41 protein-coding genes are annotated in these 43,165 nt (G+C 73.8%); 13 read left to right on the top strand and 28 right to left on the bottom strand.

What is annotated here, in order from left to right; translation table 11 throughout:
* On the bottom strand, nt 1–803 hold an 803-nt coding region (locus C5507_RS19295), incomplete at its 3' end, for an SAF domain-containing protein (protein WP_104530121.1).
* A 202-nt stretch (nt 804–1,005) separates the two neighbouring features.
* Between C5507_RS19295 and C5507_RS19290 the strand changes: the two genes are divergently transcribed.
* On the top strand, nt 1,006–1,263 hold the full coding sequence (locus C5507_RS19290) for a helix-turn-helix domain-containing protein (protein WP_104530120.1): 258 nt from the start codon (nt 1,006–1,008) through the stop codon (nt 1,261–1,263).
* A 22-nt stretch (nt 1,264–1,285) separates the two neighbouring features.
* On the opposite strand, the gene C5507_RS19285 is transcribed toward C5507_RS19290, so the two are convergent.
* Nucleotides 1,286–1,855, bottom strand: coding sequence for a hypothetical protein (locus C5507_RS19285; RefSeq protein WP_104530128.1), 570 nt, complete (start codon nt 1,853–1,855; stop codon nt 1,286–1,288).
* A gap of 85 nt (nt 1,856–1,940) precedes the next feature.
* Here C5507_RS19285 and C5507_RS19280 point away from each other — a divergent pair, with 85 nt between their 5' ends.
* On the top strand, nt 1,941–2,672 hold the full coding sequence (locus C5507_RS19280) for a LysM peptidoglycan-binding domain-containing protein (protein ID WP_104530119.1): 732 nt from the start codon (nt 1,941–1,943) through the stop codon (nt 2,670–2,672).
* Between the two features lie 34 nt (nt 2,673–2,706).
* A complete protein-coding gene (locus tag C5507_RS19275; protein WP_104530118.1) occupies nt 2,707–3,249 on the top strand; it encodes an Rv3235 family protein in 543 nt (180 codons plus the stop codon).
* 109 nt (nt 3,250–3,358) lie between these two features.
* Here C5507_RS19275 and secA read toward each other — a convergent pair whose 3' ends face one another.
* A complete protein-coding gene (secA, locus tag C5507_RS19270; protein ID WP_104530117.1) occupies nt 3,359–6,307 on the bottom strand; it encodes a preprotein translocase subunit SecA in 2,949 nt (982 codons plus the stop codon).
* Between the two features lie 94 nt (nt 6,308–6,401).
* Here secA and C5507_RS19265 point away from each other — a divergent pair, with 94 nt between their 5' ends.
* On the top strand, nt 6,402–6,794 hold the full coding sequence (locus tag C5507_RS19265) for a pyridoxamine 5'-phosphate oxidase family protein (protein ID WP_104530116.1): 393 nt from the start codon (nt 6,402–6,404) through the stop codon (nt 6,792–6,794).
* A 10-nt stretch (nt 6,795–6,804) separates the two neighbouring features.
* Complete coding sequence (locus C5507_RS19260) at nt 6,805–7,356, top strand: GNAT family N-acetyltransferase (RefSeq protein ID WP_158657650.1); 552 nt, start codon at nt 6,805–6,807, stop codon at nt 7,354–7,356.
* Nucleotides 7,357–7,389: 33 nt separating this feature from the next.
* On the opposite strand, the gene hpf is transcribed toward C5507_RS19260, so the two are convergent.
* From hpf to C5507_RS19185, 15 genes are all read right to left on the bottom strand, one after another.
* Entirely contained in the window at nt 7,390–8,076 is a 687-nt protein-coding gene (gene hpf / locus C5507_RS19255; protein WP_104530114.1) for a ribosome hibernation-promoting factor, HPF/YfiA family, read from the bottom strand.
* A 40-nt stretch (nt 8,077–8,116) separates the two neighbouring features.
* Nucleotides 8,117–8,926, bottom strand: coding sequence for a ComF family protein (locus C5507_RS19250; protein WP_242611147.1), 810 nt, complete (start codon nt 8,924–8,926; stop codon nt 8,117–8,119).
* A gap of 95 nt (nt 8,927–9,021) precedes the next feature.
* Complete coding sequence (locus tag C5507_RS19245; protein ID WP_104530113.1) at nt 9,022–10,749, bottom strand: LpqB family beta-propeller domain-containing protein; 1,728 nt, start codon at nt 10,747–10,749, stop codon at nt 9,022–9,024.
* On the bottom strand, nt 10,746–12,329 hold the full coding sequence (gene mtrB / locus C5507_RS19240) for an MtrAB system histidine kinase MtrB (protein ID WP_242611148.1): 1,584 nt from the start codon (nt 12,327–12,329) through the stop codon (nt 10,746–10,748). The genes C5507_RS19245 and mtrB overlap by 4 nt, the downstream gene beginning before the upstream one ends.
* A gap of 190 nt (nt 12,330–12,519) precedes the next feature.
* Entirely contained in the window at nt 12,520–13,236 is a 717-nt protein-coding gene (gene mtrA / locus C5507_RS19235; RefSeq protein ID WP_104530111.1) for an MtrAB system response regulator MtrA, read from the bottom strand.
* 152 nt (nt 13,237–13,388) lie between these two features.
* Nucleotides 13,389–14,885, bottom strand: coding sequence for an adenosylhomocysteinase (gene ahcY, locus C5507_RS19230; protein ID WP_104530110.1), 1,497 nt, complete (start codon nt 14,883–14,885; stop codon nt 13,389–13,391).
* Nucleotides 14,886–15,094: 209 nt separating this feature from the next.
* A complete protein-coding gene (locus C5507_RS19225) occupies nt 15,095–16,444 on the bottom strand; it encodes a GmrSD restriction endonuclease domain-containing protein (RefSeq protein WP_242611149.1) in 1,350 nt (449 codons plus the stop codon).
* Nucleotides 16,445–16,571: 127 nt separating this feature from the next.
* The gene (locus C5507_RS19220; protein ID WP_242611150.1) at nt 16,572–17,462 is read right to left on the bottom strand and encodes an HNH endonuclease family protein; all 891 of its coding nucleotides are present in this window, start codon (nt 17,460–17,462) and stop codon (nt 16,572–16,574) included.
* A 125-nt stretch (nt 17,463–17,587) separates the two neighbouring features.
* Nucleotides 17,588–18,763, bottom strand: coding sequence for a mannose-6-phosphate isomerase, class I (gene manA, locus C5507_RS19215; RefSeq protein WP_104530109.1), 1,176 nt, complete (start codon nt 18,761–18,763; stop codon nt 17,588–17,590).
* A gap of 86 nt (nt 18,764–18,849) precedes the next feature.
* Complete coding sequence (locus C5507_RS19210; RefSeq protein ID WP_104530108.1) at nt 18,850–20,598, bottom strand: glycerol-3-phosphate dehydrogenase/oxidase; 1,749 nt, start codon at nt 20,596–20,598, stop codon at nt 18,850–18,852.
* Nucleotides 20,599–20,714: 116 nt separating this feature from the next.
* The gene (locus C5507_RS19205; RefSeq protein WP_104530107.1) at nt 20,715–21,641 is read right to left on the bottom strand and encodes a DUF808 domain-containing protein; all 927 of its coding nucleotides are present in this window, start codon (nt 21,639–21,641) and stop codon (nt 20,715–20,717) included.
* 125 nt (nt 21,642–21,766) lie between these two features.
* Nucleotides 21,767–22,909, bottom strand: coding sequence for an SIS domain-containing protein (locus tag C5507_RS19200; protein ID WP_104530106.1), 1,143 nt, complete (start codon nt 22,907–22,909; stop codon nt 21,767–21,769).
* Complete coding sequence (locus C5507_RS19195) at nt 22,906–23,118, bottom strand: Trm112 family protein (RefSeq protein ID WP_242611151.1); 213 nt, start codon at nt 23,116–23,118, stop codon at nt 22,906–22,908. The genes C5507_RS19200 and C5507_RS19195 overlap by 4 nt, the downstream gene beginning before the upstream one ends.
* Nucleotides 23,115–24,491: a phosphomannomutase/phosphoglucomutase gene (locus tag C5507_RS19190; protein ID WP_104530105.1), complete on the bottom strand. Its 1,377-nt coding sequence runs from the start codon at nt 24,489–24,491 to the stop codon at nt 23,115–23,117. Before C5507_RS19190 ends, C5507_RS19195 begins: the two co-directional genes overlap by 4 nt.
* Nucleotides 24,492–24,551: 60 nt before the next feature.
* Nucleotides 24,552–24,902, bottom strand: a complete 351-nt coding sequence (locus C5507_RS19185; RefSeq protein WP_104530104.1) for a DUF3499 domain-containing protein — start codon at nt 24,900–24,902, stop codon at nt 24,552–24,554.
* 220 nt (nt 24,903–25,122) lie between these two features.
* Between C5507_RS19185 and C5507_RS19180 the strand changes: the two genes are divergently transcribed.
* Both C5507_RS19180 and C5507_RS19175 read left to right on the top strand, forming a co-directional pair.
* A complete protein-coding gene (locus tag C5507_RS19180; protein WP_104530103.1) occupies nt 25,123–25,590 on the top strand; it encodes a metallopeptidase family protein in 468 nt (155 codons plus the stop codon).
* Entirely contained in the window at nt 25,587–26,483 is an 897-nt protein-coding gene (locus C5507_RS19175; RefSeq protein WP_104530102.1) for a hypothetical protein, read from the top strand. Before C5507_RS19180 ends, C5507_RS19175 begins: the two co-directional genes overlap by 4 nt.
* Here the strand turns inward: C5507_RS19175 and C5507_RS19170 are convergent.
* On the bottom strand, nt 26,461–27,306 hold the full coding sequence (locus C5507_RS19170; protein WP_104530101.1) for a GNAT family N-acetyltransferase: 846 nt from the start codon (nt 27,304–27,306) through the stop codon (nt 26,461–26,463). The two genes, C5507_RS19175 and C5507_RS19170, sit on opposite strands and share 23 nt — an antisense overlap.
* Before the next feature lie 83 nt (nt 27,307–27,389).
* A complete protein-coding gene (locus C5507_RS22740) occupies nt 27,390–27,764 on the bottom strand; it encodes a WhiB family transcriptional regulator (RefSeq protein ID WP_104530100.1) in 375 nt (124 codons plus the stop codon).
* A gap of 241 nt (nt 27,765–28,005) precedes the next feature.
* Between C5507_RS22740 and cofD the strand changes: the two genes are divergently transcribed.
* The 4 genes from cofD to C5507_RS19145 all read left to right on the top strand — a co-directional run bounded on the left by cofD (nt 28,006) and on the right by C5507_RS19145 (nt 32,724).
* On the top strand, nt 28,006–28,956 hold the full coding sequence (cofD, locus tag C5507_RS19160) for a 2-phospho-L-lactate transferase (RefSeq protein ID WP_104530124.1): 951 nt from the start codon (nt 28,006–28,008) through the stop codon (nt 28,954–28,956).
* A gap of 74 nt (nt 28,957–29,030) precedes the next feature.
* Nucleotides 29,031–30,074 carry a coenzyme F420-0:L-glutamate ligase gene (locus C5507_RS19155; protein ID WP_242611152.1) on the top strand — a complete coding sequence of 348 codons (1,044 nt, stop codon included), beginning with the start codon at nt 29,031–29,033 and terminating at the stop codon, nt 30,072–30,074.
* Between the two features lie 28 nt (nt 30,075–30,102).
* Complete coding sequence (gene rfbA / locus C5507_RS19150; RefSeq protein ID WP_104530099.1) at nt 30,103–30,969, top strand: glucose-1-phosphate thymidylyltransferase RfbA; 867 nt, start codon at nt 30,103–30,105, stop codon at nt 30,967–30,969.
* A 12-nt stretch (nt 30,970–30,981) separates the two neighbouring features.
* Nucleotides 30,982–32,724, top strand: coding sequence for an arabinofuranosyltransferase AftB family protein (locus tag C5507_RS19145; RefSeq protein ID WP_104530098.1), 1,743 nt, complete (start codon nt 30,982–30,984; stop codon nt 32,722–32,724).
* A 49-nt stretch (nt 32,725–32,773) separates the two neighbouring features.
* Here the strand turns inward: C5507_RS19145 and C5507_RS19140 are convergent, their stop codons facing one another.
* The 4 genes from C5507_RS19140 to C5507_RS19125 form a co-directional block, all read right to left on the bottom strand.
* Complete coding sequence (locus C5507_RS19140) at nt 32,774–33,667, bottom strand: DNA-3-methyladenine glycosylase family protein (protein ID WP_104530097.1); 894 nt, start codon at nt 33,665–33,667, stop codon at nt 32,774–32,776.
* A gap of 91 nt (nt 33,668–33,758) precedes the next feature.
* Complete coding sequence (locus tag C5507_RS19135; RefSeq protein ID WP_104530096.1) at nt 33,759–34,529, bottom strand: SDR family NAD(P)-dependent oxidoreductase; 771 nt, start codon at nt 34,527–34,529, stop codon at nt 33,759–33,761.
* Nucleotides 34,530–34,550: 21 nt separating this feature from the next.
* On the bottom strand, nt 34,551–35,651 hold the full coding sequence (locus C5507_RS19130; RefSeq protein WP_104530095.1) for a mannose-1-phosphate guanylyltransferase: 1,101 nt from the start codon (nt 35,649–35,651) through the stop codon (nt 34,551–34,553).
* 1 nt (nt 35,652) lies between these two features.
* On the bottom strand, nt 35,653–36,597 hold the full coding sequence (locus C5507_RS19125) for a glycosyltransferase family 2 protein (RefSeq protein WP_104530094.1): 945 nt from the start codon (nt 36,595–36,597) through the stop codon (nt 35,653–35,655).
* A gap of 161 nt (nt 36,598–36,758) precedes the next feature.
* Between C5507_RS19125 and glf the strand changes: the two genes are divergently transcribed.
* Both glf and C5507_RS19115 read left to right on the top strand, forming a co-directional pair.
* A complete protein-coding gene (gene glf / locus C5507_RS19120) occupies nt 36,759–37,946 on the top strand; it encodes a UDP-galactopyranose mutase (protein ID WP_104530093.1) in 1,188 nt (395 codons plus the stop codon).
* Nucleotides 37,947–37,953: 7 nt separating this feature from the next.
* Nucleotides 37,954–39,918 carry a glycosyltransferase gene (locus tag C5507_RS19115; RefSeq protein WP_104530092.1) on the top strand — a complete coding sequence of 655 codons (1,965 nt, stop codon included), beginning with the start codon at nt 37,954–37,956 and terminating at the stop codon, nt 39,916–39,918.
* Nucleotides 39,919–40,001: 83 nt separating this feature from the next.
* Here the strand turns inward: C5507_RS19115 and glfT1 are convergent, their stop codons facing one another.
* The 4 genes from glfT1 to C5507_RS19095 all read right to left on the bottom strand — a co-directional run.
* A complete protein-coding gene (gene glfT1 / locus C5507_RS19110) occupies nt 40,002–40,910 on the bottom strand; it encodes a galactofuranosyltransferase GlfT1 (RefSeq protein ID WP_104530091.1) in 909 nt (302 codons plus the stop codon).
* On the bottom strand, nt 40,907–41,683 hold the full coding sequence (gene wzt, locus C5507_RS19105) for a galactan export ABC transporter ATP-binding subunit Wzt/RfbE (RefSeq protein WP_242611153.1): 777 nt from the start codon (nt 41,681–41,683) through the stop codon (nt 40,907–40,909). Before wzt ends, glfT1 begins: the two co-directional genes overlap by 4 nt.
* 2 nt (nt 41,684–41,685) lie before the next feature.
* A complete protein-coding gene (wzm, locus tag C5507_RS19100; RefSeq protein WP_104530090.1) occupies nt 41,686–42,522 on the bottom strand; it encodes a galactan export ABC transporter permease subunit Wzm/RfbD in 837 nt (278 codons plus the stop codon).
* Between the two features lie 67 nt (nt 42,523–42,589).
* The coding region (locus C5507_RS19095; protein ID WP_428839422.1) for an LGFP repeat-containing protein at nt 42,590–43,165 on the bottom strand (576 nt) is incomplete at its 5' end.

Here is a 43,165-nt window from a genome sequence, read left to right as displayed (position 1 = left end):
TCTGGAGCCGGGGCCGGGGCGGAGGTCTCCGCCGGGGGCGCGCTCGGCGCGGTGGCCGGGGGTGCGGTGCCGGCGGCGGCCGGGCGGTCCGCCGCGGCCGACGTCGGGCGGTCGGCCGGGTCGACGACGGACTCGTGGACGACCACCACCAGGGGCCGGCCGGCGATGGCGGCGAGCACGTCGGCGGCCTCGTCCGCGGGGACGCTGACCACGACCTGGACCGTGGTGGTCGGCGTCGACAGGACCCCCTCGCTGCTGCCGGACACCGCCTGCACGGGCACGCCGCCGACGACGAGCGTGACGCTGCCGATCGCGGGGCCCGTGGCCCCGGCGGCGGGGTCGGCGACCGCGTACACGTCGATCACCCGACCGCGCTGCACCCCCGGCGGCAGGTATCCGGCCTGCACGGGCAGGGCGACCTGCACCAGGTCCGCGGGCTCCTCCAGCGCCGCGAACGGCAGCAGTTCGCCGGCTCGCACCCCGCGGGAGAGGACGCTGCCCTCCGGCCGGGTGTTCCCCGACAGGTACAGCGACGCGGCCTCGTCCAGCCGCACGTCGACGACGACGAGGTCGTCGGCGGTCAGCTCGGTGCCGGCGGCGAGATCGGAGGCCGCGCTCCACACCGGCACGGTGGCGTCCGCGGCGCTGACGACACGGGCGCCCAGCAGGACCGAGCCCAGCACCAGCAGGACGCCGAGCACCAGCCGCAGGTCCAGCCAGCCGGGGGCGCGGACGCGGCGGGGCGCCGGACCGGACGGGAGCTCCCCGGCGTCGACGTCGACCGGATTCCGGACGGCGGTCACGGCGCCTCACCTCTTCCAGCACGTCGGACGCCCCGAGGGGCGCATTGAGCCGCCGTTGCCGAGTGCGGACGACGTTCGAACGCAGATGATGCGACACGATCGCGTTTCCGTGCATCCGTCATCCACACGAACGTGTGTGGACAACGATCACGTTCCACCGGTGCGGCTGACAGACTGGGCGGCGACCGGATGGAGATCGCAGATGCCCACGCCCCGTTTCCTGACCCTCGACGACGTCGCCGAGATCCTCAACGTCTCGTGGTCGCAGGCCTACGCGCTGGTCCGCCGCAAGGAGCTGCTCGCGATCCAGATCGGTGGCCGCGGCCAGTGGCGGGTCGAGGTGGACGAGCTGGAGCGCTTCATCCAGCAGAAGTACGCCGAGGCGCGCGCCGGCACCGTGCCGGAGGAGCCCGCCACCCCGGAGAGCACCGCGGCGGCGGGAGCCGAGCAGCGCGCCTGAGCGCTAGCCCCCTGCCCGCGGGTCAGTCCCAGCCGGGCAGGAGCGTCCGCACCACGGCCACCGCGTCGATGACGACGGCGTGCACCTGGCGCACCGCGCCGGCCCGCCGCGGCTCGTCGGCCGCGTGCTCGGCCAGATCCACGTAGTCGGCGCCCACCCGGTCGATCGTCCCGGTGAGCACCGTCCCCTCGTCCAGCACGACCTGGACGGCGCTCCGGTCGCGCGCCAGCCCGCGTAGCGCCCGCCGCAGATCCAGCCGGACCCGGACCGGGGCGTCGTCCTCGGCGGGTGCGGCCCAGCGACCCAGTCCGGACACCGCGCGCACCGCGCCGGTCGACACCAGCTGGTCCCGGCCGCGCCCGTCGTCGACCAGCAGCCAGTCCACCCCGACGTCGGCGAGCACGCCCGTCACCCGCCCCGCCCCCCGGCAGGTCAGGACGACCTCGCTCCCGACCGAGCCCGCGAGCCGGTCGGCGAGCCGGACCGCCCCCATCTCCGCCCTCGCCCGCGATGCCCACTCCGCGCGCGCCTCGGCGTCCTCGGCCGTCTCGAACTGGGCCTGGAGGTCCGCGAAGAGCTGCTGCCACCGCATGCGCACAGCCTAGATCGTGCTGATACTTGCATTTGCCTGCATTTGCTTGCTTTAGTGTGGCCCGGTCAACGCGAGAGGAGAGGCCATGTCGGCACGGCGACTGCTCGGGACGGCGCTCGGCATGGCCGTGATCGCCGGCGGCCTGACCGTCCTCGCGCCCTCGATCGGCGACACCTGGGGCGCGCTGGCCGCTCCGCAGGTCACCGTCGACTCCGCCGGCGCAGACGTCCTCGTGCTGCACCTCGCGGGCCTCCTCGCCCGGCTGGCCTGGGCCTGGGGCGCGCTCGGGCTCGCCCTCACCGCCGCCTCCGCCCTGCCCGGCCTGGCCGGTGACCTCGCCTCCGGCACCCTGCGCCGCGTGCTCCCCGCGGGCGCGCGCCGTGCCGCCGCGATCGCGCTGGGCATCGGCCTCGGCATCGCCCCGCCGTCGCTCGGTGTCGCGGCAGGCGCGGTCGACGGCGCGACCACCGCACAGGAGCTGCCGGTCGCTCCGCGGTCCGCCGTCCCCGACTGGGCGGCGTCCACCGTGCTCGACCGGCAGCCGACCGACGTCCCCGACTGGCCGGTCCCCGCCTCCCCTGCAGCGGTCCCGGACTGGCCGCCGGCCGCGCAAGCCGGTGAGCACGTCGTCGTCCGGGGCGACTGCCTGTGGTCGATCGCCGAGCGCCGGCTGGCCGCCGGCACCGGTCAGGAGCCCACGTCCGCGGAGGTGGCGGACGCCGTCCAGGCGTGGTGGCAGGCCAACGCCGACGTCATCGGGCCCGACCCCGACCTCCTCCTGCCCGGCCAGATCCTGCGCCCGCCCGTCCTGCCCTGACCCGCACCTCGACCAACGTCCACCGGGAGCTCCGATGTCCGCGCTGTCCCCCACCGCCCCGTCCGCCGTCCAGCCGACCCTCCGGCTGGCCGTCGTCCCCACGCCGCAGCCCCCGCTCGAGGAACGGGCGGCGCTGCGGCTGGTGCACCCCGACCGCGCGGTCCCCCGCCCGGCGCACCGGCCCGGTCCGCGGCCGCGGAAGCTCCAGGCCCCGGTGCCCGACGGCGACTTCGGGCCGGTGTGGTCCGCCCGGTCCGACCTGCCGACCGCTGCGGCGACCGGGCGCGCGCTGCTCACCACGACGCTCGAGGCGCTCACCGGCCGCCGCCCGCTCACCCAGCTCCGCCCGTTCACCACGGTCGGCGTCTACGCCGCGCTCACCAGCGGCCGGCGCCCCGGCTGGTGCACCGAGGGGAAAGGCCCGGTGGTCCTGGGCCGGGTCCAGGTCTGCGAGCCGGTGGACGGGGTGGCCGAGGTCAGCGCCGTCGCCCACCGCGCCGGCCGGGCGCACGCGGTCGCCGCCCGCCTGGAGGGCATCGACGGCCGCTGGCGGTGCACCGCCCTGCAGATCGGCTAGTGGCCCCGTCCGGAGGCTCGCCCCGAGCGTGCGAGGGGTGAGAGGGACGGGGTCCTTCTGGACGCCCCGCCGACCATCGCGGTCGGCGGGGCGTCGTCGGGTCAGCGGATCAGTTCGCTCCGGCTCCCCCGTGGCACTGCTTGTACTTCTTGCCCGAGCCGCAGGGGCAGGGCGCGTTGCGCGGGGTCTCCTTGGTGCCGGAGACCGTCGCCGTCTTGGCGGCCTTCGCCCGGCCGCCGTCGGCCGCCGACGCGTCCAGGCTCGGCGCGGAGTAGGTCAGGTTCTCCGCACGCCGCGGCTGCTCGAGCCCCTTGACCGCCAGCTCCGGCCCCGTGCCCGAGGGCACCGGCGCCTCGGCGGCAGGAGCCGCCGCGGCCGCGGCCGCTGCCGGCGCAGCCGCGGCCGTCGACCGGCGGGCGGTCGCAGGAGCGGCCGCGCCACCCGCGGCCTTGTTGGCGGCGGCCTGGCGGGCCAGCACCTTGGCCGTCCCCTCCTGGGCCGCGGCGAGCGCCTTGGCCTCGGCCTCGGCCTGCTTGGCCTTCGCCTCGGCCTCCTGCTCGTCCTTGGTCTTCACCTCGAGGTTGAACAGGAAGCCGACGGACTCCTCCTTGATGCCGTCGAGCATCGCCACGAACATGTCGTAGCCCTCGCGCTGGTACTCCACGACCGGGTCGCGGTTGGCCATCGCGCGCAGGTGGATGCCGGCCCGCAGGTAGTCCATCTCGTAGAGGTGCTCGCGCCACTTGCGGTCCATGACCGAGAGCAGCACCCGGCGCTCCAGCTCGCGCATGACCTCCGCGCCGAGCTTCGCCTCGCGGTCGGCGTAGGCGCGGTGCACGTCGTCGAGCAGCGCCTGCTTCAGGCTGCCCGGCGTCAGGTCGGTCTGCTCGCCGCCGGCCACCTGGTCTACGAGCTCGTCGATGGTGAGGCCCACCGGGTACAGCGCCTTGAGCCCGGTCCACAGCTGCTCGAGGTCCCAGTCCTCGGCGTAGCCGGTCTCGGTCGCGCCGTCGACGTAGGCGGCGACGACGTCGTCGACCATCGACCGGACCTGCTCGTGCAGGTCGGCGCCGTCGAGCACCTTGCGCCGCTCGTCGTAGATGACGGTGCGCTGGCGGTTGAGGACCTCGTCGTACTTCAGGACGTCCTTGCGGACCTCGTGGTTCTGCTGCTCCACCTGGGTCTGCGCCGACAGGATCGCCCGGGTGACCATCTTCGACTCGATGGGCTGGTCGTCGGGCACCCGCAGGGTGTTCATCATCGACTCGAGCATCGGGCCGTTGAAGCGGCGCATCAGGTCGTCGCCCAGCGACAGGTAGAACCGGGACTCCCCCGGGTCGCCCTGGCGCCCGGAACGGCCGCGCAGCTGGTTGTCGATGCGGCGGCTCTCGTGCCGCTCGGTGCCCAGCACGTACAGGCCGCCGGCCTCGGTGACCGCCTCGTGCTCGGCCTTCACCCGGGCCTTCGCCGCGGCGAGCGCGTCGTCCCAGGCGGCCTCGTACTCCTCAGGCGTCTCCGACGGGGAGAGGCCGCGGGCGCGCAGCGTCTCGTCGGCGATGAACTCGGCGCTGCCGCCGAGCTGGATGTCGGTGCCACGGCCGGCCATGTTGGTGGCCACCGTGACCGCCCCCGGCCGCCCGGCCTGGGCGATGATCGACGCCTCCCGGGCGTGGTTCTTGGCGTTCAGGACCTCGTGCGGGATGCCGCGCTTGAGCAGGTACTTGGCCAGGAGCTCGGACTTCTCGACGCTGGCGGTACCGACCAGGACCGGCTGACCGGCGTCGTGCCGCTCGGCGATGTCCTCGACGACGGCGTCGAACTTGGCCTTCTCCGTCTTGTAGATGACGTCGGAGCGGTCCTCGCGGACCATCGGCCGGTTCGTGGGGATCGGGACGACACCGAGCTTGTAGGTCTGGTGCAGCTCGGCGGCCTCGGTCTGGGCCGTACCGGTCATCCCGGAGAGCTTCTCGTAGAGCCGGAAGTAGTTCTGGAGGGTGATCGTGGCGAGGGTCTGGTTTTCGTCCTTGATCTTCACCTTCTCCTTGGCCTCGATGGCCTGGTGCATGCCCTCGTTGTAGCGGCGCCCGGCCAGCACGCGGCCGGTGAACTCGTCGACGATGAGGACCTCGCCGTTGGTGACGATGTACTGCTGGTCCTTCTTGAACAGCTCCTTGGCCTTGAGCGCGTTGTTCAGGTAGCCGATCAGCGGGGTGTTGACCGCCTCGTAGAGGTTGTCGATGCCGAGCTGGTCCTCGACGAACTCCACGCCCTCCTCGGTCACGGCGACCGTGCGCTTGGCCTCCTCCACCTCGTAGTGGACGTCGCGCTTCATCATCGGGACGATCCGCGCGAACTCGAGGTACCACTTGCCGGCGGTCTCGGCCGGACCGCTGATGATCAGCGGGGTGCGGGCCTCGTCGATGAGGATCGAGTCGACCTCGTCGACGATCGCGTAGTGGTGGCCGCGCTGCACGAGGTCGGCCTTGCTCCAGGCCATGTTGTCGCGCAGGTAGTCGAAGCCGAACTCGTTGTTCGTGCCGTAGGTGATGTCGGCGCCGTAGTGCTCGCGACGCTCGGCCGGGGTCTGGCCGGACAGGATCGTGCCGACGCTCAGCCCGAGGAAGCGGTGCACCCGGCCCATCCACTCGGCGTCGCGCTTGGCCAGGTAGTCGTTGACCGTGACGACGTGCACGCCCTTGCTGGTGAGCGCGTTGAGGTACGCCGGCAGCACGCCGGTCAGGGTCTTGCCCTCACCGGTGCGCATCTCGGCGATGTTGCCCAGGTGCAGCGCCGCGCCGCCCATCAGCTGGACGCGGAAGTGCCGCTGGCCCAGCGTGCGCGTGGCCGCCTCCCGGACGACGGCGAACGCCTCGGGCAGCAGCGCGTCGAGGGATTCCCCGTCGGCGTGCCGCTCCTTGAACTCGTCGGTCTTGGCCCGGAGCTCGGCGTCGGAGAGGTCGGTGTAGTCGTCGGCGATCGACTCGACCGCATCGGCGATTCTGGAGAGCCGTCGGACGAGCTTGCCCTCACCGGCACGGAGGATCTTCGAGAACACCACGTCCCCAGCGTAGGCGGCTCGGTCCGCGGTGCGGTCCCCCCGACCGCCGGGAGCGGCGCTCGGGCACCACGCGCCCCATCCGTACGCTGCAGGGATGGCCCGCGACCTCTCCCACCCGGGCCCCGGCCTGCTGGAGTTCCTCACCGAGCGGCACCTCGCGACGCTGACCACTTTGCGCGCCGACGGCACGCCCCACGTGGTGCCCGTGGGCGTCACCTACGACGCGGCGACGCGGACCGCGAGGGTGATCACCTCGGGCACCTCGATGAAGGCACGGCACGTGCGCGAGGGGCAGGGCCGCGTCGCCGTCTGCCAGGTGGACGGGCGTCGTTGGGTGACCCTGGAGGGCACGGCGGTGGTCCGGGACGACGCCGAGGCTGTCGCCGACGCGGTGGAGCGCTACGCCCGCCGGTACCGCACACCCCGCGAGAACCCGGCGCGCGTGGTCATCGAGATCGCGGTGGACCGGATCCTCGGCAACGCCTGAGGATGTGCCGGTGGACCTCGCCGCCGTCGACCTGACCACGGAGACGGTGCGCACCGAACGGCTGGTCCTGCGTCCGTACCGCTCCGCCGACGTCGAGGCCGTGCACCGGGCCTCGCAGGACCCGGAGACCCAGCGCTGGATCTCCACGATCCCGGTGCCCTACACGCTCGAGGACGCCCGCCACTACGTGGAGGAGGTGGCCATTCGGGAGCGGACCGACGGCACGGGCCTCGCCGTGGTCGTCGAGGCCGACGGCGAGCTGGCCGGCACGGCGGGGGTGTACCTGCGTCCGGGACGCCTCGGTCCAGAGATCGGCTACACGGTTGCGCCCTGGGCCCGTGGCAACGGCTATGCCGCAGAGACCGCTCACGCGCTCGCCGAGTGGGCGCTCGCGCTGGGCGCGCCCCGGGTGCACCTGTTCGTCGACGTGGACAACGTCGCATCGCGGGTGGTCGCGCGCCGCGCGGGATTCCGCGAGGAGGGCGTGGTCCGGGCCTGCCTGGACCAGCGCGACGGCGGCTGGAGCGACGCAGTGCTCTTCGGCCGGCTACCGGGCGACTGAGCGGGGCGCGGCACCGGCCGCGCCCCGCCCGGGTCAGACGGTTGCCGCCTCCGGGGTGGCGGCGGGCACCGGTGCCGCGCCGTCCTGCCCGACGGGAGCGAGCCGGATCAGGCCGTAGTCGTAGGCGTGCCGGCGGTAGACGACCGTCGGCTGCCCGGTGTCGGCGCACTGGAACAGGAAGAAGTCGTGGCCGACCAGCTCCATCTCGTGGAGGGCCTGGTCGACGGTCATCGGGGTGGCGGGGTGGTGCTTCTCCCGCACCACCTGTCCGGGCAGGTGCTCGTCCAGCTCGGTGACGTGCGGCCCGGAAGCGAGCTCGCGGTCCAGCTGCAGCTGCTGCTCGATGCTCAGTTCGGGCTGCCCGGCGTCCAGCGGGCTGCCGGCGAGCCGGACGCTCTCCGGGGTGCGGCGCCCGTGGTGCACGCGGCGACGGTCGGCGGCCCGCCGGAGCCGGTTGTCGAGCTTCGCGCAGGCCAGGTCGAGGGCGGCGTAGAAGTCGGGGCCGGCGGCTTCGGCCCGGACCACGGGGCCCTTGCCGCGCAGCGTGATCTCCACGCGCTGGCAGGCGGCCGACTGGCGGGGGTTCTTCTCGTGGAACAGTTCCACGTCGATGCGCGAGAGCTTGGCGTCGAACCGCTCGAGCTGACCGACCTTGTCCTCGACGTGCTGTCGGTAGTGCTCGGGAACTTCGACGTTACGACCACGGACCACGATCTCCATGAGACCTCCCGGTTGGGACGGGTATTCGGTCGCTTCGACGCTAGTCCCTCCCCCCGGGTCCCGACAGTCGATCGAGGTCTGTCCCGTGAACGGTCCGGAGCCGGTACCGGGCAGGTCCGGCGGGCGCTCCGGGCGCCGCCCCCGACGGCCGTGGCGTGGCCGCCACGACGGCCGCCAGCACCGGACCGCAGCCCGGTGACGCCCCTTCGTCGAGCACCCGCGCCGCCTCGCACAACGTCGCCCCGGTCGTGACGACGTCATCGACGAGAACCAGCAGCGCCCCGCCCGGCGGCGCAGCGGCGCCCGGATCGGGGACGAAGCTGCCGGCGAGATTGGCCCGCCGCTGCGCCGGTGCCAGCCCGGCGGAGTCGCGCACCCGGCCGCGACGCCGGAGCAGCCGCCGCTGCTCGGCCGGCACCCCCGCGGCGCGCAGCTCGACCACCGCCCGCGTCGCCAGCTCGCGCACGTGGTCCCGACCGCGCGCCCGCAGCGCCGCGCGCGACGCGGGCACCGGGACGAGCACCACGGGAGCCGCCGGGTGCAGGGAACCGAGCCGGACGGCGGCCACGGCGAGGGCGAGCGCGGCCCCGAGCGGCCGGGCCAGCTCCGCCCGGCCGTGCTCCTTGAAGGCGTTGACCAGCGGGCGCACGGGGCCCGCGTAGGCGCCGGCGGCCACGGTCGGCGGCAGGCCCGTCGGGAACCGCCGCGGCTGGGCCGGCTGCGGCGCGGCGAGCAGTGCGGCGCACCCACCGCAGACGCTCCGCCCCGGCAGGCCGCAGCCGGCGCAGGTGCGCGGCAGCACCAGGTCGGCGAGCGCCGCCCCCACCCCCAGCAGCGTCGAACCGGCCATCGGCGCAGACTATGGCCCCGTCCCGAGGCTCGGGCCGAGCCCGCGAGGCCTGAGGAGGACGGGGTCCTCTTCCTGTGGACGGCGCCCGCGTCCACCTACAGGGGGTAGAACGGCGCCGCGCCGGGCAGCGGCTCGGCCCCGCGGACCAGGGTCACCCACGTCCCGCCGGCCAGCTGCCACACCGTGTCCGCCGCGATGACCAGTGCCTGCCGGTTGGGCGCGACCGCCAGCGACGTCGGCTGGCTGGGCAGGCCGGAGGTGGACATCTGGACCAGTGCCCAGCCGTCCACGCCGACGGCGTAGGGGACGATGCGGTCCTCCCCCTCGTCACCGGCCAGCACCAGGAGGGTGGCGCTGTCCCGCCAGGCGACGTCGATGACCTGGGCAAGGCTGGGGGCGACCTCCCGCAGGTCGCGCAGCACCACGGCGCCGTCGTCGGACCGGACCACGGTGCCCACGTAGAGCCGTCGTCCCCCCGGCCCGTCGACCACGACGGCGGCGCGGACACCGTCCGGGGACAGCTGCAGCACCTCGGTGCGCCCGAGCCCGGCCAGCGTGGGGGCGGCGACCGGCTGCGGCGGCCCGCCGGCCGGTACGCGCACCACCTCCGTGCCGTCCCGCACCACCCAGGCCTCGTTGCGGGTGGCGGCCACGGAGGGGGCGCTCAGCGTAGCTCCGCCGAGCACCGGGGAGAGCTCGCCGTCGTAGGGGCCGGCCAGCAGGGTCGCGCCGGTCGGCTCGGGGTGCACGCCGACCAGGAAGGACAGCCGGCCGGTGGCCTCCTCGGCTGCCACGGCGGCGCTGCTGAGCGCGTAGGCCCCGGCCCCCGCCGGCCCGGGCGTGGGCTCGCCCTGCTGGACCGTGCGCAGCGCGCCGCCCTCCAGGTAGTGGCCGACGCCCTCGATGGGCACCGCGTCGGGGTCGAACGAGGCCCAGTCCTCGACGGTCTGCCGCTCGGGGACGTCGGCCGGCTGCACCGGCTCGCCGTCCAGCAGGACGACGACCTCGTTGATCCGCGGCCGGTCCAGCTGGGTGAGGGTCCAGACCAGTTGCGCGCTCATCTTCGCCAGCTCGGGCGACGGCTCGGCGGGCAGTCCGGTCAGCTCGACCGTCGCCGTCTGGTCCTCGACGGTGACTCCCTGGCCCAGCTGGACGCCCGCCAGCGGGTTGCGCACGCCTTGGGCCAGGGCCGCCGACGGGCCGGCCAGCAGCCGGTCCACCGCCGCCGTGGGCTGGGACTCCCCCCCGATCAGGTAGCGCGGATCGGGCACCACCCGCTGCTCGGTGGGGTCGAGGAAGTAGGCCTGCACCTGGTCGTAGAGGCGCTCGAAGTCCGGCTGCAGCATGATCAGGCCGTCCGGCGGGTCGCTGATCCGCCACTCGCCGTCGACCTGCTCCAGGCGGAACTCGCGGTTGAGGACGTCGCGCCCGCTGATGGTGAAGACGCCCCGCGGGTCCACCGTCCCGACCACGTTCGCCGTCACGGCCACCGTGCCCGAGTCGGTGATGGCGGTGGCGTAGTCGGTCCGGATGATGGTGATGCCGGTCTGGTCCGACCAGGTCTCCGCCGCCTGGGGCGTGAGGTGCTGACGCGCCACGGGGTGGCGGCGCACGGTGCTGGCCGAGGCGTCGATGAAGGTGCGCACCACCTCCTCCGGGCTCGCCCCGGGCGCCGGCGGCAGCGGCTCGATGCCCACCGACTCGGCGGGGCGCTGCGGCGCCTGGGTGATGATGTTCGTCGGCGAGCTGCTGGGCACCGTCGAGCAGGACGCCAGCGGCAGGGCCGCGGCCAGCAGCAGGGCCGGCAGGGCGCGGCGGCTCATCGGGCTCCTCCCGGACGGCGCAGCCGGACCGGGCGCAGCGGCAGCGGGGAGCTGGTGAGGTCCTCCCCCGCCACCAGGGGCACCGTGAGGCGGAACTGCGCCCCGGCGCCGGGCTGCCCCCACCCCTGCAGCCAGCCGCCGTGCAGCCGTGCGTCCTCGAGGCTGATCGACAGGCCCAGCCCGCTGCCCCCGACCGTCCGCACCCGCGACGGGTCGGCGCGCCAGAAGCGGTCGAACACGTGCTGGGCCTCCCCCGCGCTGAGTCCCACGCCGTGGTCCCGGACGGTGACGGCGGCGGCCGAGCGGTTGGCCGCCAGGGTGATCTCCACCGGGTGCCCGGCCCCGTGCTCGATGGCGTTGCCGACGAGGTTGCGCAGGATGCGCTCGACGCGGCGGGCGTCGACCTCGGCGATGACCGCCTCCGCGGGCGCGCTGACCTGCAGCGCGCAGTCGTGCCGCAGCGCCAGTGCCGTCACCCCGTCCACGACCCGGTCCACCAGCGCGCCGAGGTCGGTCGGCGCGGAGTCCAGGACGGCGGCGCCGGCGTCGTAGCGGCTGATCTCCAGCAGGTCGGTGAGCAGGGCCTCGAACCGGTCGAGCTCGGTGTGCAGCAGCTCCGCGGAGCGGGCCACGTGCGGCGCGAACTCGTCCCGGGACTCGTGCAGGATCTCCGCGGCCATCTGCACGGTGGTCAGCGGCGTGCGCAGCTCGTGCGACACGTCGGAGGTGAACCGCTGCTGCAGCTGTGACAGCCCCTCCAGCTGGGTGATCTGCCGCTGGAGGCTGTCGGCCATCGCGTTGAAGCTCGTGGCCAGGCGGGCCAGGTCGTCCTCCCCACGGACGACCATGCGTTCCTCGAGCTGGCCCTCGGCCAGCCGCTGGGCCGTGCCGGCCGCCCGCCGCACCGGGTCGACCACCAGCCGGGTGACGAGCACGGCGATGCCGACGACGAGCAGGGTGAGCGCGATGCCGCTGATGACGACGGTGCTGCGGATCAGGGAGAGGCTCTCCTGCTCCTGCTGGAGCGGGAAGGCGTAGTAGAGCTCGATCCGGTCGGGGCCCTGGGCGTCACCGGTGACCGGGGAGCCGACGAGCAGGGTGGACTGCGGGTTGCCCATCCCGTCGGGCACCTGGTCGTACTTGGATGCCTGGCTGCCGGAGTCGACGGCCGCGCGCAGCTCCCGCGGCAGCGCTTCGTACAGCGGCCGGCGGGTGGTGGTCGTGCGGTCCTGGTTGGCGGGCCGGTAGACCATGACGACGTCGAAGTCACCGGCCGCGCCGCCGCGGTCGAGCAGCTGGTTCACCGTGCGGGTGAGCGTCGAGCGGACGCTCGCGGCGTCACCGGTGGCGATACCCGCCACCTCGCGCTGGGCGTACACGACCCCGGCCTGCACCTGGTCGATGGCGGCCTGGCGCTTGACGTCGAGCAGCTGGTCGCGGATCTGGCTGAACAGCACCATGCTCACGATCACCACGACGGTGCCGGCGACCACCGTGGTGATCGCGCCGATGCGGATCTGCAGCGACGAGCGCCAGGTCTCCAGCGCCCGGCGGGCAGCCTGCCGGGTGGTGCGCCGCACCCTCCGTCGGCCGGCTCCGGCACGCCGTCGCAGGCCCCGGCGGATCCGTCGCAGCTCGTCGCCAACCGGGCGTCGTCCGGGAGCGCCGGGCTCCCTCGCGGCGCCCGTCTCGGGCAGACGAGTGGCGGTCACTGCCCCATTGTCGCGGACCCGGGACGGGATCCGGGGAGCGCGCGCCCGGCCACCCGGGTCACGGTGGGCCGGCCTTGTACCCGACCCCGCGCACCGTCAGCACGACCTCGGGCTTCTCCGGGTCGCGCTCGACCTTGGCGCGCAGTCGCTGGACGTGCACGTTCACCAGCCGGGTGTCGGCGGCGTGCCGGTAGCCCCACACCTGCTCCAGCAGCAGCTCACGCGTGAACACCTGGCGCGGCTTGCGGGCCAGCGCGACCAGCAGGTCGAACTCCAGCGGGGTGAGGGCGATCGGCACGCCCTCCCGGCTCACCTGGTGCGCCGGGACGTCGATCTGCACGTCGCCGATGCTCAGGTTCTCCGCCTGACCGGTCTCGCCGCGGCGCAGCTGGGCACGCACGCGCGCGACCAGCTCGACCGGCTTGAACGGCTTGGTGACGTAGTCGTCGGCGCCGGCCTCCAGCCCCTGGACGACGTCGATCGTGTCGCCCTTGGCCGTGAGCATGACGATGGGCACGGACGACTGCTGCCGGATGTCCTGGGCGATCTGCAGCCCGTTGCGACCGGGCAGCATCAGGTCCAGGAGGACGAGGTCCGGCCGGGTCTGCTGGAACACGCTGAGCGCGCGGTTGCCGTCGGAGACGAACGCAGGCTCGTACCCCTCGCGCCGCAGCACGATGCCGAGCATCTCGGCGAGGGCGGCGTCGTCGTCGACGACCAGGACACGGCCGCGAGAGGGCCCGTTCTGGGGAGCGGTGGGTGGCACGGCGACCATTCTGCGCTGCTCAGGGGCGAAGGTGGCCCACCCGCCCGGGTGAGATGTCCGAAAAGGGGGGCCTCCGGCGCCGAGGCATGGGAAGCAAAACCTGCGTCCTGGGCCCCGAAACGCAGGTATTGCTTCCCATGCCCAGTTCTGCCGACTTGGGCTCAGTAGCGGTAGTGGTCGCTCTTGTAGGGGCCCTCGACCGGGACGCCGATGTAGTCGGCCTGCACCTTGGTGAGCTCGGTCAGCTGCACGCCGAGGGCGTCCAGGTGCAGCCGCGCCACGTGCTCGTCGAGCTTCTTCGGCAGCACGGTGACCCCGGGGGTCTGGCCCTCGTAGGCGGCCCGGTTGTTCCACAGCTCGATCTGGGCGAGCACCTGGTTGGAGAACGAGGCGCTCATGACGAAGCTGGGGTGCCCGGTGGCGTTGCCCAGGTTCAGCAGCCGGCCCTCGGACAGCAGGATGATCGTGTGGCCGTCGGCGAACCGCCACTCGTCGACCTGCGGCTTGATCGTCGTCCGGGTGATGCCCGGGGTCTTCGCCAGGCCGGCCACGTCGATCTCGTTGTCGAAGTGCCCGATGTTGCCGATGATCGCCTGGTGCTTGGTCCGGCCGAGCTGCTCGGCCGAGATGATGTCCTTGTTGCCGGTCGCGGTGATGATGATGTCGGCCTTGCCTATGACCTCGTTCAGCGTGGTCACCTCGTAGCCGTGCATCGCCGCCTGCAGGGCGTTGATCGGGTCGATCTCGGTGACGATGACCCGCGCGCCCTGGCCGCGCAGCGACTCGGCGCAGCCCTTGCCGACGTCGCCGTAACCGCAGACGACGGCGACCTTGCCGCCGATCATCACGTCGGTGGCCCGGTTGATGCCGTCGATCAGCGAGTGCCGGCAGCCGTAGAGGTTGTCGAATTTGCTCTTGGTGACCGAGTCGTTGACGTTGATGGCCGGGAACAGCAGGCGGCCGTCGCGGGCGAGCTCGTAGAGCCGCATGACGCCGGTGGTGGTCTCCTCGGTGACGCCGGTGATGCCCTGGCCGATGCGGGTCCAGTAGCCGGTGTCCTGGGCGAGCGTGCCGCGGAGGGTCTCGAGGATGACGCCGTACTCCTCGGAGTCGGCCTCGGTGGTGTCGGGGACGACGCCGTCGGCCTCGAAGCGGGTGCCGAGGTGGATCAGCAGGGTGGCGTCGCCACCGTCGTCGAGCAGCATGTTCGGCCCGACGACCTCGCCGGAGGAGTCGCGGAACTCGAACAGGCGCTGGGTGCACCACCAGTACTCGGGCAGCGTCTCGCCCTTCCAGGCGAAGACGGGGACGCCGGCGGGCTCTTCGGGGGTGCCCTCGCCGACGACGATCGCCGCGGCGGCGTGGTCCTGGGTGGAGAAGATGTTGCAGCTGACCCAGCGGACGTCGGCGCCCAGCGCGGTGAGCGTCTCGATGAGGACGGCGGTCTGCACGGTCATGTGCAGCGAGCCGGCGATGCGGGCACCGGCCAGCGGCTGGGCGTCGCCGTACTCGGCACGCAGGGCCATGAGGCCGGGCATCTCGTGCTCGGCGAGCTGGATCTCCTTGCGGCCGAACGGCGCGAGGGAGAGGTCGGCGACCTTGAAGTCGGCCTCGCCGGTGGGGGTGGACAGCGTGCGGGTGCCGGTGCTGGCGGTCATGGAGGCTCCAGGTGTTGCCCGGCGCGAGAGCCGAGCGGTGCAGTCGGATGCAGGGTCGCTTCGATCCCCGGGATCGGGGAGAGCGAGCATGCCGAGGCTTCGGCGGGGCTCGTGCCGCTGCCCAGGGTACCCGCGGGTCGCCCCGGCACGGCTCGACGACGGTCGACGGCGTGAGTGCGACCTGCCGGCAGGCGCCGGCCGGCCCGGGGTCAGGACTCGCAGCCCACCCCGTCGTTGTCGCGGTCGAACTTGGGCTGCCAGCCCGGGTCACCCTCCCGGATGGGCGCCGCACCGGCAGCCTTGACCTCGGAGCAGTTGGCGTAGGACGCACTCGGAGCAGGGGCGGGGGCCGGAGCGGGAGCAGGCGCCGGAGCCGGAGCGGGGGCAGGAGCGGGCTTGGGAGCGGGGGCCGGCTTCGGCGCGGGAGCCGGCGCGGGGGTCGGATCGGGGGCGGTCGACCGCTGCACGGGCAGCTCGGCGACGACGCCCCCGGGTAGCTGCTCGTCCGGGCAGCTGCTCAGGACGGTCGCCATCGTGTTCTTCTCCGCCTGGGTGACCCAGACGTCGTAGCGGACCTTCACCGCCACCTGCCGGGCGACGTACGCGCAGCGGTACCCGCGCGCCGGCGGCAGCCAGGTGGCGGCGTCGCCGTCGCCCTTCTGCATGTTCAGCGGTCCGTCGACGGCCAGGAGGTTGAGCGGGTCGTTGGCGAAGGCGGTGCGGGTGGTCCCGCCCCAGCCCTGCGCGCCCTTCTGCCAGGCGTCCGACAGCGCGACGACGTGGTCGACCTGGACGTCGTCGCTGGTGCCCTGCCCTCGGACGAAGTCGATGGTGCGGCCGGAGTAGGGGTCGGCCAGCGTGCCGGTGAGGACGACGCAGTTCCGGGTCCCCGGCTTGAAGGCCTCACCCGTGAGGTCGCGGGCGAGGACGTCGTTGCGGGTGTCGCAGCCGTTGCGGTCGGTGTCCACCCAGCCGGAGCCGAACAGATCGCGGTCGTAGCCGGTGCGGGGCGCCCGGCCCTTCACCTCGAGCGCCGCGAGCGCGGCCAGCGCGGAGGTGGGCGCGGCCGTGCCGACGACGGCCTCGGCGCTGCTCTCGTTCAGCATGCCGGCGGCGTTGGCGATGCGGTCGGCCTCGACGGCTGCCTCGGCGGTCTCCTGCTCGGCCAGCGCGGCGTCGGCCGCCGCCGCGGCCGCCTCGAGCTCCTCGGCGCTGAGCGCCGCCGGCTCGACCTGCGCCTGTTCGGTGTCCTCGTCCTGACCTGCGGCCTCCGTGGCCGAGGACGAGGGCTGGGTCGCCGGCATCGTGGCGCCGCCCACCAGCACCGCGACCAGGCCGGCCGCGGCGACGCCTCCGGCCACCTGCCGGGTGGCGATGAACGCCCAGCGGGCCCGCCCCCTGACCGCGGCGACGGCGCCGACCGCCAGGGCGATCAGCCCGGCCATGACCAACGCGCCCGGCACTCCACCGGAGGCCGCTCCGGCGACGACGAGGAACAGGGAGAGCGCGACGACCACGAGGGTCGACCGGCGCGGACCAGCGGTGGATTCAGCGGACACGTTTCTCCCCGGTACGAGACGACAGCGCTCCGGAACCTAGGCGCAGTCCCGTCCCCGACAGGTCACGACACGCACCGATCCGCCCAGCGCCTCCGCGCAGCACCTCACAGCCGCCTCACCAGCAGCTTCAGGACTCACAGCCCACGCCGTCGCCGTCGCCGTCGAAGCCGTCCGACCAGCCGGGGTCACCGCGGTGGATCGGCGCCGCTCCGGCGGCACGCACCGCGGCGCAGTCGGCGTAGACGGGCGCGTCGGGACCGGGAGCCGGTACCGGCTCCTCGCCGCCGTTGCCGGTCGGCAGCGGCTCGTCCGGGCAGCCCGCCAGGACGCCGGCCATCGCCTCCCGTTCTGCCTGGGTGGCCCACAGCCCGTAGGTCGCCTTGACCGCGACCTGGCGCGCCACGTACGCGCAGCGGTAGCCGGTGTTCGGCGGCAGCCAGGTGGCGGCGTCGCCGTCGCCCTTCTGCATGTTGAGCGGGCCGTCGGCGGCCAGGAGGTTGAGCGGGTCGTTGCCGAACCGGACCCGCGTCTGCTCGTCCCAGCCCTGGGCGCCCTTCTGCCAGGCGTCCGACAGCGCCACCACGTGGTCGATCTGGACGGCCTCGCTGGTGCCCTCCCCGCGCTGGAACTCGATGACCCGACCGGAGTAGGGGTCGGCGAGCGTGCCGGTGAGCACCACGCAGTCGCGCGTGCCGGGCCGGAACGTCTCGCCGGTGAGGTCGCGGGCCAGGACGTCGTTGCGGGTGTCGCAGCCGTTGCGGTCGGTGTCCACCCAGCCGTCGCCGAAGTTCTCGCGCTCGTATCCCGTGCGGGGCGCCCGTCCCTTGACCTCGATCCGCTCCAGCGCCTCGAGCGCCGAGCCGGCGACCGGCGCCGTTCCCGCGGGCACGCCGGCCTCGGATGTCACCGACGACGGAGCGTCGCTCGCGGTCTGCGCCACCTCGAGGCAGCCGGCCAGCGCAGGCACCAGCCCGACGGCGAGGGCCACACCGGCGAGCCGGGCGGGTCGGACGTGCACGGAGATCCCCCACCAGCCGGAACTACTTGCGCCTCCGACGCTAGGCCGGTCCGTGGCTCGTCCCGCGACGCAACGCCGGGCCAGAGGCGTCAGCGGTGGCTGCTGGCCCCGCGAACCTGGACCGCTCAGGTGAGGTTCGTGGTCACCCGGTAGAGGACGGCGGGGCCGCGGGCGCTGACCGGGGCGCCGGCCGGCACGAACGCCGAGCGGCCCTTCTCCAGGCCGAGCTCGCCGTCGGTCGAGGCCAGGACGGCCGACCCCTCGGTGCACAGCAGCAGCTGCGGCCCCCGGGTGGTGAGGACGCCCGATTGCTCGTCCAGGTGCACCCGGGTGAGGTCGAAGTCGGCCACCGGCACCGGGTACCGCAGCCCGCCGGGGCCGAGCACCGGGTGGATCACCGGCACGCGGCCGTCGGAGAAGTCCAGCACCTCGATGAGCGCGGCGAGGTCGACGTGCTTGGCGGTCAGGCCACCGCGCAGCACGTTGTCCGAGCTCGCCATCACCTCCACACCAGCGCCCGACAGGTAGGCGTGCAGGTTGCCCGCCGGCAGGAAGACCGCCTCGCCCGGCGCCAGCTTGAGGTGGTTGCACATCAGCGAGATGACCACGCCCGGGTCACCGGGATAGGTCTCCGCCAGCGTCGCCGCCCAGCGGTAGGTGTTGATGAACTCCGGGTCGTGCGCGGCCACGAACCGCGCCGCGGCGGTGGCCACCGCCGACACCAGCTCCGCGCGCCGCTCCCCCGTCAACGCCAGCAGCTGCGGGATCGCCGCCCGGAGCCCTCCCCGGGCCAGCGCCGCGATCGTCGGCTTGAGCTCGGGCACCTGCAGCTTGGCCAGGCAGTGCAGCGACTCCTCCACCGGCCGGAACCCGCAGAGCGCCTCGAACGTGGTCAGCGCCAGCAGCAGCTCGGGCTTGTGGAAGGGATCCTTGAACGTGCGCGTGGGGTCGTCGTGCGAGATGCCGGCGGCCTCCTCGGCCGCGTAGCCGATCTCGGCCTGCTCCGTCGTCGGGTGCGCCTGCAGCGACAGCGGGGTCTCGGCGGCGAGCACCTTCATCAGGAAGGGCAGCCGCGGCCCGAATCGCTCCAGCACCCGGCTGCCGAGCAGCACCTCGGGCTCCGTGGCGATCGCCTTGTCCAGCGGGCGGCCGTCGGACAGGACGCTCGGCTCGTCGGGGTGCGCACCGACCCACAGCTCCGCGTGCGGCCGGTCGGCGGGCACGGGCCGACCCAGGAGATCGGGGATGACGGTGCGGCTACCCCAGGGGTAGAAGCGCACACCGTTGCTGAGCTGCCACATCGTGCTGGCAGGTTACGTGCGGGACGGCCGGTTCAGGAATGCCCACAGGCACACCAGGTGCGCAGGATCACCCCGACGGGTCGCGGTCAGACGCCGGCGCGGACGTCCGGTGCACCCAGGCGGGCGGCGTCGGCGGTCCGGTCGTCGGGCATCCGCTGCGACTCCCGCTCCGCCGCCACCCGCGCCTCGTAGTGCGCGATCTCGCGGGCCAGGAAGTCGTCCTCCCACCCGTGCACGGTGGCCATCAGCCGCGCGACCTCCGGGGCGGACTCCACGCCCCGGTGCGGCGTCTCGATGGAGATGCGGGTCCGCCGGGTGAGGACGTCGTCCAGGTGCAGGGCACCCTCGGCGGTCACCGCGTGGATGACCTCCGCGGCGAGGTGGTGGGGGGCGCCGGGCAGCGGGCGGCCGAGCGTCGGGTCGGCCCGGACCAGGTCCAGGACGGCGGTCACCTGGTCCCCGTGCCGGCGCAGCAGCCGCTCGACCGCCTCCTGCGGCACCCCGTACCCGCTCGCCAGCGCGGGCGCGCGGTCCCGCACCCCGGCCCAGCGGCGCGCGCCCACCAGCGGCAGCTCCGCCGTCCGCGACCGCGGCGCCCCGGGCAGCCGCTCGACGGCAGCGTCGACGGCGTCGGCCGCCATCACCCGGTAGGTCGTGTACTTGCCCCCGGCGACCAGCACCAGCCCCGGCACCGGCATGACGACGGCGTGCTCGCGGGAGAGCCGGCTGGTCTCGTCGGACTCACCGGCCAGCAGCGGGCGCAGGCCCGCGTAGACGCCCACGATGTCCTCGGTCGACAGCGGCCGGGTGAGCACCCGGTTGACCTGCTCGAGCAGGTACTCGATGTCGGCGCTGCTCGCGGCCGGGTGGTCGCGGTCGAGCTTCCACGGGGTGTCGGTGGTGCCGACGATCCACTGCTCGGCCCACGGGATCACGAACAGCACGCTGGTCGGCGTCCGGAGGATCAGCCCGTTCGGGCCGACGTCCCCACCGTCGATGGCCGCCTTCGGCACGAGCAGGTGGACGCCCTTGGAGGCGCGCACCTTCAGGCTCGGCGCGGAGACGCCGAGCATCGCGCCGACGTCGTCGCTCCACACCCCGGTGGCCGCGATGACGCTGCGCGCACGGACCGTGAACGAGGAACCGTCGGTGAGGTCGGCGACCTCCGCGCCGATCACCGCGGCGTCCGGCCCGTCGCCGTCGCGGAGCAGCCCGACCACGCGGGCGCTGGACAGCACGGAGGCGCCGTAGCCGGCCGCCGTCCGCACCACCGCCAGGGTGTGCCGGGCGTCGTCGACCTGGGCGTCCCAGTACTTGATGGCCCCGCGGACGGCGTCCCGGCGCAGGCCCGGGAACGCCTGCAGCGTCCTGCGGCGGGAGAGGTGCCGGTGGCGCGGGATCGCCCGGTCACGGGCGAACGCGGCGCCCATCGCGTCGTACAGGGCCACGCCCGCGCCGTAGTAGGCGCGGTGCCACACCGGCGAAGTGAGCGGGAGCAGGAACGGCAGCGGCCGGACCAGGTGCGGGGCGATGGTGCGCACCAGCCGGGCCCGCTCCTTGAGCGCCTCGTGCACGAGCGGGAACGCCATCTGCTCCAGGTAGCGCAGGCCGCCGTGGATCAGCTTGCTGGACCGGCTGGAGGTGCCCGCCGCCCAGTCGCGGGCCTCGAGCAGGCCCACGGACAGCCCGCGGCTGGCGGCGTCCAGCGCGGCGCCGGCGCCGGTCACCCCGCCCCCGATCACGAGGACGTCGACGACGTCGGTGGCCAGGCGGGCGCGGTCGGCGCGACGGCGCTCCGGCGACAGCAGCGTGCGGTCGGTCTCCCCCGGGTGCATGGCTCCTACTGTCCCCCGCGCCGAGTGGTGATGCGCCGAGACGCGGACCACACCGCGCAAGGCCCCGTCCGGAGGCTCGTGCCGAGCGTGCGAGGCATGAGAGGGACGGGGTCCTTCTACTTCTTGCGGTGCACGGTCAGGTTCATCACGACGACGATGAGCGCGCCGACGACCAGCCCCAGGATCGCGCTGCCCAGCGTGTTGACCAGCCAGCCGACGACGCCGCCGAGGGCGCCGGTCGCGTCGTGCGCCGCCTCCTCGAGGTGGTGCACGAACTCGTAGATCGGGTGGAAGCCCAGCTCGTCGGTGCCCAGCAGGATGATGTGCCCGCCGACCCAGAGCATCGCGGCGGTGCCGACCACGGTGAGGGCGGTGAGCAGCTTCGGCATGCCCTTGACCAGCCCGCGGCCGAAGGCGGCCACGCCCTTGCCCGAGCGCTGCGCCAGGCTCAGCCCGATGTCGTCCATCTTCACGATCAGGCCGACGACGCCGTAGACGAGCACGGTGATGCCGAGGGCGACGACGATCAGGATGATCGCCCGGGACACGAACGCCTCGCTGGCCACCTCGTTGAGCGAGATGACCATGATCTCGGCCGACAGGATGAAGTCGGTGCGCACGGCCCCGCTGACGATCGTCTTCTCGTCGGGCAGCGCGTCCTCGACCGACGCGTGCGCCTCGGCATGACCGCTGATCTTGTGCCAGATCTTCTCCGCACCCTCGTAGCAGAGGTAGGCCCCACCGATCATGAGGATCGGGGTCAGCAGGAACGGCAGGAACTGGCTGAGCAGCAGGATCGCCGGAAGGATGACCAGCAGCTTGTTGCGCAGCGACCCCAGCGCGATCTTGCGGATGATCGGCAGTTCGCGGTCGGCGTTCAGCCCGTGCACGTACTGCGGCGTGACCGCGGTGTCGTCCACCACGACGCCGGCGGCCTTGATGCTGGCCCGCCCGGCCGCGGCCCCGATGTCGTCGATCGAGGCGGCCGCGGCTCGCGCGAGCACCGCCACGTCGTCCAGCAGAGCTACGAGCCCACCCGCCACGCCGAGGTCCTTCCGTCGGTCGGCGCCCGCGCGCCGTCCCAGTGATGCTGGCCTGTCCGTCCCGGTCCCGCACGGGCGCCTCCCCCCGTACCCCGTCGGGGACGGCAAGAACGCCCGGCGCGAACTCAGGTGGGCAACGCCCGCTCGGCGTCGAGCGCCAGCGCCAGGTAGACGGCGCTGAAGTCGGCGACGGCCACCTGCCGGGCCAGCCGCGGCAACCGGCCGAAGCGCACCGGGTCCCCGTGCTCGGCCAGCCCGCTGACCGGGACGTTGTGGGTGGCGGCGGTCCGCAGCACCTGCTGCAGCGCCTCGTCCGCCGAGCGCGGCTCGCGCTCCCCCGCGCCGTCGTGCCCGCCGGCCTCGGGATCCCGGATCGTCAGCAGGCGCAGCCGCCGGCCCTCGTCGTCCGAGCGGTCGCGGAAGAAGTCGCCGCCGTCGCGCGGGGCCAGCGGCCCACCCAGCACGGCGCAGGCGGCGACCCGCTGGTCCGGCAGCCGGAACTCGGTCACCGGCAGCCCGGCGAGGGTGGCCAGCTGGTCGGCCACCCGGGTCGCGGCCGCACCCGCCAGGGGCCCCTCCGCGGCGACCACCGGCAGCGCGTCGAGCAGCTCCAGCGCCAGCGTCTTGGCCGGGTTGACGAAGGACTCCCGCGCCGGGCCGCACTCCGCGGCGGTCTCGTCGAGCGCCGCGGCGACCCCCTCCACGTCGGCGACCCCCGCGGGCAGCAGGCCGAGGTCGGTGGCCAGCCGGAGCATCGGCGTGAGCAGGGACCAGAGCGTGGTGTGCCGCACCCGGGTGTGCGGCAGCGCCACGTACGGGGCGCGTGCGCCTGCGCAGGCAGCGCGCAGCGGCGCGTCCTCGGGGCCGATACCCACGAGGGAGACGCCGCGGCGGGCAGCCTCGTAGGCCGGGCCGACGGCGTAGGTCCCGGCGCCGGTGCGCGTGGCGACGACGGCGATGTCGCTGGGACCGGCCCACACGGGCAGCGCCGGCCCGGGCACGACGTCCACCGTCACGGGGCTGGACGGTCCGAGCAGGGCGCGCAGCACGGAGCCGGCGACCGCCCCCTCCCGCCGGCCCACGATGATCAGGCCGCGCGGACGCCCGCCGTCGGTGACCCGCTCGAGCCCGGCCTCCTCGGTCAGCCGGGTGGTCTCCCGCACCTGGGCGCCGGCACCGGCGACCGCCGGCAGCAGCCCGCGCGGATCACGGGCGCGCAGCAGGTCGAGGTCGTCGAGGACCTCCTCGGCGAGCTCGGGCGAGGTCATGACGCGCGGTTGCGGGCCTCGTCGAGGAGCAGGACGGGGATGCCGTCCCGCACCGGGAAGCCGCGGTGGCACGTGCCGCAGACCAGCTCGCCGGCTGCCTCGTCGACGGTCAGCGGGGTGTGGTGGGTGTCGGGGCAGGCGAGGATCGACAGCAGGTCGGGGTCCAGGCCCAGCGGGCCGCCCGCCGTCGCGCCCTGGGTTCCGGTCATGTCTGCTCCTGTCCCCCGCGCACCGTGCTCAGCACACGGTCGCGCAGCTCGGTCATCCGCGCCACGTCCGGCGCCTCCACGTTCAGCCGCAGCAGCGGCTCGGTGTTGCTGGCGCGCAGGTTGAACCACGCGCCGTCGGGGAGCTCGACGGTCAGACCGTCCAGCTCGTCCACCGTCGCACCCTCCTCCTCGAAGACGCCGCGCACCTCGGCCACCCGGGCCGGTGCGTCGGTGACGGTGGAGTTGATCTCACCCGACGCCGCGTACCGCGAGTAGGCCGCGGTGAGCTCCGACAGCGACCGGCCCTGCTCCCCCAGCGCGGCGAGGACGTGCATGGCGGCGAGCATGCCCGTGTCGGCCCGCCAGAAGTCGCGGAAGTAGTAGTGCGCGGAGTGCTCCCCGCCGAAGATCGCATCGGTGCGGGCCATCTCGGCCTTGATGAAGGAGTGCCCCACCCGCGTGCGCACCGGCTGGCCGCCGTGCTCGCGGACGATCTCCGGCACGGCCCGGGAGGTGATCAGGTTGTGGATGATCGTGGTCCCCCGACCCTTGGCCAGCTCCCGGACGGCGACCAGCGCGGTGATCGCCGACGGGCTCACCGGCTCCCCCCGCTCGTCGACGACGAACACCCGGTCGGCGTCGCCGTCGAAGGCCAGCCCGATGTCGGCTCCGTGCTCGCGCACCGCGGCCTGCAGGTCGACCAGGTTCGCCGGGTCCAGCGGGTTGGCCTCGTGGTTGGGGAACGACCCGTCGAGCTCGAAGTACAGCGGCACGATGTCCAGCGGCAGGCCGGACAGCACCACGGGGACGGTGTGCCCGCCCATGCCGTTGCCCGCGTCGACGACGACCTTCAGCGGCCGGACGGTGGACAGGTCCACCAGCGAGCGCAGGTGGGCGGCGTACTCGGCCAGCACGTCCCGCTGGGAGACGCTCCCGACGCGGTCGGGCACGCGCTCGTAGGAGTCCCGCTCCGCCCACTCGCGGATCGTGACCAGCCCGGAGTCCTGGCCGATCGGGGCGGCGCCGGCCCGGCACATCTTGATGCCGTTGTACTGCGCCGGGTTGTGGCTGGCGGTGAACATCGCGCCGGGCAGGTCCAGCGAGCCCGCGGCGAAGTACAGCAGGTCGGTGGAACCCAGCCCCGCCTCGACGACGTCCAGACCGCGGGCGATGACGCCCTCGGCGAACGCGCGGGACAGCGGGATCGAGGACTCCCGCATGTCGTGCGCGGTGACCACCGTCGCGGCTCGGGAGTCGGCGAGGACGAACTCGGCGAACGCCGCGCCGATGGCGCGGGCGGTCGGCTCGTCCCAGTCGTCGGGGACGACGCCACGCACGTCGTAGGCCTTGATCAACGAGGACAGGTCCGGCACGCCGACGACCCTAGCGGTGCCGTCGGCGGGAGATCCGCGCGCGAGCGGTGGACCGGCCTCCTACTGGAGGTCGGGCAGGACCCGCAGGTGGCCGCGGCGGGTGCCGCTGCCGTCGTCCGCCGGGTCGCGGGGAGGCTCGGGGCGGGCCGCCTCGCGGACCGCGTCGGCCAGCGCCAGCAGGTCGTCACCGGTGGGACCGGAGTCCTCGATGTCGATCTCGTGCCGGACGACGTCCCACCCCCGGGGCACGGTCAGCCGCTCCCCGTGGAACTCGCACAGGTCGTAGCTGTGCGGTTCGGAGAACGTCGCCAGCGGACCCACGACAGCGGTCGACTCCGCGTAGACGTAGGTCAGGGTCGCCGCTGCCGGTTGCGCGCAGCCGCTGCGCGAGCAGCGACGTGACTGCCTCACCACCGGTTCCTCACGCAAGGCAGAGTAATCCCGCTGCGGGGTGCGCGACAGCAGGCGCACCGGGAATCGGGCCGCTGCGCACCATCCTGCACGATGGCCCCGTGGGCATCGTCACCGGTCGGGCGCGGGTTGCGGGCCTTCGCGGCGCGACCGGGGGAATCGTCCGGGAACTCCTCCGGCGACCCGGCGTGTCGTGCCCCGCCGTAGGCTTCGGCCCGTCATGAGCACGCCCCGGCGCCGTCCCGCCCGCTCCCGCCGCGACCGTCACGGCCGCGGCCTGCGCGGACGCCTCGTGCCGACCGGGGTCCCGCTGGCGCGCAGCCGCGCCGAACAGTTCGACGACCTCGTCCTCGACGCGGTGGAGGACCTCGAGCGCCGCTGGGAGCGCGAGCTGGCCGGCGTCGAGTTCGCCGTCGAGGACGTGCCCTGGGTGGAGCACACCCGGCCCGACGAGGTGGTCCTCGACTCCGACGTCCTGGACGACGGCGGCGTGCCACTGGCCCGGGTGGTGCCCGCCCGCCGCGAGCACGGCCAGGAGATCCCGCCGCGCGTCGTCGTCTACCGCCGTCCGCTGGAACTGCGGGCCAACGACCGCGACGACCTCGCCGACCTCGTGCGGGACGTCGTCGTCGACCAGGTGGCGACGCTGCTCGGGCGCGACCCCGAGGAGATCGACCCCACCGGTTGACCCGCACGGCGGCTGCGATGCTGGTGGGGATGGACGCCTCCGCCGCCTGGCTCGTGCTCGGCACGGTGCTCGGCGTGCTGCTGAGCGCCACCGTGGTCGCGGGCGTGCTGGCGTACCGGTGGGCGGTACCTCCCGCAGCGCCGGAGCCCGGCGCGGCCGCACCACGGGTGGACGACCTGGCGGACTTCCTGGAGCACCCGCCCGGCACCCGCACCGAACCGCCCGCCCCGGCGGACTGGGCGATGCTGGCCGCTCCACCGCCGGCACCCGCTGCTCCTCCGCCGGCGACCGCCGACGGTCGCGGCCGCACCTACCTGCAGCTGGCCGCGCTCAGCCTCACCGCACTGACACTGGTGGGTGTGGCTGCGGCGGTCGCAGCCGCGACCGGCACGGGCGGCGCCGCGTCGCCGGCACCGGCGGGGCCCGGCGCCGACCCGGACACCCCTGCGCTCGAGGGCGAGCTGCGCGCCGCCGGGATCGTGCTGGAACAGCGGGCGGTCGGCGTGACCGCGACCTATCCGGAGATCCGGCTGCGGGATGACGGCGGCAGCACGCACCTGGAGCTGCGCCTGCCCACCTGGAACTGCTTCACCGCCAGCGCGCCGGCGGACCCGGCGGCCGCCGGCTGCGTCCGCTCCGTGGTCGAGCACGCGGAGCTGTCGACCCCGGAGCTCGTCGTCGAGCGCGAGGGCGAGCGACTCCGCCTGCACGGGCGGGCCGCGACGGAGCTGCGCCCCTTCGGCACGCCCCCCGAGCCGAGCGGGCACGCCTACGAGTTCGAGGTCACCGTCACGCCGCGGAACGACGCCGGAGGCCCGGTCACCGGCGAGGTGCGGATCGGCACGAACACCGCACCCCTGGTCCAGGAGCTCAGCGAGCTCGACGCCGACTGAGCGCCGGCAGCGGCGGCCAGGCCCGCGCCGGCACGGTCAGGCCCACCACCGGCGCACCCATCTCGGTGCCCAGCCCCGCCTCGGCGGTTCCGCACCAGGGCCAGCGATCGGCTCCGTCGACGAGCGTCAGCAGCACCGCGGGCGCCGACGGCCGGTCGACGACGGCCACCTCGAGCTGGCCGAGCGCCACGTGCAGGCGCGCGGTGGCACGCAGGAAGTCGCGGGCGCGCCGGTCGGGGGCGGCGGCGAGCAGGGCTGGGAGGGTGCGCTCCAGCACCTTCGGGTCGCGCGAGCGCTCGACCGGGCCGGCCTCGTCCAGGGCGTCGACCACCCGGGTGCTGCGCGTGTTGGCCAGCACCGACGTCGGGAGCCGGGCGGCGAGGGCCGCGGCGGTCGGGTCACCGAGGGGCAGCCCGGCCAGCCGCAGCGAGCGCGGGCCGCGCAGCGAGGCCAGGAGACGCAGCACGCCGTCGGCGAGGAGCCCGGCGGCCGCCTCGTCCGGCGCCAGCAGGCGGGCAGGTGGCCGGCCGCCCGGGAGCGGGGTCCGGGACTGGCCGAGGAGCTCGACGACGGTCGACAGCCCCCGGCGCCGGAGGGCGAGGAAGGCCGCGGCCCGGGGCGCGTCGCCGGGCTCACCGTCGACCACGACGGCGACCGGCCGCAGCCGCGGGACGTGGGCGGCGCCCTCGTTGAGCACGGCCGTGAGCCACGGCCCGCGGGCGGTTACCGGCGCGGACAGTCGAGCCATCAGCGGGCCGGCCGCCCGCACCTCGCGCACGACGCGGGCGGAGCCGCTGACCACACGAGCGGCGCGGTCGACCATGCCCTGAACGAAACCACAGCCGCCGACAGGGGCCGTCGACGGCTGCGGGACGTGCTGGGTGGCCCCGCGACCGGGGCCCTTGCTCAGATGGCGCGGCGGCGCAGGCGGCGGCGCTCACGCTCGGAGAGCCCGCCCCAGATGCCGAAGCGCTCGTCGTTGGACAGCGCGTACTCCAGGCACTCGGCCTTGACCTCGCAGCCGGTGCAGATCTTCTTGGCCTCGCGCGTCGAGCCGCCCTTCTCCGGGAAGAACGCCTCCGGGTCCGTCTCGGCGCACAGGGCCTGCTCCTGCCAGGACTGGGCGTCCGGCTCCAGCCCGAAGCCCAGGAACCCGACGAAGGCCTGCCCGGTCCCCTGGCCCACGGCCTGACCCATGCCCTGGCCGGCGGCGGCCCCCAGACGGTCGGCCGACCGCTCGGAACCGTTCACGTAATCGCTCAACCACGACACCTCAGCCATGACGGTGCGTCCCCTCTCGCTCTCGTCCCGGTGCTCGGCCGCCAGGAGGTTCCCGGGCCGTTCAGCACTCGTCGACACCGCGGGAATTACACGCGTGTCGTTGCCCGCCCGTCAACTTTGCCCGGTGTAAGCGACACGCCACACCAGCCCCATGCGTCACAGGGCCTTCGTCACATCTCGCGGCTGCCCTCGACACGCCCGGCGAACAGTCGACAAGTGCTCATCAGGCACCATGCGTTTCGTGCAGATCGTCGTGCTGGCTGGTGGGACCGGAGGGGCTCGATTCCTCCGTGGGGTGCGCGCGGCGGCTCCCGAGGCGGGGATCACGGCTGTGGTCAACACCGGCGACGACGTCACGCTGCACGGCTTGAGGATCTGCCCGGACCTGGACACGGTCGTCTACAGCCTCGGCGGCGGCATCGACGAGGAGCGCGGCTGGGGCCGGGCCGGCGAGAGCTGGACGGTCAAGGAGGAGCTCGCCGCCTACGGCGCGGACCCCACGTGGTTCGGGCTGGGCGACCGCGACCTGGCCACCCATCTGATCCGCACCCGCATGCTCGACGCCGGCTACCCGCTCTCCGCCGTCACTGCGGCGCTGGCCGACCGGTGGCAGCCCGGCGTGACCGTGCTGCCGATGAGCGACCAGCGGGTGGAGACCCACGTCGTCGTGACCGACCCCGACGACGGCCGTCCGCGCGCGATCCACTTCCAGGAGTGGTGGGTGCGCCACCGTGCCGGTCTGGACGCGTCGGCCTTCGTCCAGGTGGGCGTGGACGCCGCGAAGCCCGCGCCGGGCGTGGTGGAGGCGTTCGCGGCGGCGGACGCGGTGCTGCTGGCGCCGTCCAACCCGGTGGTCTCGATCGGCACGATCCTGGGCGTGCCGGGCCTGCGTGACGCGCTGCTGGCCACACCCGCCCGCATCGCCGGCGTCTCCCCGATCGTGGGCGGCGCGGTGGTCCGCGGCATGGCCGACCGCTGCCTGCCGGCCCTCGGCATCGAGGTCAGCGCGGAGGGCGTCGGCCGGCACTACGGTGCCCGGGGCCACGGCGGGCTGCTCGACGCCTGGCTGGTGGCCGAGGACGACGCCGCCGACGTCCCCGGCGTGGACGTGCGCCGCCGTCCGCTGCTCATGTCCTCCCCCGAGGCCACCGCCGACCTCGCCCGAGCGGCCCTCGACGCCTGCACCCGGTGACCGGCGAAGGACCCCGTCCCCCTCACGGCTCGCACGCTCGCCGCGAGCCTCTGGACGGCGCCGTTCCACCAGGTGTGTCGGTCCACCCGGTCGCCGGGCTGCCCGAGTTCGCGCCGGGTGACGACCTGGCGGCGGCCCTCGTCTCGGCCGCGCCCTGGCTGGCCGACGACGACGTCGTCGTCGTGACCTCCAAGGTCGTCTCCAAGGTCGAGGGGCGGCTGGTCCGGGTGGAACCCGGCGCCGACCGGGAAGCGGCCCGCCAGCGGGCCGTGGACGAGGAGACGGTCCGGGTCGTCGCCCGCCGCGGGCCGCTGAAGATCGTGCAGACCCGGCAGGGCTGGGTCGTGGCCGCGGCCGGCATCGACGCCTCGAACGTGGCCGCCGACGCGCTGGTGCTGCTCCCCGAGGACGGCGACGCGTCGGCCCGCCGGCTGCGGGCGCGGCTGCGCGAGCTGGCCGGCGTGGACGTCGCGGTCGTGGTGAGCGACACCTTCGGCCGCACCTGGCGCGAGGGGCTCACCGACGTCGCCGTGGGCGCGGCCGGGATCGAGGCGCTCGAGGACCACCGCGGCGCCGTCGACGCCCACGGCAACCGGCTGGAGACCACCCGGGTCGCGGTCGTCGACGAGCTGGCGTCGGCTGCCGACCTGGTGAAGGGCAAGCTGGCCGGCGTCCCGGTGGCGGTCGTGCGGGGTCTCCCCCTGCGACGGCCCGACGACGACGCCGACGAGGGCACCCGGCCGCTGGTGCGGCTCCCGGCCGACGACCTGTTCCCCTACGGCAGCCGCGACGTGGTGCCCTCGCGCGCCCCGGCCGCCGGGCCCCTGCGGCAGCGCGCCGGGGAGCGCGAGGCGGTCGCGGCCGCGTTCCGGGCGGCCAGTGCCGCGCTGCCGGAGTTCCCGGTGGTGCTCCGCCACGGCGGGGAGGGCGACGGCGCCGTCGACGTCCACCTGACCGACGCGCTGACCACGACGACCGCCGTGAACGCCGGGGCCGTCATCGGCGCCGCGATCGTGCAGCTGCACGCGCAGGGCTGGACCACCCGCTGGGAGCCGGTCGCCACCGCGGGCGGCACCTCACTCCTCGGGAGGCTGTGGCTCGGGGATCCAGCGCCGTGAGCTCCGCGGATCGGTAACGTTCGACCTCATGCGCGGGATCATCCTGGCCGGGGGCACCGGGAGCCGTCTGTTCCCCATCACGCAGGCGGTGAGCAAGCAGCTCATGCCGGTCTACGACAAGCCGATGATCTACTACCCGCTCTCCACGCTGATGATGGCCGGGGTGCGCGAGGTGCTGGTCATCACCACGCCCGCCGACTCCGACGCCTTCCGGCACCTGCTCGGCGACGGCAGCCGGCTGGGCATGCGGATCGAGTACGCCGCGCAGCCGCGGCCCGAGGGTCTGGCGCAGGCGTTCCTCATCGGCGCGGAGTTCCTCGGCGGTGAGCCCGCGGCCCTGGTGCTGGGCGACAACATCTTCTACGGCGCCGGCCTCGGCACGGCGCTGTCCCGGCTGCCCGAGCCCGACGGCGGGCACGTGTTCGCCTACCACGTGGCCAACCCGCGGGAGTACGGCGTCGTGGAGTTCGACCCGTCCGGCCGGGTCCTGTCCATCGAGGAGAAGCCGGCCCGGCCGAAGAGCTCCTACGCCGTCCCGGGCCTGTACTTCTACGCCGGCGACGTCGTCGAGGTGGCGAAGGGCATCACGCCCAGTGCCCGCGGCGAGCTGGAGATCACCGCGGTCAACGAGCACTACCTGCGCGAGGGCCGGCTCACCGTCACCGCGCTCGACCGCGGCACCGCCTGGCTGGACACCGGCACCTTCGCCTCGCTGCGCCAGGCCACCGAGTTCGTGTCGGTGGTCGAGGAACGCCAGGGGCTGAAGATCGGCTGCATCGAGGAGGTCGCCTGGCGCAACGGCTGGCTGGACGACGCCGGTCTGGCCCGCGCAGCCGAGCCACTCGGCAAGAGCGGTTACGGCGACTACCTCCTCGGCCTGCTCCACGACCGGTAGGGGACGACCACCGTGGCGGCCCCCGACGTACCGGCCCACACCCTCTCCGGGAGGGACCGACGGGGCGTCGCCGAAGGAGTCCTGGTCGGGGCGGTCGTGCTCGGGGTGCTCGTCGCCGGCTGGCTGAGGCGCTGGACCGCGGACGACGCGTTCATCAACTTCCGCGTCGTCGGGAACCTGCTCGCCGGCAACGGCCCGGTCTTCTCCGCCCCGGAGCGGGCCGAGGTCGCCACCAGCCCCGCCTGGCTGCTCCTGCTGACCCTGGCCGAGGGCGTCTCGCCCGGCGACTCCGTCGCCTGGGCCTCGGTCGTCCTCGGCCTGGTCGGGACGGCGACCGGCGTCCTGTTCGCCACGCTCGGCGCGCGCCGCCTCGTCGCCGGCTCACCCTCCCGGCTCGTGGTCCCGTTCGGCGCAGTGGTGCTCCTGGGCCTCCCCCCGTTCTGGGACTTCAGCACCTCGGGCCTGGAGACGGGGATGTCCTTCGCCTGGCTCGGGGTCTCCTTCTGGGGGCTGGCGCGCTGGCTGGACCTCGGGCCTCCCCGCGCCGGTCGGCCGGTGTGGCTGCACGTGCTGGTCGGGTTCGGTCCGCTGGTGCGCCCGGACTTCGCGCTGATCGCCGGCCTGCTGCTCGTCTGGATGACCCTCGTCGCCACCGGGGCGTGGTGGCGGCGCCTGCTCGGTCTGGTCGCCGCGGGCGCGCTGCCCGCCGTCTACCAGGTCTTCCGGATGGGCTACTACGGCCTGGTCGTCCCCAACACGGCCGTCGCCAAGGAGTCCGGCCGCCCGCTGTGGGGACGGGGCGCGGACTACCTCCTGGACCTCGTCACCCCCTACGCCCTCCACGTCCCGGTCGGCCTCGCGATCGTGGTTTTGGCCCTGCTGCGGCCCCGCCTGGCCTGGCGCCGGCGGGAGTGGTCGCTCGTGGGGGTCGTCGTCCTCGCGGCGTTCGCCCACGCGCTCTACGTCGTCCGCGTCGGTGGGGACTTCATGCACGCGCGGCTCCTCATGCCCAGTCTGTTCCTCCTCCTCTGCCCGGTCGCGGCCGTGCCGCTCCCCCGCGTGCGGCTCCGGGCCACCGCCGTCGCGCTCGTCGCCACCGCCGCGTGGGGCGTCGTCACGGCGTCGTTCCTGCGGACCGACTACGTCCGGGACGACGCGAGCGGTCTGGCCGACGAGCGCGCGTACTACGTCCGGGCTGCGGGCATCGCCAACCCGGTGACCCTGGAGGACCACGGCAGGACCGGGATCGGCGAGTACACCGCGCGGGTCAACGGGCTCCACGAGGACGGCGCGGACGTCATCGCCGGCCAGGTCGTCCCGATCAGACCGGGGGCCGGGATCCTGGAGGTCGGACCGTCCGACGGTGGTGTCGTCTTCTCGGTGGCCAGCGCCGGGTTCTACGGCACCGGGACGGATCTGGACGTCTTCGTGGTCGACGTCCTGGGCCTCTCCGACCCGGTGAACAGCCACATCGAGCCCGGTCCGCCGGTCCGGGCCGGCCACGAGAAGATCTACCCGGAGTGGTACCTGCTGGCCCGCTACGGGGCCGACGAGCCGCGCGAGGGCCAGGTCGCACCGGCACTGGTCGCTGCCGCCCGCGAGGTGCTGTCGTGCGGCGAGGTCGCCGAACTGATCGCGGCGACCAACGACCCCCTGACGTGGGACCGGTTCTGGGACAACGTGCGCGGCTCGGTGCAGCGGACCTCGCTGCGCATCCCGGCCGACCCCGAGGAGGCCCGGCAGCGGTTCTGCTGATGGTCGTGCGGCGTCTGCCGACCGGAGGTCACCAGCGAGCGGCGAGGCCTCAGATCCGGCGGTTGTCGATCGGCGCGAAGCGGGGTCCCCGGCGCGGGCGGCGCGGACCACCGGCGAGGATCAGCCGGACGACGCGCTGCCGGTGGCCGCGCCACGGCTCCAGCAGGGCAACCATCTCCTCGTCGTCGGTGTTGCGGCGCCCGGTCAGCGCGAACCCCACCGTGTTCTTCAGGTGGTAGTCGCCGACGCTGACCGTGTCCGGGCAGCCGAGCGAGCGCTGCACCACCTCGGCCGCCGTCCACACGCCGATGCCCGGCACCGTCCGCAGCCGGCGCTGCAGCTCCGCCGACTCCTGGCACCCTGCCTCCGGCTCCATCCGGTGCGCGACCCCGGCGACCGCCCGCAGGGCCCGGCGGCGGGCACCGTCCAGGCCGCAGCGGTGCCACTCCCAGTCCGTCACCTCGAGCAGCCGGCGGGCCGAGGGGACCACCCGCATGCCCTCGGGCGCGGGCCCGGGCGCCGGCTCGCCTGCCAGCCGGCACACCTCGCGGAAGACCCGGTAGGCCTCGGCCGTGGTGACCTTCTGCTCCAGGACGGCGGGCAGGAGCGCGTCCCACGTCCGGCCGGTGCGGCCCAGCCGCAGGTGCGGGTGGGTGCGGTGCAGCTCGGTCACGAGCGGATGGGTGGCGCCGGGCCGGAACTCCTCGGGCCGGTCCTCGGCGCCCAGCCAGCCGGGGACCGCCGTCGCGGCCCACCCGGCCCCCGGCCCCCACGCCTCGATCCGCACCTCCCCGGCCACCCGGGTGATCCGCACGGTCGCCGGGCCGTCGGGGGTGGTCGTAGTCCGCCAGAGGCCGCCGTCGGCGACCTGCATCGTCGGGTCGGCGGCACCGCGCCGGTGCGGGGACAGCGCCCGGAGGAGGTCCAGGGGCCAGTCGGGCACCCAGGCGGTCGCGACGTCGGCGACGGCCGGGGTGCCCGAGGCGTCCGTGCCCGGGGTCGTGCTGGTGCTCAGGAGGTGCTCCCGGATGAGGTCAGCGGGGTGCCATGCGCAGCGCGCCGTCCATCCGGATGACCTCGCCGTTGAGGTAGCCGTTCTCGACGATGGCGACGGCCAGCTGGGCGAAGTCGGACGGGCGGCCGAGCCGCTTGGGAAAGGGTATGCCCGCCGACAGTGCCGCCCGCGCCTCCTCGGGCAGGCTGCCCAGCAGCGGCGTGTCGACCAGCCCCGGGGCGATGGTGCAGACCCGCACGCCCACGCTGGACAGGTCGCGGGCCGCCGGAAGGGTCATGCCGACGACCCCGCCCTTGGACGCCGAGTACGCCAGCTGGCCGATCTGCCCGTCGTAGGCGGCGATCGAGGCGGTGTTGACCACGACCCCGCGCTCGCCGTCCTCGCCCGGCTCGGTCTGCGCCATCGCAGCGGAGGCGAACCGCAGCACGTTGAAGGTGCCGACCAGGTTGACGGCGAGGACCTTGCTGAAGGCCCCCAGGTCGTGCGGCTCGCCGTTGCGGCCGACGGTGCGCTGGGCGACGCCGATGCCGGCGCAGCTGATCGCGATGCGCAGCGGTCGGTCCTTGCCGGTCGCCTCCGCGACAGCCGCCTGCACCGACGCCTCGTCGGTGACGTCGGTGCGGACGAAGGTGGTGTGGCCACCGAGCTCGGCGGCGAGCGCGCGACCGCGCTCCTCGTTCAGGTCCAGGACGGTCACGGCCGCGCCCCTGGCGGCCAGAGCACGGGCGGTGGCCTCACCGAGCCCGGAAGCTCCCCCACTGACAACGGCTGCGACGTCGAAGCTGTTCATGCCGGGCAGCCAATCATGGGACTAGGCGAACCGTGCCCCGTGCCGCTCCTGGACCTCGGCGAGCAGCTGCTTGACCCGCTCGGCATCGGCCACCGGGCAGACCATGGTGACGTCGGCGGTGTGCACCACGACGCTGTCGCGGACCCCCACCAGGGCCACCAGGTGGTCGGGGTCGTCGCTGAAGACGATGTTGCCCGAGCCGTCCAGGACCACGACCGGCCCCCGGACTGCGTTGCCGTTCCCGTCCCCCTCGAGCGTCGACGCCAGCGCCGGCCAGGACCCCACGTCGAGCCAGTCGACGTCGAGCTCGGCCACCAGCACCCGACCCGGTTCCATGGCCGCCGGCTCCAGGACCGCGTAGTCGACGCTGATCTTCGGCAGCGTCGGGAAGACCGCGGCCAGCACCTGAGCCCGGGCCGCACCGGCCGGCGCGGCGACGATCCGCGCCAGGCCCTCGGCCGACGCGGGCAGGTGCTCGGCCAGAGCCTCCAGCACCGTGCTCGCCCGCCAGACGAACATGCCGGAGTTCCACAGGTACTCACCGGTCGCCAGGTATCCCTCGGCGGTGGTCCGGTCCGGCTTCTCGCGGAACGCGGCGGCCTCGGCGACCCCGGCGAGACCCGTCGCGGCGCCCCGCCGCACGTAGCCGAACCCGGTGGCCGGAGACGTCGGCGTGATGCCGAGGGTGACCAGCGCCCTGGGGCGGGTGGCCAGCGCGTCGAAGGCGGTGCGCAGCGTGTGCGCGAACCGCTCGACCGGACGGATGACGTGGTCGGCGCTGACGACCGCGAGCTCGGCGTCGGGGTCGACGTCGGCGACCAGCGCGGCGGCGAGGCCGACCGCGTTGGCGGTGTCCCGCGGCTCGGGTTCGAGGACCAGCCGGTCCGCGGACAGCTCGGGGAGGTCGGCCCGGACCTGGTCGGCGTACCGGGCCGCGGTGCACACCCAGACGCAGTCCGCCGGCACGACCGCGCGCACGCGGACGAACGCCTCGGTCAGCAGACTGTGCGCACCGCCTCCGGCGTCGGCGACGACGTCGAGCAGCTGCTTCGGCCGGCCGGCCCGCGACAGCGGCCACAGCCGCGTGCCGGACCCGCCGGCCATGATCACCGCGTGGCGCACCTCAGCCGTCCCTCCGCTCGCCGGTGGGCGGGGCCGGCACGGCTGCCAGGTCCTTGGCGCGGCGCTGGAAGCGGGCGCCGGCGGCCACCCGACCACTGACGTAGGAGACGAGCATCCGGCCGCCCAGACCGGCCCGGAACGCGCCCCGCAGCGGCGCGTTCCGCCGGCCGGGGTGCTGGCGGGAGAGGTAGCGCAGCGCACTCGTGTGGTGCACCCGCTGCATGCGGTGCGGCTCCCGCCGGGTCGCGTGCCCGCCCTCGTGCTCCACCACGGCCGTCGGCACGTAGACGTGCAGCCAGCCGCGACGGGTCAGCCGCTCCGCGAGGTCGACGTCCTCGAAGTACATGAAGTAGCCGGGGTCGAACCCGCCCACCGACCAGAAGGCCGCCACGTCGACCAGCAGGCAGGAACCGGAGAGCCAGCCGGCCGGCCGCTCGCGCGGCGCCTCGCGCTCCCGCCGGTAGCGGGCGGTCCAGGGGTTGCCCGGCCAGGCCCAGCCGAGGAGGGCGTGCCCGGCTCCGGTGGACAGGCGGGGCAGGTCGCGGGCGGAGGGGTACAGCTCGCCCGCCGGCGTCATGATCGCCGGTCCGAGCGTGGCGGCCCGGGGCCAGCGGTCGGCCGCGGCGAGCAGCTCGTCGACCGATCCCGGGTGGAAGCGCAGGTCGGGGTTGGCGATCAGCGCCCGCCCGGTGCGCACCCCGGCCAGCCCGGCGTTCGCGGCGGCGCCGTAGCCGATGTTCCCGCCGGTGCGCAGCACGCGCACATGGGGGTGCTGCGCAGCCGCGCGCTCCGGCGCGCCATCGGTGGAGCCGTTGTCGGCGAGGACCACCTCGACCGGTCGGCTCGTCGCGGCGGCCAGCGACTCGACGAAACCGTCGAGCGCCTCACCTGGTGAATAGGTGACGGCGACGACGCGCAGCGGCGGCGGACCGGAGTCAGGTGACACGGGAGGCAACCCTATGCAGTCGTCGGGAAGATGGCCCGCCGTCGCCTGTGCGACCGGCGGGGGCGGGGCACGAGTGGTCCTTGTGACGGAACGGGTCGTCGCAGCGCGAACATCCGCTGCGTGGTCGTGCGGCCGTGGACCGGCAGGTACCGTCGAGTCCCGTGACCACCACAGGACCTGACCTCGTCGTCGTCGGCTCCGGATTCTTCGGCCTCACGGTCGCCGAGCGCGTCGCCACCCAGCTCGACAAGCGCGTGCTGGTCATCGACCGACGAGACCACATCGGCGGGAACGCCTACTCCGCCCCCGAGCCGGAGACCGGCATCGAGGTCCACGTCTACGGCGCACACCTGTTCCACACGTCGAACGAGCGGGTCTGGCAGTACGTCAACCAGTTCACCGAGTTCACGAACTACCAGCACAAGGTCTACTCGATCTACCAGGGACAGACGTACTCGCTGCCGATGAACCTGGCGACCATCTGCCAGTACTTCGGCAAGAGCTTCTCCCCGTCCGAGGCCCGCGCCCTCGTCTCCGAGCAGGCCGGTGAGTTCGACACCGCCGAGGCGCAGAACCTCGAGGAGAAGGCCATCTCGCTGATCGGCCGTCCGCTGTACGAGGCGTTCATCCGCGGCTACACGAAGAAGCAGTGGCAGACCGACCCCACCGAGCTCCCCGCCGCGGTCATCGCCCGGCTCCCGGTGCGGTACACGTTCGACAACCGCTACTTCAACGACACCTACGAGGGCCTGCCGAAGGACGGGTACACCGCCTGGCTGCAGCGCATGGCCGACCACCCGAACATCGAGGTCCGGTTGAACACCGACTACTTCGACGTCCGTGACGAGCTGCCCACCGACGTGCCGACGGTCTTCACCGGCCCGATCGACAAGTACTTCGACTACGAGGCCGGCGAGCTCGGCTGGCGGACGCTGGACTTCGAGACCGAGGTCCTGCCGATCGAGGACTTCCAGGGCACATCGGTCATGAACTACGCCGACGAGGAGGTGCCCTACACCCGCATCCACGAATTCCGGCACTTCCACCCCGAGCGGGACTACCCCAAGGACAAGACCGTCGTGGTGCGGGAGTACTCGCGGTTCGCGCAGACCGGCGACGAGCCCTACTACCCGATCAACACGCCGGAGGACCGGGCCAAGCTCGAGCGCTACCGCGAGCTGGCGGCCAAGGAGGCCGCGGAGAAGCGGGTTCTGTTCGGCGGCCGGCTGGGCACCTACAAGTACCTCGACATGCACATGGCGATCGGTTCGGCGCTCAGCATGTTCGACAACCGCATCCGGCCCTTCTTCGACGAGGGCGGCTCGCTCGACGGCCGCCTGGAGGACTGAACCCGCCATGACGACCACCGAAGCCCAGCTGGGCGACGCGCCCGTCAACCCGGACGCCGTGAGCGAGCCGGCGGCCACGGACCTCGCGCCGGACAAGGGCGTCACGCTCCTGCAGCGGGTCCTCATGCCGCGCCCGGCCGACCAGCTCAAGGTCCGCAGCCTCTACCTCGACGAGGAACACTCCCCAGCCCGCGTCAGGCAGGACGGGCGCCACTCGGGCGTCATCGCAGCCGGCTCCGAGGTCTCCTTCGCCACGTACTTCAACGCCTTCCCGGCCAGCTACTGGCGCCGGTGGAGCGTGCTCGGGTCCGTCGTCCTGCGGGTCACCGTCTCCGGGACCTGCCGTGTCGATGTCCACCGCTCCAAGGCCGACGGCGAATCGATGCACGTCACCGGCGTCTCGCACCAGGGCGACGCGCGAACGCTCGAGTTCGACCTGGACCTCGCCCCCTTCATCGACGGCGGCTGGTACTGGTTCGACGTCACGGCCGAGAGCGACACGGTGATCCACGAGGCCGGCTGGTACGCCCCCCAGGCACCGGCCGAGGAACCCCGGCTGGCGGTCGGCATCTGCACGTACAACCGCCCCGTCGACGCGCTGGCCGCGGCCCGAGCGCTGGTCCAGGACCCGGCGGTCCTGGAGCGCCTGGCGCTGGTGACGATCGCCGACCAGGGCAATCTCCACGTCAAGGACACCGCCGGCTACGACGAGGTCAAGGCCGCGCTCGGCGACCGCCTGCGCGTGGTCGAGCAGCCGAACCTCGGCGGCAGCGGCGGGTTCGCCCGCACGATGCACGAGGCGTTCACCCGCAGCGATGCGACGCACGTGGTGCTGCTCGATGACGACATCATGATCGAGTCCGACAGCCTGCTGCGGGCCCGGGCCTTCGCCGCCTACACCAAGAGCCCGATGATCGTGGGCGGGCAGATGCTGGCGCTGCAGAACCGTTCGGTGCTGCACAGCATGGGCGAGATCGTCGACCGCGAGACGTTCTTCTGGACCAACGCGCCCAACACCGAGTACCACCACGACTTCGGCGAGGAGTCGCTGCGCGAGTCGCCGGATCTGCACCGGCGCATCGACGTCGACTACAACGGCTGGTGGATGTGCCTCATCCCCCGGACCGTCGCGGACTCGATCGGCATGCCGCTGCCGGTGTTCATCAAGTGGGACGACGCCGAGTACGGCCTGCGCGCCTTCGCCTCCGGCTTCCCCACCGCGTCGCTGCCCGGGACCGCCATCTGGCACCTGTCCTGGGGCGACAAGGACGACGCGAGCGACTGGCAGGCCTACTACCACATCCGGAACCGGCTGGTGGCGGCTGCGCTGCACTCGCCGCACAAGCACGGCGGCAAGCTCTTCCGGGAGATGCTCAAGGCCGACCTCAAGTTCCTGATCAACCTGCAGTACTCCACCGTCGAGCTGCACCACCTGGCCTACCGCGACTTCCTGGCCGGGCCGGAGGGCCTGTTCCAGGGCATGCCGCAGTCGGTGGTGCGCGCCCGCGAGGTGCGCGCGACGCACGCCGACGGCCAGGTGCTCCCCTCGTCGGCCGACCTGCCGCTGCCGTCGATGCCCACGGCCAAGGCGGTCCGGTTCCGCCGCATCCCGGTCAACCCGCTGACCATCGGCAAGACGCTGATCAGCGGACTCGTCCACAACGTCCGGCCGGTCGACCCGCAGAACCTGGAGACCCCGCAGCTGAGCCTGGCCTTCCAGGACGCCCGCTGGTTCCTGCTCTCCCGGCTCGACAGCGCGACCGTCGGCACCGCCGACGGCCGCGGGATCACCTTCCGCCGCCGCGACCCCGCCACCTTCCGCCGGATGGTGGCGACGTCGGCGCAGCTGCTGCGCCGCATGTCGCAGGACTTCCCGGAGCTGCAGCGCCGCTACCAGGACGCGGCCGGCGAGTTGACCTCGATGGAGCGCTGGGGCGAGGCCTTCGAGGAGTGGGGATACCAGCGGGTCTGACGAAGGACCCCGTCCACCCCGGGACGGGGCCGCCCTGAACGGTGCGGAGGGCCCGGACGGGAAACCGTCCGGGCCCTCTCGCGTCACTGCTCGGGGCGGGTGAGCCGCTCCTGCCGGCCGGCCCGGGTGAGCCGCCGCCACTCGCGCCAGCCCGCGGGGTCCCGGCGGGAGACCAGGAAGAACCAGCCGAAGCGCACGGTCTCCAGCGGCCGCAGCCAGCGCATGCCCGGCTGGGCCATCAGGTAGCCGCGGTTGCGGTAGGTGAAGAAGCGCTTGACCTCGTTGCCCGGGTACTGCGCCGAGAGGCGGCCACCGAGGATCGGCTCGAACTCGGTGGTGCCCTCCGGGTGGAGGTAGGCGGCAGACACGCAGGTGCCGAAGGGCAGCCCGGCGCGCAGCATCCGCCGGTGGATCTCGGTCTCGTCACCGCGGAAGAAGAGCCGGTAGTCCGGGACGCCGACGACGTCGAGCGCGTCGGCCCGGAACAGCGCCCCGTTGAACAGGGACGCGTAGTTCGGCAGCACGTCGATGCCGGCGAAATCGCTGCGCCGCCGTCGCCACCGCAGGCCGCGTCGCAGCGGGAACGCCAGCAGGTCGGGGTCGGCCAGGTCGGTGACCATCGGCGACACCTCGGCCAGCCCGTGCCGCCGCGCGGTGTCCAGCAGCGTGGAGAGCACCGTCCCGTCGGCCGGGCGCCCGTCGTCGTCGGCGCACCAGACCCAGTCGGCGCCCAGCGCCAGCGCGTGCAGCATGCCGAGGGCGAACCCACCGGCCCCGCCCAGGTTCCGCCGGCTCGGCAGGTAGGTGACCGGCAGCCCGGAGGCGGTGACCACCTGCTCGGCCGGGTCGTCGGGGCCGTTGTCGACGACCACCACGTGGTCGAGCGGGCGGTCCTGCGACGCGATCGCGCGCAGGCTCTCGGCGAGCAGCCCCGTCCGGTGGCGGGTGACGATGACCGCCACCACCTTCTCCGCGGCGGCGGGGGCCGTCACGGCCGGCCCGACTTGTAGGCCCGCAGCACGTCCTCGATCTCGCCGTGCTGGCGGATCCGCCCATGCTCCATCCAGATGGCCGTGTCGCACAGCTCGCGGAGGAACTCGTCGGAGTGCGAGGCGAACACCAGCAGGCCCGAGCGCTCGACGAGGGCGACCAGCCGCTGCTTGGACTTCTCGAGGAAGGCCGCGTCGACCGCGCCGATCCCCTCATCGAGCAGCAGGATCTCCGGGTCGATGCTGGTGACCACGCCGAGCGCCAGGCGCACCCGCATGCCGGTGGAGTACGTGCGCAGTGGCATGTGCAGGAAGTCGCCGAGCTCGGTGAAGTCGGCGATGTCGTCGACCTTCTCCAGCATCTGCTTGCGGGTCATGCCGAGGAACAGGCCGCGGATCATGATGTTCTCGAACCCGGAGATCTCCGGGTCCATCCCGACGCCGAGGTCGAACACCGGGGCCACCCGGCCGCGGACCTCCGCGCTGCCCCGGGTCGGCTCGTAGATGCCGGCCAGCAGCCGCAGCAGCGTGGACTTGCCGGCGCCGTTGTGACCGACGAGGCCCACCCGCGCGCCGTGCTCGAGGTCGACGGTGATGTCGCGCAACGCCTCGATGATCGGGACCTTGCGGCCGCTGTCGATGTTGCCGCCGACGAGGCCCATCACCGTCTTCTTCAGCGAGCGGCTCTTGGCGTCGAAGATGGGGAAGTCGACGCAGGCGTCCTTGGTCGTGATGCCGATCGGAGCGCTGGTGACCAGCGTGCTGTTGTTGCTCACGTTCACACCCAGTAGGAGACGCGGGACCGGTAGCGGCGCAGGACGACCATCGTCAGCGCCCACCCGACCACCGTGATGGCGAGGACGACCACCCAGTGCCGCAGCACCTGGTCCTGCCCCAGGAGGGGCCTGCGGATGATCTCGATGAAGTGCAGGAAGGGGTTGAACTCGGCCAGCCGCGCGCGATCGGCGATGGCGGGATTGGGGCTGTTCACCAGGTCGTCGTAGACCCAGACGATCGGGGTGAGGAAGAACATCAGCTGCACGACGCTCTGCGTGATCGGCAGGATGTCGCGGAACCGCGTGGTGATGACGCCGAGCGCCAGCGCCACCCAGGCGCCGTTGAGCGCCAGGAGGACCAGCGCCGGGATCGCCGCGACAGCCGTCCAGTGCAGGTCCTGCGGGAAGACGACGAGCATCACCAGGTACACGAGCAGGTTGTGGACGAAGAAGAGCAGCTGCCGCCACACGAGCCGGTAGACGTGCACCGACAGCGGCGCAGGCAGGTGCTTGATCAACCCCTCGTTGGCGATGAAGACCTCGGAGCCCTCGGAGATGCAGCCGCTGATGAAGTTCCAGGCGATGAAGCCGACGAGGACGTGCGGCAGCAGGAGGGCCAGCTCGAGGTCGAACAGACCCGAGTAGAGGACACCCAGCGCGATGGCGGTGACGGCCATGCTGATGCTGATCCAGATCGGACCGAGCACGGAACGGCGGTACCGCTGCCGGATGTCCTGCCAGCCGAGGTGGCTCCACAGCTGCCGCTGTCGCCAGCCGTCGGAGAGGTCACGGATCGCACTGCGCCAGGTGCGACTGCTGGTTGCGGGCACAGCGGTCATGCGGCCAAGGTACCGGCGTGCGGCCCGCACCCCGAACCGGGATGCGGGCCGTCGGTCGACCCGGGCCTCACTTGTAGGTCACCGAGGTCCGGCCGTTCACCGCGGTGATGGTGCCGCCCTGGAAGGTCTGGCGGGTGCCGCCGGAGACGGTCTCGGGATCGGCGGTGGGGTAGCCCAGCCGGCCGTTCTCCCAGCCGGCGGCGGCCCAGGCATCGCGGATCGCGCCGCGCACCAGGCGGGCGCCGGTGGTCGAGGTCCAGTAGACCGAGCCGCCCTGGAAGTGGGCGAACCGCCCACCTCCGGCCAGCGCGGTCACATCGGTGGTGGGATAGCCCAGCACCCCGTTCTCCCAGCCGCCGGCCGCCCACCGGTCACGCACCGCACCGGAGACGACCCGCGCCCCGGTCCCCTGCGTCCAGTAGACCGAGCCGCCCTGGAAGTGGGCGAACCGCCCACCCCCGGCCAGCGCCGTCACATCGGTGGTCGGGAAGCCCAGCACCCCGTTCTCCCAGCCGCCGGCCGCCCACCGGTCACGCACCGCACCGGAGACGACCCGCGCCCCGGTCGCCTGCGTCCAGTAGACCGAGCCGCCCTGGAAGTGGGCGAACCGCCCACCCCCGGCCAGCGCCGTCACATCGGTGGT

The organism is Blastococcus saxobsidens (assembly GCF_002938435.1).
Lineage (GTDB): Bacteria > Actinomycetota > Actinomycetes > Mycobacteriales > Geodermatophilaceae > Blastococcus > Blastococcus saxobsidens.
Note: the sequence above shows the minus strand (reverse complement) of the source record. Positions and strands in the feature narration are given on the sequence as shown.

What these genes read in the sequence shown, in the direction of transcription:
- C5507_RS19290 (WP_104530120.1), top strand. Translation starts at nt 1,006, where the DNA reads ATGCCCACGCCCCGTTTCCTGACCCTCGACGACGTCGCCGAGATCCTC.
- C5507_RS19285 (WP_104530128.1), bottom strand. Translation starts at nt 1,855, where the DNA reads ATGCGGTGGCAGCAGCTCTTCGCGGACCTCCAGGCCCAGTTCGAGACG.
- C5507_RS19280 (WP_104530119.1), top strand. Translation starts at nt 1,941, where the DNA reads ATGTCGGCACGGCGACTGCTCGGGACGGCGCTCGGCATGGCCGTGATC.
- C5507_RS19275 (WP_104530118.1), top strand. Translation starts at nt 2,707, where the DNA reads ATGTCCGCGCTGTCCCCCACCGCCCCGTCCGCCGTCCAGCCGACCCTC.
- C5507_RS19265 (WP_104530116.1), top strand. Translation starts at nt 6,402, where the DNA reads ATGGCCCGCGACCTCTCCCACCCGGGCCCCGGCCTGCTGGAGTTCCTC.
- hpf (WP_104530114.1), bottom strand. Translation starts at nt 8,076, where the DNA reads ATGGAGATCGTGGTCCGTGGTCGTAACGTCGAAGTTCCCGAGCACTAC.
- C5507_RS19250 (WP_242611147.1), bottom strand. Translation starts at nt 8,926, where the DNA reads ATGGCCGGTTCGACGCTGCTGGGGGTGGGGGCGGCGCTCGCCGACCTG.
- C5507_RS19245 (WP_104530113.1), bottom strand. Translation starts at nt 10,749, where the DNA reads ATGAGCCGCCGCGCCCTGCCGGCCCTGCTGCTGGCCGCGGCCCTGCCG.
- mtrA (WP_104530111.1), bottom strand. Translation starts at nt 13,236, where the DNA reads ATGGTCGCCGTGCCACCCACCGCTCCCCAGAACGGGCCCTCTCGCGGC.
- ahcY (WP_104530110.1), bottom strand. Translation starts at nt 14,885, where the DNA reads ATGACCGCCAGCACCGGCACCCGCACGCTGTCCACCCCCACCGGCGAG.
- manA (WP_104530109.1), bottom strand. Translation starts at nt 18,763, where the DNA reads ATGTGGCAGCTCAGCAACGGTGTGCGCTTCTACCCCTGGGGTAGCCGC.
- C5507_RS19210 (WP_104530108.1), bottom strand. Translation starts at nt 20,598, where the DNA reads ATGCACCCGGGGGAGACCGACCGCACGCTGCTGTCGCCGGAGCGCCGT.
- C5507_RS19200 (WP_104530106.1), bottom strand. Translation starts at nt 22,909, where the DNA reads ATGACCTCGCCCGAGCTCGCCGAGGAGGTCCTCGACGACCTCGACCTG.
- C5507_RS19195 (WP_242611151.1), bottom strand. Translation starts at nt 23,118, where the DNA reads ATGACCGGAACCCAGGGCGCGACGGCGGGCGGCCCGCTGGGCCTGGAC.
- C5507_RS19180 (WP_104530103.1), top strand. Translation starts at nt 25,123, where the DNA reads ATGAGCACGCCCCGGCGCCGTCCCGCCCGCTCCCGCCGCGACCGTCAC.
- C5507_RS19170 (WP_104530101.1), bottom strand. Translation starts at nt 27,306, where the DNA reads ATGGTCGACCGCGCCGCTCGTGTGGTCAGCGGCTCCGCCCGCGTCGTG.
- C5507_RS22740 (WP_104530100.1), bottom strand. Translation starts at nt 27,764, where the DNA reads ATGGCTGAGGTGTCGTGGTTGAGCGATTACGTGAACGGTTCCGAGCGG.
- rfbA (WP_104530099.1), top strand. Translation starts at nt 30,103, where the DNA reads ATGCGCGGGATCATCCTGGCCGGGGGCACCGGGAGCCGTCTGTTCCCC.
- C5507_RS19135 (WP_104530096.1), bottom strand. Translation starts at nt 34,529, where the DNA reads ATGAACAGCTTCGACGTCGCAGCCGTTGTCAGTGGGGGAGCTTCCGGG.
- C5507_RS19115 (WP_104530092.1), top strand. Translation starts at nt 37,954, where the DNA reads ATGACGACCACCGAAGCCCAGCTGGGCGACGCGCCCGTCAACCCGGAC.
- wzm (WP_104530090.1), bottom strand. Translation starts at nt 42,522, where the DNA reads ATGACCGCTGTGCCCGCAACCAGCAGTCGCACCTGGCGCAGTGCGATC.